The 56,893-nt window shown below is 65.3% G+C and carries 54 protein-coding genes and 2 pseudogenes (1 of these 56 cut by a window edge); 30 read left to right on the top strand and 26 right to left on the bottom strand.

Annotated features, from left to right (window positions below):
- The 3 genes from E3O18_RS06565 to E3O18_RS06575 all read left to right on the top strand — a co-directional run.
- The coding region (locus E3O18_RS06565; RefSeq protein ID WP_134417749.1) for an Ig-like domain-containing protein at positions 1-842 on the top strand (842 nt) is incomplete at its 5' end.
- 95 nt (positions 843-937) lie between these two features.
- Positions 938-1,864 carry an aldo/keto reductase gene (locus E3O18_RS06570; RefSeq protein ID WP_134417750.1) on the top strand — a complete coding sequence of 309 codons (927 nt, stop codon included), beginning with the start codon at positions 938-940 and terminating at the stop codon, positions 1,862-1,864.
- Positions 1,865-1,892: 28 nt separating this feature from the next.
- A complete protein-coding gene (locus E3O18_RS06575; RefSeq protein ID WP_241978131.1) occupies positions 1,893-2,903 on the top strand; it encodes an NAD(P)-dependent alcohol dehydrogenase in 1,011 nt (336 codons plus the stop codon).
- Between the two features lie 36 nt (positions 2,904-2,939).
- Here the strand turns inward: E3O18_RS06575 and E3O18_RS06580 are convergent, their stop codons facing one another.
- From E3O18_RS06580 to E3O18_RS06615, 8 genes are all read right to left on the bottom strand, one after another.
- A complete protein-coding gene (locus tag E3O18_RS06580) occupies positions 2,940-3,788 on the bottom strand; it encodes a radical SAM protein (protein WP_198410896.1) in 849 nt (282 codons plus the stop codon).
- Between the two features lie 167 nt (positions 3,789-3,955).
- Complete coding sequence (locus E3O18_RS06585) at positions 3,956-4,768, bottom strand: PhnD/SsuA/transferrin family substrate-binding protein (protein WP_134417752.1); 813 nt, start codon at positions 4,766-4,768, stop codon at positions 3,956-3,958.
- The gene (locus tag E3O18_RS16485; RefSeq protein ID WP_241973321.1) at positions 4,765-5,361 is read right to left on the bottom strand and encodes an acyl-CoA dehydrogenase family protein; all 597 of its coding nucleotides are present in this window, start codon (positions 5,359-5,361) and stop codon (positions 4,765-4,767) included. The genes E3O18_RS06585 and E3O18_RS16485 overlap by 4 nt, the downstream gene beginning before the upstream one ends.
- A 594-nt stretch (positions 5,362-5,955) precedes the next feature.
- Positions 5,956-6,351 (bottom strand): hypothetical protein, encoded by a 396-nt coding sequence (locus E3O18_RS06595; RefSeq protein WP_134417754.1) that lies wholly within the window; start codon positions 6,349-6,351, stop codon positions 5,956-5,958.
- The gene (locus tag E3O18_RS06600; protein WP_198410594.1) at positions 6,348-6,824 is read right to left on the bottom strand and encodes a TQO small subunit DoxD; all 477 of its coding nucleotides are present in this window, start codon (positions 6,822-6,824) and stop codon (positions 6,348-6,350) included. Before E3O18_RS06600 ends, E3O18_RS06595 begins: the two co-directional genes overlap by 4 nt.
- A gap of 285 nt (positions 6,825-7,109) precedes the next feature.
- A complete protein-coding gene (locus E3O18_RS06605; RefSeq protein WP_134393597.1) occupies positions 7,110-7,694 on the bottom strand; it encodes a DUF3618 domain-containing protein in 585 nt (194 codons plus the stop codon).
- Positions 7,695-7,703: 9 nt separating this feature from the next.
- Complete coding sequence (locus tag E3O18_RS06610) at positions 7,704-7,949, bottom strand: phage holin family protein (protein ID WP_134393596.1); 246 nt, start codon at positions 7,947-7,949, stop codon at positions 7,704-7,706.
- Positions 7,946-8,509, bottom strand: a complete 564-nt coding sequence (locus E3O18_RS06615; protein WP_134417755.1) for a hypothetical protein — start codon at positions 8,507-8,509, stop codon at positions 7,946-7,948. Before E3O18_RS06615 ends, E3O18_RS06610 begins: the two co-directional genes overlap by 4 nt.
- 236 nt (positions 8,510-8,745) lie before the next feature.
- Here E3O18_RS06615 and E3O18_RS06620 point away from each other — a divergent pair, with 236 nt between their 5' ends.
- On the top strand, positions 8,746-9,450 hold the full coding sequence (locus tag E3O18_RS06620) for a hypothetical protein (RefSeq protein WP_134417756.1): 705 nt from the start codon (positions 8,746-8,748) through the stop codon (positions 9,448-9,450).
- Here the strand turns inward: E3O18_RS06620 and E3O18_RS06625 are convergent.
- Positions 9,447-10,070: a LysE family transporter gene (locus E3O18_RS06625; RefSeq protein WP_134393592.1), complete on the bottom strand. Its 624-nt coding sequence runs from the start codon at positions 10,068-10,070 to the stop codon at positions 9,447-9,449. The two genes, E3O18_RS06620 and E3O18_RS06625, sit on opposite strands and share 4 nt — an antisense overlap.
- 50 nt (positions 10,071-10,120) lie before the next feature.
- Entirely contained in the window at positions 10,121-11,014 is an 894-nt protein-coding gene (locus E3O18_RS06630) for a DUF808 domain-containing protein (RefSeq protein WP_134417809.1), read from the bottom strand.
- Positions 11,015-11,211: 197 nt separating this feature from the next.
- Here E3O18_RS06630 and E3O18_RS06635 point away from each other — a divergent pair, with 197 nt between their 5' ends.
- From E3O18_RS06635 to E3O18_RS06650, 4 genes are all read left to right on the top strand, one after another.
- Positions 11,212-11,778 (top strand): PadR family transcriptional regulator, encoded by a 567-nt coding sequence (locus E3O18_RS06635; protein WP_134417757.1) that lies wholly within the window; start codon positions 11,212-11,214, stop codon positions 11,776-11,778.
- Positions 11,779-11,815: 37 nt separating this feature from the next.
- On the top strand, positions 11,816-13,522 hold the full coding sequence (locus E3O18_RS06640) for an AarF/UbiB family protein (RefSeq protein ID WP_134417758.1): 1,707 nt from the start codon (positions 11,816-11,818) through the stop codon (positions 13,520-13,522).
- A 209-nt stretch (positions 13,523-13,731) separates the two neighbouring features.
- On the top strand, positions 13,732-13,938 hold the full coding sequence (locus E3O18_RS16070) for a low affinity iron permease family protein (protein ID WP_166784889.1): 207 nt from the start codon (positions 13,732-13,734) through the stop codon (positions 13,936-13,938).
- A gap of 212 nt (positions 13,939-14,150) precedes the next feature.
- A complete protein-coding gene (locus E3O18_RS06650; RefSeq protein WP_166784890.1) occupies positions 14,151-15,803 on the top strand; it encodes a bifunctional diguanylate cyclase/phosphodiesterase in 1,653 nt (550 codons plus the stop codon).
- Positions 15,804-16,428: 625 nt separating this feature from the next.
- Here E3O18_RS06650 and E3O18_RS06660 read toward each other — a convergent pair.
- Complete coding sequence (locus E3O18_RS06660) at positions 16,429-17,217, bottom strand: SDR family oxidoreductase (protein WP_134393587.1); 789 nt, start codon at positions 17,215-17,217, stop codon at positions 16,429-16,431.
- Between the two features lie 243 nt (positions 17,218-17,460).
- On the opposite strand from E3O18_RS06660, the gene E3O18_RS06665 reads away from it, so the two are divergent.
- The 7 genes from E3O18_RS06665 (at position 17,461) to E3O18_RS06695 (ending at position 23,473) form a co-directional block, all read left to right on the top strand.
- On the top strand, positions 17,461-18,102 hold the full coding sequence (locus tag E3O18_RS06665; RefSeq protein ID WP_104101578.1) for an ABC transporter permease: 642 nt from the start codon (positions 17,461-17,463) through the stop codon (positions 18,100-18,102).
- Between the two features lie 61 nt (positions 18,103-18,163).
- The gene (locus E3O18_RS06670; protein ID WP_134393626.1) at positions 18,164-19,411 is read left to right on the top strand and encodes an ATP-binding cassette domain-containing protein; all 1,248 of its coding nucleotides are present in this window, start codon (positions 18,164-18,166) and stop codon (positions 19,409-19,411) included.
- A 164-nt stretch (positions 19,412-19,575) separates the two neighbouring features.
- A complete protein-coding gene (locus tag E3O18_RS06675; RefSeq protein ID WP_241976605.1) occupies positions 19,576-20,244 on the top strand; it encodes an ABC transporter permease in 669 nt (222 codons plus the stop codon).
- Positions 20,245-21,270 carry a glycine betaine ABC transporter substrate-binding protein gene (locus tag E3O18_RS06680; protein ID WP_134393586.1) on the top strand — a complete coding sequence of 342 codons (1,026 nt, stop codon included), beginning with the start codon at positions 20,245-20,247 and terminating at the stop codon, positions 21,268-21,270. It abuts the gene before it with no gap.
- 140 nt (positions 21,271-21,410) lie between these two features.
- On the top strand, positions 21,411-22,115 hold the full coding sequence (locus E3O18_RS06685; protein ID WP_134393585.1) for a histidine phosphatase family protein: 705 nt from the start codon (positions 21,411-21,413) through the stop codon (positions 22,113-22,115).
- Positions 22,116-22,124: 9 nt separating this feature from the next.
- A complete protein-coding gene (locus E3O18_RS06690; protein WP_134393584.1) occupies positions 22,125-22,697 on the top strand; it encodes a DUF3090 domain-containing protein in 573 nt (190 codons plus the stop codon).
- Positions 22,697-23,473 (top strand): SCO1664 family protein, encoded by a 777-nt coding sequence (locus E3O18_RS06695; protein ID WP_134393583.1) that lies wholly within the window; start codon positions 22,697-22,699, stop codon positions 23,471-23,473. The genes E3O18_RS06690 and E3O18_RS06695 overlap by 1 nt, the downstream gene beginning before the upstream one ends.
- 1 nt (position 23,474) lies before the next feature.
- Here the strand turns inward: E3O18_RS06695 and nrdG are convergent, their stop codons facing one another.
- Both nrdG and nrdD read right to left on the bottom strand, forming a co-directional pair.
- Positions 23,475-24,077: an anaerobic ribonucleoside-triphosphate reductase activating protein gene (gene nrdG, locus E3O18_RS06700; protein ID WP_134393582.1), complete on the bottom strand. Its 603-nt coding sequence runs from the start codon at positions 24,075-24,077 to the stop codon at positions 23,475-23,477.
- Positions 24,070-26,307, bottom strand: coding sequence for an anaerobic ribonucleoside-triphosphate reductase (gene nrdD, locus E3O18_RS06705; protein WP_134393624.1), 2,238 nt, complete (start codon positions 26,305-26,307; stop codon positions 24,070-24,072). The genes nrdG and nrdD overlap by 8 nt, the downstream gene beginning before the upstream one ends.
- Positions 26,308-26,616: 309 nt before the next feature.
- Between nrdD and E3O18_RS06710 the strand changes: the two genes are divergently transcribed.
- The 3 genes from E3O18_RS06710 to arfB all read left to right on the top strand — a co-directional run bounded on the left by E3O18_RS06710 (position 26,617) and on the right by arfB (position 29,676).
- The gene (locus tag E3O18_RS06710) at positions 26,617-27,456 is read left to right on the top strand and encodes a pseudouridine synthase (protein ID WP_241978132.1); all 840 of its coding nucleotides are present in this window, start codon (positions 26,617-26,619) and stop codon (positions 27,454-27,456) included.
- Between the two features lie 84 nt (positions 27,457-27,540).
- The gene (locus E3O18_RS06715) at positions 27,541-29,127 is read left to right on the top strand and encodes an HNH endonuclease signature motif containing protein (RefSeq protein WP_134417763.1); all 1,587 of its coding nucleotides are present in this window, start codon (positions 27,541-27,543) and stop codon (positions 29,125-29,127) included.
- A 126-nt stretch (positions 29,128-29,253) separates the two neighbouring features.
- A complete protein-coding gene (arfB, locus tag E3O18_RS06720; protein WP_134417764.1) occupies positions 29,254-29,676 on the top strand; it encodes an alternative ribosome rescue aminoacyl-tRNA hydrolase ArfB in 423 nt (140 codons plus the stop codon).
- Between the two features lie 103 nt (positions 29,677-29,779).
- On the opposite strand, the gene E3O18_RS06725 is transcribed toward arfB, so the two are convergent.
- Together E3O18_RS06725 and E3O18_RS06730 are read right to left on the bottom strand one after the other, a co-directional pair.
- Entirely contained in the window at positions 29,780-31,663 is a 1,884-nt protein-coding gene (locus E3O18_RS06725; RefSeq protein WP_134417765.1) for an FAD-binding monooxygenase, read from the bottom strand.
- A gap of 275 nt (positions 31,664-31,938) precedes the next feature.
- A complete protein-coding gene (locus E3O18_RS06730) occupies positions 31,939-32,787 on the bottom strand; it encodes a Cof-type HAD-IIB family hydrolase (protein WP_255570058.1) in 849 nt (282 codons plus the stop codon).
- Positions 32,788-32,998: 211 nt separating this feature from the next.
- On the opposite strand from E3O18_RS06730, the gene E3O18_RS06735 reads away from it, so the two are divergent.
- A complete protein-coding gene (locus E3O18_RS06735) occupies positions 32,999-35,998 on the top strand; it encodes an aminotransferase (RefSeq protein WP_241978133.1) in 3,000 nt (999 codons plus the stop codon).
- 230 nt (positions 35,999-36,228) lie between these two features.
- Positions 36,229-37,602, top strand: a complete 1,374-nt coding sequence (locus tag E3O18_RS06740; RefSeq protein WP_134394557.1) for an NAD-dependent succinate-semialdehyde dehydrogenase — start codon at positions 36,229-36,231, stop codon at positions 37,600-37,602.
- A 188-nt stretch (positions 37,603-37,790) separates the two neighbouring features.
- Here E3O18_RS06740 and E3O18_RS06745 read toward each other — a convergent pair whose 3' ends face one another.
- The 3 genes and pseudogenes from E3O18_RS06745 to E3O18_RS16490 form a co-directional block, all read right to left on the bottom strand.
- Positions 37,791-38,573: a sulfite exporter TauE/SafE family protein gene (locus E3O18_RS06745; RefSeq protein WP_134417767.1), complete on the bottom strand. Its 783-nt coding sequence runs from the start codon at positions 38,571-38,573 to the stop codon at positions 37,791-37,793.
- A 392-nt stretch (positions 38,574-38,965) separates the two neighbouring features.
- Complete coding sequence (locus E3O18_RS16330; protein ID WP_198410897.1) at positions 38,966-39,334, bottom strand: hypothetical protein; 369 nt, start codon at positions 39,332-39,334, stop codon at positions 38,966-38,968.
- A gap of 87 nt (positions 39,335-39,421) precedes the next feature.
- Positions 39,422-40,344: pseudogene (locus E3O18_RS16490) on the bottom strand (IS1380 family transposase); the annotation flags it as partial.
- Positions 40,345-40,604: 260 nt separating this feature from the next.
- Between E3O18_RS16490 and E3O18_RS06760 the strand changes: the two are divergent.
- Positions 40,605-41,972: an NAD-dependent succinate-semialdehyde dehydrogenase gene (locus E3O18_RS06760; protein WP_134417769.1), complete on the top strand. Its 1,368-nt coding sequence runs from the start codon at positions 40,605-40,607 to the stop codon at positions 41,970-41,972.
- 665 nt (positions 41,973-42,637) lie between these two features.
- On the opposite strand, the gene E3O18_RS06765 is transcribed toward E3O18_RS06760, so the two are convergent.
- The 3 genes and pseudogenes from E3O18_RS06765 to E3O18_RS16495 form a co-directional block, all read right to left on the bottom strand.
- Positions 42,638-43,177: a carbohydrate ABC transporter permease gene (locus E3O18_RS06765; RefSeq protein ID WP_198410901.1), complete on the bottom strand. Its 540-nt coding sequence runs from the start codon at positions 43,175-43,177 to the stop codon at positions 42,638-42,640.
- Positions 43,178-43,499: 322 nt separating this feature from the next.
- Entirely contained in the window at positions 43,500-44,378 is an 879-nt protein-coding gene (locus E3O18_RS06770; RefSeq protein WP_241978140.1) for an IS982 family transposase, read from the bottom strand.
- A gap of 131 nt (positions 44,379-44,509) precedes the next feature.
- Positions 44,510-44,743 (bottom strand): annotated as a pseudogene (locus E3O18_RS16495) (IS1380 family transposase); the annotation flags it as partial.
- A 300-nt stretch (positions 44,744-45,043) separates the two neighbouring features.
- Here E3O18_RS16495 and E3O18_RS06775 point away from each other — a divergent pair.
- Positions 45,044-46,069, top strand: a complete 1,026-nt coding sequence (locus E3O18_RS06775; protein WP_134394550.1) for an aldo/keto reductase — start codon at positions 45,044-45,046, stop codon at positions 46,067-46,069.
- Positions 46,070-46,178: 109 nt separating this feature from the next.
- Complete coding sequence (locus E3O18_RS06780) at positions 46,179-46,676, top strand: SRPBCC domain-containing protein (protein ID WP_134417771.1); 498 nt, start codon at positions 46,179-46,181, stop codon at positions 46,674-46,676.
- A gap of 32 nt (positions 46,677-46,708) precedes the next feature.
- On the opposite strand, the gene E3O18_RS06785 is transcribed toward E3O18_RS06780, so the two are convergent.
- Both E3O18_RS06785 and E3O18_RS06790 read right to left on the bottom strand, forming a co-directional pair.
- Positions 46,709-47,215 carry a hypothetical protein gene (locus tag E3O18_RS06785; RefSeq protein WP_134394548.1) on the bottom strand — a complete coding sequence of 169 codons (507 nt, stop codon included), beginning with the start codon at positions 47,213-47,215 and terminating at the stop codon, positions 46,709-46,711.
- Between the two features lie 343 nt (positions 47,216-47,558).
- On the bottom strand, positions 47,559-49,172 hold the full coding sequence (locus E3O18_RS06790; RefSeq protein ID WP_134398201.1) for an isocitrate lyase: 1,614 nt from the start codon (positions 49,170-49,172) through the stop codon (positions 47,559-47,561).
- 367 nt (positions 49,173-49,539) lie between these two features.
- Here E3O18_RS06790 and E3O18_RS06795 point away from each other — a divergent pair, with 367 nt between their 5' ends.
- Positions 49,540-50,238, top strand: coding sequence for a haloacid dehalogenase type II (locus E3O18_RS06795; protein WP_134417772.1), 699 nt, complete (start codon positions 49,540-49,542; stop codon positions 50,236-50,238).
- Between the two features lie 313 nt (positions 50,239-50,551).
- A complete protein-coding gene (locus E3O18_RS06800; RefSeq protein ID WP_134417773.1) occupies positions 50,552-50,929 on the top strand; it encodes a rhodanese-like domain-containing protein in 378 nt (125 codons plus the stop codon).
- Positions 50,930-51,022: 93 nt separating this feature from the next.
- On the opposite strand, the gene trxA is transcribed toward E3O18_RS06800, so the two are convergent.
- The gene (trxA, locus tag E3O18_RS06805; RefSeq protein WP_134394544.1) at positions 51,023-51,403 is read right to left on the bottom strand and encodes a thioredoxin; all 381 of its coding nucleotides are present in this window, start codon (positions 51,401-51,403) and stop codon (positions 51,023-51,025) included.
- Between the two features lie 179 nt (positions 51,404-51,582).
- Between trxA and E3O18_RS06810 the strand changes: the two genes are divergently transcribed.
- The 4 genes from E3O18_RS06810 to E3O18_RS06825 are packed head-to-tail and all read left to right on the top strand — an operon-like array spanning position 51,583 to position 55,091.
- A complete protein-coding gene (locus tag E3O18_RS06810; RefSeq protein WP_134417774.1) occupies positions 51,583-52,944 on the top strand; it encodes an MBL fold metallo-hydrolase in 1,362 nt (453 codons plus the stop codon).
- Between the two features lie 4 nt (positions 52,945-52,948).
- Complete coding sequence (locus tag E3O18_RS06815; RefSeq protein ID WP_198410898.1) at positions 52,949-54,013, top strand: HoxN/HupN/NixA family nickel/cobalt transporter; 1,065 nt, start codon at positions 52,949-52,951, stop codon at positions 54,011-54,013.
- Positions 54,010-54,321 (top strand): rhodanese-like domain-containing protein, encoded by a 312-nt coding sequence (locus E3O18_RS06820; RefSeq protein WP_347232336.1) that lies wholly within the window; start codon positions 54,010-54,012, stop codon positions 54,319-54,321. The genes E3O18_RS06815 and E3O18_RS06820 overlap by 4 nt, the downstream gene beginning before the upstream one ends.
- On the top strand, positions 54,318-55,091 hold the full coding sequence (locus E3O18_RS06825) for a sulfite exporter TauE/SafE family protein (protein WP_134394542.1): 774 nt from the start codon (positions 54,318-54,320) through the stop codon (positions 55,089-55,091). Before E3O18_RS06820 ends, E3O18_RS06825 begins: the two co-directional genes overlap by 4 nt.
- Here E3O18_RS06825 and E3O18_RS06830 read toward each other — a convergent pair.
- Entirely contained in the window at positions 55,088-55,369 is a 282-nt protein-coding gene (locus E3O18_RS06830; protein ID WP_134394541.1) for a metal-sensitive transcriptional regulator, read from the bottom strand. The two genes, E3O18_RS06825 and E3O18_RS06830, sit on opposite strands and share 4 nt — an antisense overlap.
- A gap of 60 nt (positions 55,370-55,429) precedes the next feature.
- Between E3O18_RS06830 and E3O18_RS06835 the strand changes: the two genes are divergently transcribed.
- Positions 55,430-55,930 carry a hypothetical protein gene (locus tag E3O18_RS06835; protein WP_134417775.1) on the top strand — a complete coding sequence of 167 codons (501 nt, stop codon included), beginning with the start codon at positions 55,430-55,432 and terminating at the stop codon, positions 55,928-55,930.
- A 108-nt stretch (positions 55,931-56,038) separates the two neighbouring features.
- Here E3O18_RS06835 and E3O18_RS06840 read toward each other — a convergent pair whose 3' ends face one another.
- Positions 56,039-56,893 carry the final stretch of a DEAD/DEAH box helicase gene (locus E3O18_RS06840; RefSeq protein ID WP_134394539.1) on the bottom strand. 957 nt of this gene lie beyond the right edge of the window, so 855 of the gene's 1,812 nt are visible here — the last part of the coding sequence; its start codon lies off the right edge, out of view; its stop codon occupies positions 56,039-56,041.

A 56,893-nucleotide genomic window follows, 5' to 3' on the forward strand; every position in this document is an offset into this window, starting at 1 on the left:
GCTCGGACTCGTTCGAGTACCGCATTTGTGATGGGCGATCGGTGTGTGACACGGCCACGGTGACTTTCAACGTCACGGCAGTTCCGGTGGTACCGGTGGTTCCGTCTTCGCCGGTGGCTGTTGATGACAGCTCGCCGGCCGTCTCCGGTGTCACCCTGGTGTTTGATGTCGCGGACAACGATTCGGACGACGACGGAAATCTCGATGTCACGACCGTGTCGGTGACTGTGGCGCCATCACACGGTGCCGTCTCGGTCGACCCTGTTTCTGGTGAGATCAGATACACCGCGGACTCGTTGTACACAGGGACCGATACGTTTACGTATGAGATCTGCGACACCACAGACCGTTGCGACACCGCAATCGTCACAGTCAGGGTTACGGCTCCTCCGGCAACCAGTACGCCACCAGTTGCTGCAGACAACGACGTGACCACGACTACCGGCAAACCAGTAGTCGTCGATGTCCTCGGCAATGACACTGACCGTGATGGTGATCTTGACCCGACTTCGGTCTCGATCGTTGCCGGACCCAGCCACGGCACCGTCGATGTTGACCCTGATGCCGGAGAGGTAACCTATTCGCCCGACTCCAGCTACACCGGCACCGACTCCTTCACCTACAAAGTTTGTGACGTTGACGGCAATTGCGACACCGCCACTGTCACAGTGAAGGTCGGCGTGGTAGCAGGCGTGGTAGCAGGCGTGGTAGTCGGCCCGCCAGTCGATGCTGGTCGATCTCTCGCAGTCACGGGCGCCGACTCTGGCCAACCGATAATTCTTGCGACTCTGCTCTTCCTGACGGGACTTCTCCTCGCCCGCAAACGCCGTCGATCTATCTGAGGAAGCCTGCTTTGAGAAGATCGGTTCACAACGCACTATGCGATAACCCAAGATGAGTGCCGTTTGAGAAATTTGAAGTGGGGCAGGATGGTTTGATGAAGATATTCAACCCTCCCCGGACAAATCTGCAGGCATCCAATGTCATCCTCGGCATGATGAGGATCTCGGACATGGACGATCGAGAGATTCGCGCTCTTGTCGGCACTGCTCGGGATGCCGGCATCAATTTCTTTGATCACGCCGATATCTACGGTGGCGCGCACGGCTGCGAAAAGCGGTTCGGTGACGCGGTCACGTTCACGGACGCAGAGCGTGAGGCGGTCATCATTCAGTCAAAGGTCGGCATCCGTCAAGGCTTTTTCGATTTCTCCAAGGAGCACATCCTCCGCTCGGTCGACGAGTCTCTCGCGGCGCTGAATATCGACTACCTGGACATTTTGCTGCTGCACCGTCCGGACACTCTGGTTGAGCCCGAGGATGTTGCCGCGGCGTTTGACGCGCTGCACGCCGCGGGGAAGGTGCGCAACTTCGGTGTCTCCAACCAGACGCCCGGGGTGATCGAACTGCTCAAGCGTTCGGTCAACCAGCCGCTGGCCTTCAACCAGGTGCAGCTGAGCATCACCCACGCGCCGCTGATCGCTCAGGGAGTCGCGGCCAACATGGCCGGGCTGGAGCAGTCGGTTGTGCGGGACAACGGGCTCCTCGAGTACAGCAGACTGAACGACATCACCCTGCAGGCCTGGTCGCCGTTCCAGAGCGGCAGCTTCGACGGCGTGTTCGTGGGCGACCGGGAGAATTACGGCCCGCTCAATGACGCCCTCGATGACATCGCCGCCGCCCACGGGGTCACGCCGACGGGGATCGCGGTCGCCTGGATCACCAGGCACCCGGCCAACATTCAGGTTGTCCTGGGGACGACCAAGCCCGCGCGAGTGGTGGAATCTGCCGCAGGGTCCGAAATTCCGCTCAGCCGTGAGGAGTGGTACCGCCTCTTCACGACTGCTCGGCACGTCCTCCCGTAAACAGGAGGGCACCCGGGCCTACACTGGCGTGCATGACGAACTCCCCGCGCGTGAGGTTCAGAGGCCGATCGGCGTGAGGGCCGTCGTCTACGACCGGTACGGCCCGCCCGGCGTGCTGCGGATCGAGGACCTGACGGTTCCATCGCCTGGCACGAACCAGGTGCTCGTGGAGGTGGTCGCGACATCCGTCAATCTCTCGGACTGGGAGGGATTGCTGGGGTCACCGTTGTACGCCCGGATCGGGGGACTTCGCGCCCCCAAGCGACGGGTCCTCGGTTCCGATATTGCCGGTCGGGTTGCCGCGGTCGGCGGCGGCGTGACCCGGTTCCGCGTCGGCGATGAGGTGTACGGCGACAACCTTGCCCTGATGGGCGGTTTCGCCGAGTATGCGGTGGTTGCCGACGGGATGCTGGCGCACAAGCCGGAGGGGTTGACGTTCGCCGAGGCCTCGACCCTTCCGCAGGCAGGCGCGATTGCGCTTCAGGGCACGGCTCGGGTGCGACCGGGGCAACGGGTCCTGGTCAATGGCGCCGGTGGCGGATCGGGTACGTTCGCGATCCAGCTCGCCGCCCTCGCCGGGGCGCACGTGACCGGCGTCGACAATGCGGGCAAGCTCGACTACCTTCGCGGGCTCGGCGCTGACGACATGGTCGATTATCGCCGCTCAGACTTCACGAGACTCGAACCGTTCGACCTCGTTCTCGATCTCGTGGCCCACCGATCTGTCTTCGCCTACCGGCGGGCGCTGGCTCCGGGCGGTCGCTATTTCTGCGTGGGCGGTGCCGTGCCGACGTTGCTCGGGGTCGGAACGATCGGCGCGGTGCTCGGCCGGCTGACCGGGCGCCGGATGGGTGTCCTCGCCGTCAGGCAGGGACCGGCCCACTTCATGCCGGCCGCCGAACTGTGTGTCGCCGGCGACCTGCGCATCCGAATCGACCGCACCTTCACGCTCGACGAGGTGCCGCAGGCCCTCGCCTACGTGGGGGAGGGGCGTGCGCTCGGCAAGGTGGTCGTCACCCCCAAGGGGTCGCCCGTTTGAACCGAGACCACACGGATGCTCGCCGAGCCGATACGGTCACGCGCAGGGGAACCATTCCGAGATTGCGTTGGCGGAACGGCGATGCTCCATGAATCGGCGGGTCACTTCAGCGATCGCATCGGCAAGCGGGAAGATGTCTCTCGTTACGAATTGATCGTCGTGGTCGGCGGCCACGGGATGCCAGTAAACGCCGTCGGCGGTGATCGTCACCTCGGGTATGAGCGAGTCAACGGTCAGTTCTATGCCGGTCTCAGCGACTCCGCGGTGGGCGAGTGCGCGGATTACCTGGTCGTCCCGCAGGATACCGAGAGTATCGAGAAAGGCGTGAAACGGCTCGAGTTCGTGCATCTGGTCGGAAGGCAAAGTGGCTGCGACCTTCACTCGGAATCCCTCGTCGTGTGCGATTCGGATGCCCGCGACGGCCCTGGCCCAGGACCCGGAGCCGCGGTGGCTGTCATGTATCTCGGGTGTGGCAGAGTCGAGACTGATCTGCAGCACGAGCTGGGAGCTGTCCATCCGACGCAGGCGCTCGCGCCGCCTGCCGTGAAAAAGCATGCCGTTGGTGAGCAACGTCGTGGGCAGTTTGTTCGTGCAGGCATTGACCAAATCATCGAGGTCATTCAGCAAGAACGGCTCTCCGCCGGTCAGGATGAGCTCCTTGACCTCGGCAGCTGTAGCCTCGTGCGCGATCTGCCGGACTCGATCGATTCCGATTCCTCGCCGCGCTGCCTTCGGAGACGACCGAACGCAGCAGTAGTCGCAAGCCAGATTGCAATCGAAGTTGGTGTACACCCAGATCCGGGATCCTGGGAGCTGACCGGGATCGAGGCCGGCGAGCAGGTCAGGCGAGCGGCCGCGGAGCACGGTGATGGCCGACCCCTCCATGCTGACGATCTCATTCCCAGTCGAAAGGCACCACGCTGCGATGAGTCCCCGGGCGGCGTCCCGATCGCATGTCCCGAAGTCGACAGAAGCCGTACGACCTGTTGCCACCCGGCTCAAGTTCTCGACCAGGTCGAGGAGCAGGCCCGCGCCTACCGGCGGGCTTGCGGTCACCATCGGTCTGATACTTTCTGTTCCCGCACGGCCGCGATGAGCGAGGCATACCCGTCAAGTTTCGGCGACACCCACGCCCGCAGGCCTTCCATCTCAAGGATTCGCTGATGTTCGGGGTTCTCCCAGTCCATCGCGAAAAGGTTTGCCACCCACTCGTCCGACCGGTCGATCGTCAGCGACGGCATGGCGGTAAAGGTGCAGTGGCTGTACTCGGGGGAGATCCAGAAGGACTCGAACGCGCCGGGGAGGAGCTCACCGCGACCGATCGCCTGCCACGTGTTGATGCCGATCGCCGCAGTATCCGCCCGATCTTCGAGCACCGCGCGAAGGGCGTCGAGCTCGCTCCTGCCCGTATCACCGTGTTTCCCGACATCGCTATTGATGCGAGTGAGATCGACATCCGTCTCGCCGATCCCTGCCTCACGCAAGAAATGCACGGGAAGGATGGCGGCTTGCGCTGAATCGCGCGACCCCAGGGCAAGTCGACGTCCACGAAGACTCTCCAGCCCGGTGAAACCACTGCCGGCTCGGGCGACGAACATCGTCTGGAACACGAGGTCCGTATCCCGGGATGCGAGTGCACGGCATGCTCCATCCGTCTGGGCGACGGTGCGCACCCAGGCCAGATTGGTGTTCCAAGCGAGATCGATCGTTCCCGCGATGAGGGAATCCACCAGACTCGCATAGTTGGAGAACAACATGAAGTCGATCGGCGTCGAGGTCTCGGCGAAGTAGTCCCGCATCCCTTCCCAGATGGGTACGACATTGGGAGAGTACGCAACGGAGCCGATGATCAGGGGCGCACTCATGCTGCAGCTCCCGTAGAGGCCGTCTCACGAGTTTGCGCGGGGGGTGCCGCGGCGGTTTTTGGGGCGTCGAAAAGTGGGCGGCCAGTGATCGCCCTGCCGTAGAACTCATAGAGCACATCGGATGTCGGAGCCATCACGTGGCCCGCGCGGGCATCGCGAAAGTACCGATCTATTTGCAGGTGCTCCGAGAACGCCGCACCGCCGCAGACGCGCATCGCGGCATCCGTAATTCGCAGTGCGGCATCGTTCGAGGATGCCTTGCTGCCGAGCACGAATAGGGGAGTATCCTCCTGCGGGTCAGCCACGCGACCGGCGGCCCGATCAAGGTACGCGCTCGCATTCGCGAGATCGATTGACATCTTCGCCAACTGCGCCCGAATTGTCGGTAGCGCTGACAGGCTGTGGTCGAGATGCTCCAGCCGGGTTCCCACCGTATGCCTCACCGCTGCGTCGACGGCCGCACGGCTGAGCCCGATGGACACAGCCGAGTTGCCGAGATTGAACCACGGCAGAACAGAACTCATCATGAGATCGAATCCGCTACCGGCCGTCCCGAGACGGCACCCCTCGGAAGAATCCACGTCGATGGTCATCGGGCTCGAGGAGTTCCCCCGCAATCCCATACCGCTCCACGGCCGGTCGACGCTGACGCCCGGGCTATCTGCCGGGACTGCGAATAGGTCGACGGTGTCGGCATCCGCAGTCCCGGTGGAGATGATGTAGACATCCGCGTGGCCTGCGGAGGTCACCCAACTCTTTTTCGCAGAAATATGTATTCCGTCTGACGTCGAGGTCGCGCGCGACACCGGAGTCCAGAAGTGTGAGCGGGAACCCGCTTCAGAGAAAGCGAGGGAGGCAAGAGAGCGACCGCTGGCGAGATCCTCGAGGAGTGCGGGCATCCCCGTTGGTGGTGCGGCTGCGACGGGCATGGAAGCGCTCACGTGCATCAGATAGATCATGGAGGTCGACCCGCACGCTCCCGCAAGCTGGCTGATGATCTCAACGAGCTCGCGTGGCCCCGCACCAAGACCACCAACCTCAGTGGGCAGAGTGAGTCCGAGCAAACCGGACTCGCGCAGGGCCGCCACGGCCTCATGTGGAAAACGCCCGTCGGCATCCACTGCGTGGGCGTGAGTTCGTGCAACGTCGAGCACGGGCTGAACGCGTGAATTCAGGTTCATTGAGGCTTACCTTTCGTCGTAATCGTGGGTGCGAATGGGCGAACGGACAGCGCCGGCGAGCATGAGAAGCCCGATGCCGAGACCACCGGTGACCGCCATGGTGGAGGCGTCGCCGCCCAGCGGCCTGAAAGACGCTGCGAGCCCTGCGAGTTGGACGAGCGCGGCGACGGTCAGCAGAACACCGGCGGCAGTGTAGAGCGCGGGGCGCCGCGTGGTACCGCCGGCGATGGCGAGTGCGCCACTCACAAGTAGAACGACAGCACCGGTTGCCCCGATGTGCACGAAGTCGAATTCGGTCGGAAGCTGGGCGCCGAACACAAAGCCCGCAAACACAAGTGAGGCCAGGCCGAGAAGAACGCTACCGCGGTCGAAGGCGCTCGAGCCGGCTGGTGATCGCCTCATGACAGCCTCATCATCAGTCGGGCTGCGCGCCCTGAGGATTGCACCCACTGCTGGCGAAGGACACCGTCGATTCCATAGCTTCGCCCAGCTGCGGTCGCGAAGATCGCGAGGTGAGCAAGCGCCATGAGATAGTACGACCAGTGCCATTCGTTCGGGGCGAAAAGTACTGAAAGCGTGATTGCAAGGGTCTGGCCGATGCCGACGACAGCCCAGAAACGCGTGGCAAGGCCGATGAGCAGAAAAGCCCCGAGTCCGCCTTCGACGAGGAGGGTGAACCACCCGAAGACCTCGATATTGGGCAGGATGACGGCTTCGACTAGTGAGGAGTAGGGCGGCAGAACAGGATGGGCGACCGCCTGGCTCGCCCAGAAGTACAGCCCGTTCTCCTGTGATCGGCCGAAGTCCGGAGGAATCTTCCAGGCGACATTCTGGATCCACATCAGTGCAACACCAACGCGGAGCACCGCGATCATGACCCCTGTGGCGCGGGGAACGGGGACCGCGACAACCGGCGCATCACTGAGACGGGACATAAGAACCATTCATCTCCAGCATCCAAGCGGCACGGAGAGCAAACCGCAATACCGGGACGATGACTAATCCCAAAAACTTCCCATCGGAAACCCATCATTTGCCCAACCGTGCGTTGCGCTCGGTCTGCTGACCGGAGAGTGAAGAGGGCAGGCAACGGCCGGCGAGGAGCTGCACCGCGTGAGCGGGTCGCGTAGCTCGTCGCCGGCCGCCGGGATCTACCGGCGCTATAAGGCCGAGGTCTGCCCCGCGTGCTTCGCTTCGTCGCGCACCTGGCCGGCAGCGTCGGTGGTCTCGGTCTGCACGGTGCCTGCCGCATCGGTGGCCGTTTCCTTCACGGCCTCTGCTGCGTCGCTGAGCGGCTGCTTGAGGTTCTCGCCGACCTGCTTTGCGGCGTCGGTCACCTCCTGAACGAGAGGCTCAGCTGCTTCAGCAACATTTCCGGCGATTCGCTTCTCTGTGGGGCTCGCCGGAACCAGCGACGACGCCAGCCAGTCGACACCGAAGGCGATCAGGCCGATGGCCAAAGGGGTTCCCTTCGCCTTCTGGGCGGCCTGGTGTGCGAGGCCGGAGGCGTCTTCGCTCACTCCATTAAGGGAATCGCCCGCGTCGGATGCCGAACCCATCAGTTTGTCTTTCACAGAGCCCACGGCTCCCTTCACTTTCTCGGTCTGACGTTGCATGATTTTGTCGGGCGTGACCTTGTCAGCCAAGGCGTCGACGTCGCTGCCGAGTTCGCGGCGGGTCTTTTCGATCTCGGCGCGAAGAATGTCCGGATCGGTGTTCGTGCCGGAAGTGAAATCGGTGCTCATCGGTTTTCCTCATTTCGTTTGAGTGCGTCTGGAATGTGCTTCAGAGAATCGACGGTGCGCGGCGCCGGCATACCCCGCACCCCCGAGCAGTCCCGATCCCTTGCCGGCGCGGGTGGCAGACTGGCGCACTTCCGCCTTGGCCAGAGCAACCTCCTGGCGCATGAGTGTGGACACGTCACGGGTGACCTCACCGAGCAGGTCGCCCAGGGAGGTCTCGGCGGCCTTGCGTTCGGAGGGAGTGTGCAGGTCAGTCATCGGGGCAGCCCACCGAGGCCGGGGGTGGTCGAGGGGAACCCGGCGTTGGAACCGTAGTCGGAGCCAGCGGTGAAATCGGGGTTGGTGGCGGTGTAACCAGGGGTGACCGTGGACTCAGGAGTGGAATCTTCGGCAGAGTCCTTATGCTCCTCGATCACTCCGCGCGTCAGCCGTCCGGCGAGGACGCCCGCCACCGCCGCGATGGCGATAAAGGTTCCGGGCTTGCGCCGGGCATAATTCTTAACCTCGCTGAGGAGGGATCCTGGATCGCGCTGGTCCAGCCAGTCCGCGATACCGGTAGCCCGCGTCGCGGCCTGTTGGGCAAGGTCGCTGGCCACTCCCTGCGTTTCGGATGTTCCGGCCATCGCGCCAAACTCGTCGGCGAGCGATCGGATGACCGACGCGACCCGCTTCTGCTGGGATGCGGTCTGGTCAGCGAGCTCCGTCTGGGTCTCCCGGTACAGGGCCTTCGCCTGACTCTTGGTCTCAGAGCAGACCTTGTGCAACTCCTGCTTGGTGACACCGGCGACGTGCTGACCGGCGGCATTCCCGGATGGCACTTAACATGATTCGGCGCCCGGAGGCAGCGCAAGCAACCTGAGAAAACAGACGAATTCTGCCAGAGTGTGTGACGAACCGGGATAAATTGCGTCACTAAGAACTGACTTCCCGGCCTTCTATGAACGCCTGCACGAGGCACAGCGGGCGACAATCGTGGTCACCCATCGCATGATAAATTCGAGTGTTCCGGTACCGGAGCGTCACATCACGCAGAACATCGTCGAGAGGCTCAAGCATGAGCGAGAAACTGAGCTTCCGAGTCCGACGCCTCACTAAGAGGCATCGTTCTGCTTTCGTCGCGTTGTTCACTGAACACCCGCAGGCCGAAGTCGATGACGCGCCTGAGATCTATTTTGACGACACCATCGAACTCCAAATCGCGTCCATGGCTCTCGCCCTCGTCGCCGAAACTGATGACGGTCGGCTTCTCGGCGCTCTTGTCACCGAACCGGACAGTTACGTCGACGAGAATCAGCTCGACGAAGACTCCACCGACGATGACATCGACGATGCAATCGTCAGCGACCACGGCACCGCCGTCTTCGAGTTGCTGATCACCGGTGGATCCGCGAAGGTGTGCCGAGAACTCCTCAACACTCTCGCACCGGCCCTCACCACCCGCGGTTTCGCTCAGGTGCATGCCAGCGTCCCACCAGACCTCGCCGAGGTGTTCCGCGGTCAAGGGTGGGTTGTCCTGCCAGAAAACACGGGCATCGCATGGATGGGCATGGACCAGTCAGACGAGCAGGTGCGCGATTATGAAGCGATCCCGAGCAGCTCGCTGGCCGCGTTCCTCGTGATCGACCCTAACGTGTACATGTCTTGGCCGTATGACGCCCCTGACAACCCCGAAGATGACGACTCGCGACAGGAGAACATCGCCACAGGCATGGAGGAGTTCGCAACTCGGGTGGAGGCAGAAGCATCCTCAGATTCTTAGTGGATGACGGCGAGCAGCACGCCGACGCCCACGAAGAGTACGCCGAAAATGCGGTTCAACACGCGTTGGCCGCGATCATCGCGGGTGAATCGCTGGAATGAACGCGCTGTTCCGGCGAAGAAGAACCACATCACCAGAATGTCGATCGCAACGACGGTGGCCGCGACGATCAGATACTGAGTCGGCATCGGTCTGTCCACTCGGATGAACTGGGGTAGGAACGCGAGGAAGAACACGACCGCTTTGGGGTTGAGTATGTTCACCCACAGCCCGCGTCGGAACATCGACCAACGGGGCTCAGCGCTCAGGGCTCGGGTGCGCTCGCCATCAAGTTCCGGCTTGGCCAGAAACTGACGGATGCCCAGGTAGACGAGGTAAGCGGCACCCGCGTAGCGAATGACGTTAAAGGCGATCGGAGAACCGGCCACGAGCAGACCGACACCGAGTGCCACGATCACGATGTGGATGAGAAGCGCGGCCTGCTGGCCCAGGATTCCCCAGATGGAGCGGCGGAAGCCCGCGTTGAGCGCGTTGCTCATGGTGTTGATCGCCCCCGCACCGGGCGTGAAGCTGATCAGGGTGCCCGCGCCGACAAGGGCCACCCACAGGGAGAACTGCACCGGGACATCCTCGTTTCATGCTGTTTGCGGCTTGCCAGCCGGCGACGGAATCAGGCCGGTACGCGGTGGGACCGACTCTTCTTGCGAAGGCGCGAGATCCCGAACAGGGCCGCGGCAATGATCAGACCGAGAATGAGCCCGAAAACGAGCGACATCGCAGTGTCGGTGACCCAGGCAATGATGGGTCCCGCAGGTTCGACCGCCTGCGTCACGGCGTGCAGAAAGTCGTAGGGAACGCTCCAGATCGTGTCGTTCAGGTTCACGATCACCAGATGGCCTCCCACCCACAACATGGCGACCGTGCCGATGACGCTGATCACTCGGAATACGGCCGGCATCGATCGCACAATGCGCGCGCCGGTGCGTCGGACCCGTCGTACCGGGTGCTTCATCAGCGTCAGCCCGATGTCGTCGATCTTGACCAGCAGGGCGACCGCGCCGTAGACGAGCACCGTCATCCCCAGACCGATCACGACCAAGGCGCCGAGCGTCATCCAGATCCCAAAGTCGGGATCGAGACCCGCCAGTGCGATGAGCATGATCTCCGTGCTGAGGATGAGGTCGGTGCGAATAGCGCCGAAGACGAGCTTTCGCTCATCCCTCATCTCAGGGTCATCAGTGCCGTGATGAACTCCGAACCACTCGGTGACTTTCTCCGCACCCTCGAAACACAGATAGGTGCCGCCGATGATCAGCAGCCACGGCAACACCCACGGCGCGAAGGCCGAGAGGAGGAGTGCGAGCGGGATGATGATGACGAACTTGTTGAACAGGCTACCGAGAGCGATCCGCCACACGATGGGAAGCTCGCGCGCCGGTGACAGCCCCTGAACGTACTGAGGCGTGACGGCCGCATCGTCGATCACGACGCCTGCGGTCTTCGCGCTCGCTTTGAGAGCGGCGGTAAGTATGTCATCGACAACGGCGAGCAGGCCGACGGACATCTGGTTCTCCTCGGATTCAGGGGCATCGTCCCGGTGCAGGGCGACGGCACTGGGGTCAACATTACCGCGCGGCAGGGTGGGCACAGGCGCCTCCCAGACGGTGGAAAGAAGATTGAATCTGGTTTTGCTGTCAGGTCTCGAACGATATATCGTTAACTATCGTCGAGCCTGATGGCTTCGGCGCTGAGGAGGACATCATGAGTGGTTCATTTATGGGTGACGGGTTCGGGGCAGGCCGGGGCGGTGCTGGTGAGGGCTGGCCCAGCGGGATGTGGGACGCCATGGAGCAGCTGCGCGGACAGTTCGACCGCAAGGCCGGTCCGAGAATGGCACGCGGGGACGTGCGTGCGGCGGTACTTGCGCTGCTCGCTGAGAAGCCGATGCACGGCTACCAGATCATTCACGAGATCGAGGAGCGCAGCAGTGGCGCCTGGAAGCCGAGCCCCGGCTCGGTGTACCCCACGCTTCAGCTGCTTGCGGACGAGGGCCTCATCAACGCGGAGGAGTCCAACGGTCGCAAGACCTACTCGCTCACGGATGAAGGCCGCGGGGTAGCGGATGCCACGGCCGACCAGCCGGCCCCGTGGGAGGCCCAAAACGCCCGGGGCACCGGGCGGGCGACCGCGCTGCCCAAGGCCGGCATCGACCTGGCTCAGGCCGCCGCGCAGGTCGGGCGCTCTGGCAACCCGGAGCAGGTGAAGCAGGCTGTCGCCATCCTGGATGAGGCGCGTCGCAAGCTGTACGCCATCCTCGCCCAGGACTGACCGAGTGCCCACAGCACGTCGGCATCACGGAGATCAGATGACCGACGTCGGGAACTTGCGTGCCCGCTCCCGCCGTATTTTGCGGTTCGCCGCCCTGTATCTGGCGCAGACGTGGTGGTACGAAGTTCTTCTCCCGCGGGTCGGGCTGGCGCGGGTCGCAGCACGAAGCAGATCGGCGCGCCTGCAGCACATCGCGCAACGCTTTCACGTGCTCGCGGTCGACCTGGGTGGCCTCATGATCAAGGTGGGCCAGTTCATGTCGTCGCGCCTCGACGTGCTGCCTCCGGAGATCACGAAAGAGCTCGAGGGTCTGCAGGACGAGGTTCCGCCGGTGCCTTTTCCGGCGATCCAAGCCGTCGCCGAAGCCGAGCTAGGTGTGACGCTCGAGCATGCGTTCTCTTACATCGATCCCACGCCGCTGGCCGCAGCATCCCTCGGTCAGGTGCATCGCGCTCGGCTGTCGGAACTGGATGCCGCCGAGACAGGCCTGCTCGACGTCGTCGTCAAGATTCAGCGGCCGGGCATCAGCGAGATCGTCGCTGTCGACCTCGGCGCTCTCCGACGTGTCGCCCGCTGGCTCAGCCACGTGCGTCTCGTCTCGGATCGCGTCGACATGCCCGCCCTGGTCGAGGAATTCGCGTTCACGAGTCTTGAGGAGATCGACTACCTGCACGAGGCGGCAAGCGCCGAACGATTCGATCAGAACTTCACAGACGACCCCCGGGTCAGCGTTCCCGAAATGGTGTGGGAGCGCACCACCCGGCGCGTGTTGACCCTCCAAGACGTGACCGCGATCAAGATCAACGACGTCGACGGGCTGAGGGCAGCCGGAATCGACCCGTCGGAAGTTGCCTATGACTTCGCGGCGGTCATGTTCGACCAGCTCTTCGTCAATGGCTATTTCCACGCCGACCCGCACCCCGGGAACATCTTCGTCACGCCGCTCGCCACCGGTGTACCCGAAACGAACCACGGCCGGGCCTGGAAGTTCACCTTCATCGACTTCGGGATGATGGGCGACGTGCCCGATGTCTTACGTCGGGGCCTGGTGAATCTGCTCATCGCCGCCGCGTCACGGGACGGAAAGGGGATGGTGGACGGCATCCGCGAAGTGGGTGTGCTCCTGCCGTCCGCTGACACCGCCGAACTCGAGCGCGCGATGACGAAGCTGTTCGCCCGTTTCGGTGGGATGGGTTTCGCCGAGTTGCAGGATGTCGACCCACGCGAGTTCCGCGCCTTCGCCATCGAGTTCGGTGATGTGGTTCGCTCGCTGCCGTTTCAGCTTCCGGAAAACTTTCTGCTCATCGTGCGCGCGATGTCGCTGACCTCGGGAATGTGCAGTTCGCTCGACCCTGCGTTCAATATCTGGAATTCCGTCGAGCCATATTCCGCCCAGCTGATCCGCGCCGAGGGTGGGAACGTGGTGCAGGCGGCCGCAAAGCAAGTGGCGTCGGTTGCGGCCATCATTGCGCGGCTTCCCCAGCGGCTCGACGACCTCACGACGCGATTCGACGAGGGTACCGTCTCGGTGCAGACTCCCCGGATCGAGCGTCGCTTGGTCGCCATCGAGCGAACCGCACGTCAGATCGTCTCGGCAATCCTCTTCGCCGCTCTGCTGATCGGCGGCATTCTGCTGCGGGCCGAAGATGTCGTGCTCGGAACGGTGCTCGTAGCCGTGTCCGCGGTCCCGCTGTTGCACGCCCTCTTCGCCGGGTTATCGTCGCGGCGCGGACCGCTGCCTTAGTCCCGACTGCGCGGAACGCCATTTCGGTTACTGTGATGCCTATGTCTGGTCAGAACGAAAAGCAGGATGCGGGGTCGCCGTCGGCCTCGAGGTCGCGACGCGCGCCTGGTCGCCGACCTCACCGCGGCGGCGTCAGAAGTGACCCGCGAGGCGAAAGCCGCGGTCCAACGCGGCGGCAGCACCTGAGGGGCAGCCGCCTTCTTCATCGGGTGGGTGATGCGACCGCGCTCGCCACGGTGGGGTTGGCTGTCGCATTCCTCACGGTGCTGTGGCTGATGGTGGGCTTCTTGGTTGGCTTTCCTTCCTGGTGGAACAACGTTCTCTACAGCGTGACGTCCTCGATCACCCTCGTCATGGTGTTCGTCATCCAGCACACTCAGGCTCGTCAGCAGGCAAAAACCGAAGCCCAGCCATAACTGTGAGTGTGATTCCGCTGAAGTAACGACCCGCTGTTCATCTCGCAATGATGAGCGGCGGGCGGCTGAACAACTGGCAAACTCCGGCGGGTTACGTCGGGTCCCGGATAGCAGTCGGGTGATCATTTGGGATGAGCACCATTCCTGACGCCCCACCCAATTGCGTGGGGCGGGTCGTGTGCCTGGCAGACCTGGCTACCAGCGTCCAACAGGTGACGGCCACGACGCCGGTCAGCGAAATCGACCGCGTTTTCCGTGCGAACCGACAACTTCGTTCCCTCGTCGTGCGGGAAGACGGCAGTTTCTTCCTGTTGACACGGGAACAGGTGGAATTCACTCTGACCGGACGGTTGGGCTACGGTCGCGGCCTGCATGCCCGGTCGACGGCCATCCAGATGGTGCCGGAAAATTCCTTCGCCCTGCCCGGTGCGATGAGCCTGGCGAATGCGGCGCAGCGCATCCTGGAGCTGCTGGAGGGCAACCGTTACCGTGACGTGCTCGTGCTGACCGACGAGGGGCCACGGGTCGTGTCGGTGTCTCAGATCTTCGAACGGTTGTCGACAGAATTTCGATACGCCGCACTCCACGATTCCCTGACCGGACTGCCCAACCGCCGGCAATTGGAGGAGAGCGGAGCCGCGTCGATTGAGGGAACCGTGGACATGACCCGCATCGCGGTTCTCTACATCGACCTTGACGGTTTCAAAGCGATCAACGACACCTTCGGTCACCAGGCCGGGGATGAGATCCTGGTCGGCTTCGCAGACCGGCTGCGCGACATCGTTCGCCCCGCCGATGTGCTCGTCCGCATCGGCGGCGACGAGTTTGCGGTGTTGTTGGTCGACGTGGATGACGTGCAGCTTCTCGCCATCGCGGATCAGGTCGTACTCGGCGCGTCGGTGCCTTTCGTCTGTGGCGGCCATCTGCTGCATGTTTCGGCATCCGTCGGCATCGCAATGGCCGGTGATGTCGGAGCAGAACGGGAACTGAGCTGGCTTGACGCGTTGCTCCGCCACGCCGATGGGGCCATGCTCAAGGCCAAGCAGGCCGGAAAACGCCAGGTCGCCCGTCTCGATGGGCACGGCGAGGCCGCGCCCATCGTTCGGAATGCGCTCATCCGGCGGCGCCTGCCGCAGGCCTTCGCGACCCGCGCTTTCAACTTGCACTACCAGCCGCAGATGGACCTGGCCAGCGGCGACCGTTCGGCGGTGGAGGCGCTGCTGCGCTGGACCGACCCGATTCTGGGCCCCGTCTCGCCCGCCGAATTCATTCCGATCATGGAGTTGTCCGGCGACATCCACCGCATCGGGCAACGGGTCCTCAACGAGGTCTGCGCCCAGGCCAGACTCTGGTTGGATGCGGGAACCCCGCGCCGAGTCGCAGTGAATGTGTCTCCACTCCAACTGGCGGCCCGCACCATCGTTCCCGAGCTCGTTGAGGCACTCCACCGGCATCGCATACCGGCGCACCTCATCGAGGTTGAAATCACCGAGGGCGCCGCGATCACCGATCTGCCCCGGGCGATCGGACAGCTCCAACAGCTCCGGGAGGCGGGGATCAGCATCGCCCTGGACGACTACGGCACCGGCTTCTCTTCGCTTGCCCTGCTGCGTAGCCTGCCTCTGACCACGGTCAAGATCGACAAATCCTTCGTCGACAACATCGATTTCTCACCCTCGGACGCCCTGCTCGTGGGCGGGATCATCGACACCGCTCATGCCATCGGGCTCTCGGTCACAGCCGAAGGCGTCGAACGTCAGGACCAACTCCAGCTTCTGCGTGACTTGCGCTGTGACGCCGTGCAGGGCTACCTCATTTCGCGGCCCGTCGCCCCAGAGGACCTTCCGCAACGGTGCTCCATTTGACGCGCTAAACCGAACACGGCTGGGCAAGCGAGCAGAAAAGACGCACTCAGGGCCGTCGCAGAGGTGGTCGATCGTCTCGCCGAGAGATTCCCGCATGTTTCGCGCACGAGTATCGAGAGGGCGGTCCTCGACGAACGCCGAGCCTCGGACGGACCGCCGATCCAAGACTATGTGCCGTACTGGTTGAACACGGTGCCACGGGCCGCCTGCTCGGGCGCGGCAGGACAACAACCTCCTGGTGTGGGGCGCGGCAGCACCTCGTACTGAACGAATCCGACGGAGATTTTGCTCTAAACAGCGCGTTGAGGCTCAAAAACGGGTGTCTGACCCAAAATCTCCGTCGAATTGGTGCGAGGCCGGGCATGGCGCTGCAACAACCTCCTCGGCGCCGAGTTCACCGCGCGCTGGATGCTGATGTTGCCGAATTGGGTGCGCGCACGCACCGTGACGGTCGGCTCGGACGCGTCGGGAGCACGTCGCCATCGAGCTTGTTGCGCACGTGCCCTTCCTTCGAGGTCAGGTCGAGCCAGGCGGCGACACCGGGCCGCACGCCGATGGTGCTCTGGCCGAATCCGCTCTCGACCTGGCACTAGATCTGACCTTCCGGGAGCCACAGACCGATCGGCTAGCCCCGGGGAAGGAAGATCGAACCGGCAAGTGTGATCACCGTTCTGCGTGGGATGAACGTGACGAGCGACGCGGTGACTCTGTTGCGCGCACCGACAACCACGGACGGCACCGATTTTCTGGCGCTGATGGCAGCCAGGGTAACGTCGACGACATTCGAGGCCGGCACTCGCTTGCCGGGTGACTGCGAACCGGCGACGTCGAAAAACTCAGTGTCGGTGGAACCCGGACTCACCGCGAAAACCCGCACTCCGGTGTTGTGAGTCTCGCCCCAGACGGCCTCGGTGAACGACAGGACGAACGCCTTCGTGGCTGCGTAGACCGCCATCCCGGGCACGGGCTGGTACGCCGAGGTGCTGGCGATGTTCACGATGATGCCCGAGTCTCGGGCCACCATGCCCGGCAGGAAGGCAGCCGTCAGGTCGACCAGCGTGCTGACGTTCAGAGCGATCTCCGAGTGAAGGCGGGCTCGGTCTTCGTCGACCAGGCGCGCATTGGTTCCGAAGCCGGCGTTGTTCACGAGAACATCGACGGTGATCTGCTGGTCGAGGAGTTGGTGCTCGACCGCGGCGGCCGCACCGGGCGCGCTCAGGTCCTGCGAAATGACGTGGACGTCGACCCCGTTCTGCTTGCGCAATTCGGATGCGAGAGCCTCCAATTCGTCGGTTCGGCGGGCCACCAGAATGAGGCTCGTCCCCTTCGCGGCGAAGGCTCGGGCGAAGTGACTGCCGATGCCCGAGCTGGCGCCGGTGACGAGGGCTGTCTTGCCTGCGAGATCGAAATTCATTCAGCTGCATCCTGACGTAAACGGTGTTCACACCCTAGAGGAGCATCCAGTCGGCCAGTCAGGCGCTCACCAGTCCGTAATATCTCGCTGCGGCCAATGGGGGAGTGGCCGTGCGAGAATAATCAGCAACCCTCACCGCAGGCTTACGGCCTGCGTCCCCATCCAGTTCGGCATCCGCGCCTCCCGTTGCGCCCGTGCCGGTGGCGGTGCATCGGTGTGTTCTCGACTCGAAGAGGTTTTGATGTGTTGGACTTTCTAGGGGATCAGTATGAGCAGATCCTATTCAGCAGTTGGCAGCATTTCAGCCTTGTCGTTCAGTGCCTGATCCTGGCGACAGTCATCGCCGTCGTGCTGGCTTCGCTCGTCTACCGCAGTTCCGCGCTCACCGGGATCGCCAACTCGGTGTCGGCCATCGGCCTGACCATCCCGTCGTTTGCCTTCATCGGGCTGCTCATCGCGCCGCTCGGCTTCGGTGTCCTTCCGGCCGTCGTCGTGGTGGCGTTCTTCGCCACGCTGCCCATTTTGCGGAACGCGGTCGTGGGCCTGTCGGGTATTGCTCCATCGATCGTGGAATCCGCCCGCGGCATCGGCATGAGCCGGTTTCGCACGCTCCTTCAGGTGGAACTGCCGATCGCCTGGCCGATCATCCTCACGGGCGTTCGGGTCTCCGCTCAGATGGTCATGGGTGTCGCCGCGATCGCCGCATATTCCCTCGGCCCGGGCCTGGGTGGATTCATCTTCTCCGGCCTCTCCCGCCTCGGCGGCGCCAACTCCCTCGAGTCGGTACTGACGGGCGTCATCGGCGTTGTCGTGCTCGCTCTTATTCTTGATCTCCTTCTCGTCGGCCTCGGCCGCCTGACCACACCTCGAGGTATCCGTGTCTGAGTTCATTGCATCCAACCCTGCTGAATCCAGCAGCACCGAGGAATCCGTCACCCCCACCGGCATCACCGGTGCAAGCATCCTGTTGGACCACGTCACCAAGCGGTTCCCCGGCCAGGCGCGCCCCGCCGTCGACGGTCTCACCATGGAGATCCCGGCCGGCAAGATCGTGATGCTCGTCGGTCCCTCGGGCTGCGGCAAGACCACGACCCTCAAGATGATCAACCGGCTCATCGAACCGACCGAGGGTCGCATCGTCGTCGACGGTGACGACGTCACCGACATGAACGGCGACACCCTGCGCCGAGGCATCGGCTATGTCATTCAGGCCGGGGGACTCTTTCCGCACATGACGGTCGCCACCAACATCGGCATCGTGCCGAAGATGCTCGGCTGGGACAAAGCCCGCATCGCGGCCCGCGTCGACGAGCTCCTCGAGCTTGTTTCCCTCGACCCGGCGCTCTACCGCGACCGATACCCCAAGGAGCTCTCCGGCGGCCAGCAGCAACGCGTCGGCGTGGCGCGCGCGCTCGCGGCCGACCCGCCCGTGCTCCTGATGGACGAGCCCTTCGGCGCCGTCGACCCGATCACCCGCCTGCGCCTGCAGGACGAACTGCTCAACATCCAGGAAGAATTGCAGAAGACCATCGTCTGCGTCACCCACGACTTCGACGAGGCCGTCAAGCTCGGCGACTGGATCGCCATCTTCAACGAGGGTGCCCAGCTCGTGCAGTACGACACCCCGGAACGCATCCTCGGCGACCCGGCCAACGAGTTCGTCGAAAACTTCATCGGGTCCGGCGCCGGCCTCAAACAGCTCACCCTGACCCGGGTGGCGGAGGTCAGCCTCAGCGACGCAGTCGTGGGCCAACCCGGTGAACGGGCAGCGGATGTGCTGGCCCGCGTCGTCGAGACCGGCCACGGTCACGCGGTCATCGTCGATGAGCGTCGCCGACCCATTCAGTGGCTCTCCGCGCGCCAGCTCGGCCGCCTGGAGGTCATCAGCGACGTTCCCGACCCGAAACTTCCGGTCGTCGGCAAGCGGGCCACGCTCAATGATGCGCTCGACACGATGCTCGTCTCGAGCGCCGGGGCCGTGCTCGTCACGGGCCGCCGCGACATGTTCAAGGGCGTCATCGACGTTCAAACCGTGATGGACGCCATCACCCGGTCACAGTCCGCGGCCGTGCTTGAGTCAGACCAGGCCCCCGTCGGGCTGAACACCGGCCTGTTCCAGGCGCAGGTGTCGGCCGCCGAGGCAGACCTGATCGAGACCGATCCCAGCGGCGCTGACGCACGGTCCGTTCAGTGAGTACCCGCACCCCGCATACAGAGGCGGGCCTTGCCGGCGGCGATTCCGCCGTTGAAACGCCGGGCGACCCGACTGCGGCCGGCGTACCGGTCAGCCGTGCTCGCACGGTGTGGCGATCCTGGCGGGGTCTGGTCTACCAGCTGGTCGGCATCCTGCTCGCGTTCCTGGCGCTCGTGATCTGGCTGCTGACGGCCGACCTGTCGCCGATCGTGCTCACCACCCTCGCTCCCGGCGCGCTCTGGGTCTACACGGTGGAGCACATCCAGCTCACCCTGCTCGCCGCGGTGATCGTGTTGGTCATCGCGATTCCCTTGGGAATCGCCCTGACCCGCAAGCCCTTGCGGTTTCTGACCGCACCGGTGCTCGCCATCGCCAACTTCGGTCAGGCGGCCCCCGCGATCGGCGTCGTCGTGCTGCTCGCGTTCTGGGTCGGCTTCGGCTTCTGGGCCGCGACGCTGAGTCTCGTGCTCTACGCCGCGCTCCCGGTGCTGCGCAACACCATGGTGGGCCTGCAGCAGGTCGACGCCCGCCTCATCGAGGCCGGACGAGGCATGGGCATGAGCTCCGCCGCCGTATTGTTTCGGGTGGAGCTCCCGCTCGCCGTTCCGGTCATGCTGTCGGGCGTGCGCACCGCTCTCGTTCTGCTGGTGGGCACCGCCGCCCTGGCCACGTTCGTCAACGGCGGCGGACTCGGCATCCTGATCACTACGGGCGTCAATCTCAGCCTCGCCCCCGTGCTCGTCATGGGAGCGCTGCTCGTGGCTCTGCTCGCCCTGCTCATCGACTGGGTCGGCCGCGTTGTGGAACACATCGCTCGCCCGAAGGGACTCTAGATGTACCGCTCGTCTTCTCGCACCCGCCTCACGTCCCTCGGCCGCTGGGGGGTGGCGGCCGGTCTCCTCGCCCTGTCCGCAGTCGTTCTGAGCGGTTGCGGACTGAAGCCGGCAACCTCGTACGTTCCCGCGGTCGGACCTGGGTCGATCACCCCGCTCGAGGGTGCTGAGGGCGTCGACCTCACGGTCACGTCCAAGAACTTCACGGAGCAGCTTCTGCTCGGCAAGATCGCGGTGCTCGCCGGGACCGCCGCGGGATTCGACGTCACAGACCTCAGTAATCTGCCCGGCAGTCAGCCGACCCGAGAGCTGATTCTTTCTGGTCAGGCCGACGTGCTCTGGGAATACACCGGAACCGCGTGGCTGACCTACCTCGGTCAGGATGAGTCGATCGCCGACCAAGACAAAATGTGGCAAGCCGTGTATGACATCGACATCCAGAACGGCGTCACCTGGGGCGCACCGGCCCCGATGAATAACACCTACGCCCTGGCTGTGCGCAGTGAGGCGGTCGCCGAGCTCGGCGGCATCACGACCATGTCCGAACTCGCCGCGTTGCCGGTCGAGGATCGCACTTTCTGCGTCGAATCCGAATTCAACTCCCGCCCGGACGGCATGAACCCCATGCTCGCCCACTACGGACTCGAACGTGGCGCCGCTGATGGGGTGCCCGATGGCAACATCGGAATCTACGACACCGGTGCGATCTACAGCGCGACCGACGACGGAGCCTGCAACTTCGGCGAGGTTTTCACGACCGACGGCCGACTCGACGCGCTCGACCTCACAGTTCTGACCGACGATCTCGCGTTTTTCCCTGCGTACAACGTCGCGCCGGTCTTCTTCACCGAGTCGATCGAGGCCACCCCCGGCCTGGAAGAAATCTTCGCCCGGATTTCACCCAAGCTCACCGACGAGGTTCTGCGCGGCATGAACCGTCAGGTCGACGTCGACGGAAAGGAACCCGCTGATGTGGCCTATGCCTGGATGATCGACGAGGGGTTCATCACCGACCCGACCGACTGAGTCACGGAGAGTCCAGCTGACTGCACCGCGTGGACGGTGTCGGCGGTCAGCTTGACGGACGCGACGTGACATCCGGCCGCCTGAGGCATCAGATCGTCTGGCCGGGCGCCGTTCCCACCCCGCCTGTCTAGGCTGTACCCATGGCCACAGTCATCCTCGTGCGGCACGGTCGCACCACCGCAAATGCCACCGGAATGCTGGCCGGCCGCGCTGCCGGCGTTCGGCTCGACCAGATCGGGCAGGATCAGGCCGCCCAGACGGCCAAGCGCCTGGCCGTGGTGCCGCTGGTCGGCGTGGTGTCGAGTCCTCTGGAGCGCTGCCGGCAGACATCTCAGTTCATCCTGGACCACCAGGCCGGCTCGCTCGTGACGCCGGTGGAGGAGGGCATCACCGAGTGCGATTACGGTGAGTGGCAGGGCCAGGCCCTCGGCGATCTCGCCAAGGAGAAGCTCTGGTCGACAGTGCAGTCTCAACCTTCGGCCGTCACCTTTCCCGGCGGAGAGTCGATGGCGACCATGCAGGCCCGGTCGGTCGCCGCCATCCGTCGTCACGATGCGGCGTTCGAGGCCGAGCACGGTCCGGGCGCGGTGTGGGTGGCGGTCAGCCACGGCGACATCATCAAGTCCGTTCTGGCCGATGCGCTCGGCATGCACCTCGACCTCTTCCAGCGCATCAACGTGGGTCCGGCATCCGTTTCGATCGTGCGCTACGGCACCAGCCGGCCGAGCGTGCACGCCATCAACACGGATGCCGGCGACCTCGCCTGGCTCGGCGCCAGCGCCCCTCTGGCCGACGCGCCGGTCGGTGGCGGGGCCGGTCAGGCGCCGCATCCAACGGTCGCCTAAAATACCGACATGTCCACAATCGTCCATGAGTTTTCCTGGCCGGATCGTGTCGTCATCGGCACCGTCGGTCTGCCTGGTTCTCGCACGTTCTACCTGCAGGTGCGCACTGGAGCTCAGATCGTGAGCATCGCCCTGGAGAAACAACAATCGGCGCTGCTCGCCGAGAAAATCGACGAGATGCTCGACCAGCTGATGAGCCATGAGGGCAACCCGTTCAGCATCCCGAGCACCACCCCCGTCGAACTCGTCGACAACGAGCCGCTGGATCAGCCCGTCGCGGAGGAATTCCGCACCGGCGGGATGAGCCTGGGCTGGGACCCGTCGACCGTGCAGGTCGTGCTTGAGGCCTACCCGCTCGTGGAAGTCGATCCGGGCAGTGACGACGTGCCCGACGAGGATCTGCTCGACGCGATCATGCAGGAGCCGGCGGAGATGCTTCTGGTACGGATGCCCGTCGGTACCGCCCGGGCCTTCGCCACGCGCACCCGCGAGGTGGTGGGGGCCGGCCGCCCCCTCTGCCCGCTCTGCGGCGATCCCATCGAGGCCGACGGACACACCTGCACCCTCCCCGGCAGCCCCTGATGCACGATGCCGCCCTCGACGGTGAGCTCGACGGTGAGCTCGAGCTCACGGGACGCATCACGACGGCCTCGAACGCGACCTTCCTCGGAACCATCGGTGGATTCACGGTGGTCTACAAGCCCATCGCCGGCGAGAATCCGTTGTGGGACTTTCCCGACGGCAATCTTGCCAACCGCGAGGCCTCGGCCTACCTGGTCTCACAGGCCTTCGGCTGGAACGTCGTGCCTCGGACCTGGCTGCGGGGTGGCCCGATGGGCCGGGGGATGGTGCAGCTGTGGCAGCATGCCGATCCCGATCAGGATGCCGTCGACCTCGTCCCGTGGGAAGCCGCGCCGACCCCGGGCTGGCGTCGCGTCTTCGACGGCCGGGACGAGCACAATCGTGCGGTGACCCTCATCCATGAGGACTCGGCCGCGATGCGACGCATGGCCGTGTTCGACATCGTCGTGAACAACGCCGATCGCAAGGGCGACCACATCCTCGCGATGCCGAACGGGCACCGTCATGGCATCGACCACGGCCTCACCTTTCACGTTGACCACAAGTTGCGCACCGTGCTCTGGGGCTGGCTGGGCGACGAACTCACCGCCGACGAGCTGGACGGGATCGACCGGGTCAGTGCGCAGCTGACCGGCGAGCTCGGCGACATCCTCGCCGGGTTGCTCAGCGACGCCGAGATCGTCGCACTCGCTGCACGCTGCGACCGGTTGCGCACTGAGGGACGGTTCCCCGCGCCGCGCGGCGACATGCCCGCGGTGCCCTGGCCGCTGTTCTGACCTAGATCAGTTTCCGTTTCTCGATCTGTTCGAAGGTGCCGGTCGCGTCCGTGAGCCCGCCCCACAGCGTCACCTGTCCACTGGCCAGGGACTCCTGAACGTCGATGATCCGCTGGTTGCTGCTACCCCGGAACTGCAGCTTGAGGTCGCGCTGGGCGAGTTCGAACCGACCGTCGACCAGAACGTCGATCGTGCCGAGAAGGGCCAACTTGTCCGCACTCTCCCGCAACAGTTCTTCGAACGTGTAGCCGGTCCAGCACCACACATCCTTCGACGTGCCGAACTCCCGGCGCACGCGGTCGAGGAGGGCCAGGCACACCCCGGCGTTGAGGAACGGCTCCCCGCCGAGGAGGGTGAGGCCCTGGACGTACTCCTGGCCAAGGTCGGCCAGGATCCGGTCCTCGAGTTCCGGGGTGTACGGCTGCCCGTAGCGGAAACTCCAGGTGGCCTCGTTGAAACAGCCCTCACAGGCGAACAGGCAACCGGACAGGTACAGGCTGCACCGCACCCCCTCGCCGTCGACGAAGACGAAGGGCTTGTAGTCGCCGACGTACCGCTGGCTCAGTTTCTCCGACAGCCACTCGCCGGGCCGGGGGTTACGCATCCTCGGCGACGGATGCCGCGGCATCCGCCCCACGGATGCCGGTGGCGCCCGGCATGTGCTTGACCCGGGAGGTGATCTCGGTGTGCCGGCCGTGCACCATCGGGCGGGCCTGCGGGTTGCCGAGGTAGCCACAGGTGCGCTTGACGACATCGCAGGTCATCGGGTCGGCGTTGTGGCACTCGGGGCACTCGAATCCACGCTCGGTGGCGTCGAAGTCGCCCGAGAAGCCACAGGCGTAGCACCGGTCGATCGGAGTGTTGGTGCCCAGATAGCCGACGCGATCGTAGGAGTAGTCCCACACCGCCTCGAGCGCCTTGGGGTTCTGCTGCAGGATCGGGTATTCGCAGTAGTGGATGAACCCGCCGGAGGAGTACGCCGGGTAGACCTTCTCAAAGTCCAGCTTTTCGAACGGCGTCGGGCTCTTGCGAACGTCGTAGTGGAAGCTGTTGGTGTAGTAGTCCTTGTCGGTGAGGTTTGCCACGGCGCCGAACTTCGCGGTGTCGAGTCGGCAGAACCGGTCGGTCAGGCTCTCGCTCGGCGTCGAGTACACGCTGAACTGGTAGCCGTACTCGGCGCTCCATTCCTGGGTGCGCCCATGCAGCGTGCGCAGGATCTCGACGGTGAAGTCCTTCGCTTCGGGATTGGACTCCCAGTCACCGCCGTAAAAGGCCGCGGCCACCTCGTAGAGGCCGATGTAGCCGAGGGAAACGGTGGCGCGCTTGTTCTTGAAGAGGGTGTCGACGGGCTGACCGGCATTCAGGTGTTGGCCGAAGGCGCCGTAGATGTAGAGGATCGGGGCGTTCTCCGGGGTCGCTTCCTTGCACCGGTCGATTCTGAAGAGCAGGGCGTCGCGCGCCGTGCTTACCCGTTCGGCGAGAATGCTCCAGAACTTGTCCTTGTCACCGGCGGCCTCGAGGGCGATCCGGGGCAGGTTGAGCGTCACGACTCCGAGATTCATCCGACCCTCGGAGACGTCGTTGCCCTGACCGTCGGTCCAGCCCTGCAGGAACGAGCGGCAGCCCATCGGCACCTTGAAGCTGCCGGTGAGTTCGACGATCTTGTCGTAGTTGAGGATGTCGGGGTACATGCGTTTGGTGGAACATTCCAGCGCAAGCTGCTTGATGTCGTAATTCGGGTCGGTCGGTGCCAGGTTGAGGCCGCGCTTGATGGTGAAAATCAGTTTCGGGAAAATCGCCGTGCGCTTCTCACTGCCGAGCCCCTCGATCCGGATCTGTAGGATCGCCTTCTGGATTTCCCGCTCGAACCAGCTGGTGCCGAGGCCGAAGCCCAGGGAGGTGAAGGGGGTCTGCCCGTTCGAGGTGAACAGGGTGTTGATCTCGTACTCGAGGCTCTGCATCGCGTCGTAGATGTCTTTGAGGGTCTTCTCCTCGGCGTAGGACCGGTGCTGCGACTCATCCGCGATCCACTTGCCTGCGTCGACCAGGTGCTTTTCGAGGTTCTTCTCGGCGTAGGGGGCGAGAACTTCGTCGATGCGGTTCCCCGAGCATCCGCCGTACTGGCTCGACGAGACGTTCGCGATGATCTGGGAGATCTGGGCCGTCGCCGTCTGGATCGACCGGGGCGGGTTGACGTCGGCGTTGCCGATTCGGAAGCCCTGGCTCAGCATGGTCGTGAAGTCGATCAGGCAGCAGTTCGTCATCGGCGCATAGGGGTGGTAGTCGAGGTCGTGGAAGTGCAGGTCGCCCTTCTGGTGGGCGTTGGCGACGTGCGGGGGCAACATCTTCAGGCCGATGGCCTTGCCCACCGCGCCGGCGGTCAGGTCTCGCTGCGTGTTGAAGACGTCGCTGTCCTTGTTCGCGTTTTCGTTGACGACCGATTCGTCTTTGCTGATCAGTTTGATGATCGAGTGGTTGATGTCGGTGGCCTTGCTGCGGGCGAAGTCCCGTTGGATGCGGTAGTTGATGTAGGCCTCGGCGGCGTCATATTCCTTGCTGTCCAGCAGGGCGTGTTCCACGATGTTCTGCACTTCGTAGATCTTGACGTCGACCGAGAAGCGCGAGGCGATCTCGCGGTCGACGCGGGCGACCAGATCACGGATGGTTCGGTGCGTGAGCGGGGTCAGCTCGCCGTTGACTTCGGTGAAGCTCTTGGCCAGTGCCGCGTAGATGCGGGCGTTGTCGAAGGCGAGCAGGCGCCCGTCCCGTTTGGCCACCATGAGCGCGCCCAGAGCATGCTCGGTCGTGAGGTTTCCTGCGCCGGGGTTTTCCATTTTCAGCACGCGCTGCCATCTCCTTGGGGTCGGTACCCACGGCAATCGGGCGGGACGCTGAGTCGGGCGAAAGAACCACATCTAGTGGTTGGGGTGCGGTTCACATACTACCTGTAGGGTTTCGCCGTCATGCTCTTCGGCTCGCCGCGGGTGGCTCCGAGTTGGTGGAGCGATTGCCCCGCGGCGTACGATCGGTGAATGCCACCGCCCTCCCCGTTGCCACAGCGCCACGGGCTTGACGCTGCCTGGGTGTGCACGCCGGATGCGGACCGGGCCGGGCCGCATCCGTGGCCGACCATGGGTACGTGGTTGCTCGAGCGACTCGCCGAGTTCGTCGATGTCGCCGGGTTTCTGGCCGGGGAACGCTTCGCCTATCAGTCGGGTGCGCCGGTCGTCGGCAGCGACCCCTATGGCCCGCGTACCTTTGTCTGGTTTCATCGCGATCTCGCCGATGAGACAGTTGTGCCCGGGACTATCCACGTGGTGCATCGGGATGCCCGACTCGTCGTGATCGACAAGCCGGCCTTTCTCTCGACCATTCCGCGCGGCCGACACGTTGTACAGAGTGTGGTGGTGCGCTTGCGCGCCGAGTTGGGACTTCCCGAGCTCTCGCCGTTGCATCGCCTGGATCGGGTGACGTCTGGCCTCGTGGTTCTGGCGACGGAACGGCGCTGGCGAGGGGAGTATCAATCCATGTTCCAACGTGGCGAGGTCGAAAAGATCTACCGGGCGCTGGCCCCGCTGCGGCAGGATCTGGATTTGCCCGTCACCGTGCGCAACCACCTCACGAGCAGGCGCGGCCACTGGCAGGCCGAGGTGACCGACGACCCGGCCAATGCCGAGTCGCTGATCGAGCTGGAAACCGTTCTGCAGCACACGGGCGTCTATCGGCTGACGCCGCGCACCGGAAAGACCCATCAGCTGCGGATGCACATGTTGGGCCTGGGGATCCCCATCATCGATGACCCGGTGTATCCGGTCGTTCAGGATGTCGCGCTCGACGATTTCACCCGCCCGCTGCAGCTCCTGGCGAGCGAGGTGACCTTCACCGATCCGATCGACGGGGAGTTGCGCCGCTTCGAGAGCGTCCGGACGCTTCCGCTGCAGGCTGAGGTCGGGGCGCACCGACGGATGCACGTGGTGGGCTAACCACGGCACCGCGCCGACCGAATTACTTTCTACATTCGTGCGGAATCTCTTGACTGCAGATTAGTACACAGATACGATTAGGGCATGGCTGGGGCCCCCACTCCGTACCACCCCACCGCCTCACCGCAGGCGGTGCTCTCGCTCGTGCAGCAGCTGCAGCAGGTGCGTGACCTGGCCGCGGCCGTGCTGGATTCGGTGTCTTTTTCGCTCTTGGGTGAGGCGGACGCGATGATGGTGCTGGGCATGGTCGAAGACCTCGGCCGTCGGGTCGATGCGGCCAGGGTTGCCTCTGCCGCTGATATTTCGGTGCGGTCCCGCCGTATCCTGGGTCAGGAGTCCCTGGCGTATAAGAACGGGGCGAGTAGCGGCATCGACCTGATCATCCGTCTGAGCCGCGTCTCGTCGCGTGAGGCGAACCGGCGGGTGCGTCTGGGTGAGAACGTGACCGCGCGCCGGGCGGGCACCAGCATGTTGGCGCCCTACTACCCGGCCGTGGCCGACGCCCTCACCGCCGGGGACCTCGGCGTGNGCGCCCTCACTGCCGGGGACCTCGGCGTGGATGCGGCCGAGTACATCGTCACGGCCCTCGACCGGGTCGCGGCCCGCGTCGCGCCCGACGACCTCGGCACCGCCGAACGTGCCCTGGTGGCCAGTGCGACCGGCGCCCTCACTGAGGAAACCCGCGGGCTGCCCGGGGAGGGGTTCGCGTTTCCCGCGGACCTGGTGCGGGGTATGGCGGGGCAGTGGCAGGCCCGCCTCGATCCCGACGGCACCGCCCCGAGCGAGCCCGTCGCCGAGGCCCGCAGCACTGTGGGGTTCGGGCTCTTCCGTGACGGTCTCTACCCGCTCCGCGGCGGCGTCACCGCGGAACTCCGCGGCATCATGAACGCCCTCTTCGACACCTACCTCTCCGCGCACGCGGCGCCCGCATTCCCCACGGCCGAAGAACAGGCGCGCATGGCTTCAGGCCAGCTGATCCCGGGGGCGGAGGCGGTGGCCCTCAGCGACGACCGTGACGGTGGTCAGAAACGCGCCGACATCCTCCGCGGTGTGTTCGAAGCCGCCACCCGTGACGCGGGGACCCCGACCATGGGTGGCGCCGCCCCCACCGTGATGATCCACGTCACCCAGGCCGACCTGGCCGCCGACCAGGGGGTGGGCTGGATCGACGGCGTCGAAGCGCCCATCTCGCTGGTCAGTGTGAAGCAGGCGCTCTGCGCCGGCGGATTCCAGGAGATCCTGTTCGGCGAGAACAACGAGGTCCTTGCCCTCAGCACCGAGAACCGTTTCTTCAACCGGGCCCAACGCCGCGCCCTCGCCGCCCGCGACGGCGGCTGCACCATCCCCGGCTGCACCATCCCGGCGGCGTGGTGCGAAGTACACCACGTGATTCCCTGGCACCGCGGCGGAAAAACCACGATCGACAACGGGGTCCTCCTCTGCTGGTACCACCACCACCACACTATTGACACCTCCGGCTGGCAAATCCGCATGGTGCGCGGCAAACCTGAAGTCAGGGCACCGTACTGCTACGACCCCACCCGCACCTGGCGGCCCGCCGGGGAACACCGGGCCGGGGCGCCACGGTCTCGACAGGCTCGACCACCGGGTGCGTATGTCCCCGGAAACATCGCACCAGGGTCTCGACGGGGTCGACCACCGGCGACGTGAGTGTCCGGCGGCGTGAGTCACCGGGCTCGACCACCGGGGCTCGATCATGGGGCTCAACCACGGGAGAGTTCGGCCGCCGGGGCGCTCCGGCCGACACTGTCGTCCGGATCGTGGCACGCTGATCACATGGATCTGGAGGTGGTGCCCGCGCTCACCATTCCCGAGCGCGAGCTCGGCTGGCGGTTCTCGCGGTCGTCCGGGCCGGGCGGCCAGCACGTCAATACCTCCGATAGCCGCGTCGAACTCTTCTGGAACGTGGCCGAGTCGACGACGCTCTCCGACGATCAACGGATGCGCCTGCTCGCCCGCCTTGCCAAACGTCTCGTCGACGGGGTGATCACCGTGACCGCCTCCGAACGGCGTTCCCAGCTGCGCAACCGCGAGCTCGCCCTGGCGAAGCTCGCCGATCTCGTGGCCGCGGGCCTGGCTCCCGATGCGGCACCGCGCCGCCCGACCAAGCCCACCCGAGGTTCGGGTCGACGGCACCTCGCAGCGAAGCAACAGCGGTCGGCCACCAAGAGGCAGCGGCAGCGGCCGTCCGCCGAGTAGCCGCGAGTGCGGGTGAATCGCCGTTTGGCCCAGCCGAAGCCGACGTTTCACCCGCACTCGCGGCCGACGGGGTGCCCCGCAGCTGGGAGCCCGCAACGAAGACCTACCGCACCAGCAGCATCTGTCGGAAGAACGCCGCGAGCTCAGCGGTCGCGGTCAGCGGCAGCACGTTCGCCACATACATGTCCGGGCGCACCACCACGATGGCGCCCCCGCGGTCGATCCCGCGCAGCTCGAAGATGTCGCGCGCCGGGTCGGTCGCATAGAGCTTCTCGTAGTCGATCAGCTCAAAGGGGCCTGTTGTCGGCAGGAAAACGCCCGGGACCCGGCCGATGTCCACCCCGGTGTGCTCTTGCTGGTAGACCACCTTGATGTCGAAGACACTGTCGATGTCGCTCCCGGTGGGGGTGTGCGCGAGCAGCGGCGACTCGAGTGAGGTGCGGATCCACTCGGCCCACTCGGTCAGCGCCGAGGCGTCGCCGGACACAGCGGCATCCGCGAACGCGTACAGGCGCCACCGGCCGTCGGCGCGGTGGTGGTGGCCGAGTTGCACGGGGTTGGCATCTCCGACGCGCACCACCGGCGCGGACTTGAAGCGCTTACCGAGCGGGAATCCCGTGGCGAGGTTCTGGTGTGTTGCCTCGCCGGTCAGCATCGACGGCGGGTATTCCGTCATGAAGCCCGATGGGAACTCGGCCGTCTTCGTGTAGAACTCCTCCAGTGGAACCTCCAGGTCCTCCGACTTCGTCGCCATCAGGGTCGACCAGGTCTTGTCGAAATCGATCAGGTTCTTCGCGATGACCTGGCGCTCGGCAGAGTAGGTGCCGAGCAGAGATTCGGGGCTGCGGCCTTCGATCACGTAGCCGAGTTTCCAGGCCAGGTTGAAGCCGTCCTGCATCGACACGTTCATGCCCTGGCCGGCCTTGGCGCTGTGCGTGTGGCAGGCGTCCCCGGTGATGAACACCCGCGGAGTACGTGTGCCGATCTCGTGGGGGAGGAGGTCGTCGAACCGGTCGGTGAGACGATGGGCGACCTCGTACACGCTGTGCCAGGCGACATTCTTCACGTCGAGGGTATACGGGTGGAGGATGCCGTTGGCCTTCGCGATGATCTCCTCGATCGTCGTCGTGCGCACTGCGCCGTTGTCGTCAGCGGCCACCTCGCCGAGATCCACATACATGCGGAACAGGTATCCGCCCTCGCGCGGGATGAGCAGGATGTTTCCGCCGGATTCGGACTGGATCGCGCACTTCATGCGGATGTCCGGGAAGTCGGTGACCGCGAGTACGTCCATCACGCCCCAGGCGTGGAATGCCTGGTCGCCGGCGAGCGTACAGCCGATCGAGTCGCGCACAGTGCTGCGGGCACCGTCGGCGCCCACCACGTACTTGGCGTGCACGACCCGTTCCTGGCCCTGCTTCTCCCCGATGGTGTGCACGAGCGTCACCGTGACGGGATACTCGCCCTTGTCGGTGTTCTCCAGGCTGCGGAAGTCGAAGCCGAAATCCGGCTCCATCCGCGTGGGGGAGTGCGCCATCACCTCGGCGAAGTAGTCGAGCACACGCGCCTGGTTGACGATCAGGTGCGGGAATTCGCTGATGCCGGTGGGGTCGTCTACGGCACGGGCCGAACGGATGATGCGGGTCACGTCGGCGGGGTCCGGTGTCCAGAATGCCATTTCGGTGATGCGGTAGGCCTCGGCGATGATGCGCTCCGCGAAACCGAACGCGTGGAAGGTCTCGACGCTGCGGGCCTGGATGCCGTCAGCTTGCCCGATCGCGAGGCGCTCACCGCGGCGCTCCACGATGCGGGTCGTGATACCGGGGAACTGGGAGAGCTGCGCGGCGGTGATCATGCCGGCCGGGCCCGTTCCGACGATGAGCACGTCGACGTTCTCGGGGAGCTCGCGTGGGCGATTGAGGCCGACCCCGGCGGCATCCTGGATGCGGGGATCGGTGGACACGTATCCGTGGTGGTGAAACTGCACGGCTTCCTCACTTCTTTGTGGGCTCTGCGTGGGTGAATCGGACATCACTGTCGCAACGTGCATGTCCTAACGTGTTCGATAATCGAACACAAAGTTCTATTATCGCTTCTTGGATCATATATCATCCGGTCGGCCAGGACCAGATGGGAGGCGGCGAACCAATTCGACGGAGAATCTCGTTGACAACAGCCATTCCGTCGTGTTCGGGCCCGATAGGGGCTAAAACTCCGTCGACTTCGTTCGGGACGGAGGTGCGGCAGGGAGCTACCGGGCGATCAGGCGGTCACGTGCGCACTGTGCAGGTGCGGTAGGGCGGCGAGGATGCTGCTGACCACGCCGGCTTCCGAGCTCGACGGCGCGATGTTCGCGGCGCGCGCCAGGATGCTCGGGTGGCCGTTGGCCATGGCGTAGGAGTGCCCGGCGGCATCGAGCATCTCGGCGTCGTTGAGGTAGTCGCCGAACGCCATCGTCTGGGCCCGGCTGATTCCGAGCTGCTGCTGGAGCCGCTCCAACGCTCGACCCTTGTTCGCTCCCTGGCGCATCACATCGACCCAGTTCTCGCCCGAGACCACGACCTCCGCGGGCAGCCCAAGGCCGCGCAAGGCCGGTCCGCTCCGCTGTTCGGCGCGGGCAGGGTCGTAGATCGCCAGTTTCAAGATGACATCGTCGAGAGCGGCTGCATGCACATCCGCTACGACCTCGACCGCTGCGTAGTACCGGCGAACCTGGTCGACGAAGTGCTCATCGCTGCGCTCGACGTAGGCGCTCCGGGCGCCGCAGACGACGAGCCCCAAGTCGGCGCCCGTGGCGGCGGTGCCGCGCACCCAGTCCACGATGGGGCCGATGATCTCGGACACGACGGGTTCGACGTCGATGCTGATGCCGTCCTGCACCACGTTGGTTCCGTTTTCCGCGATGTAGATGAGTCCGTCGTGCTCGCCGAAGATGCCGTGCAGTGTCTGATACTGGCGTCCGCTGGCCGGCACGAACAGGATTCCGGCCCGATGGAGGTCGTCGAGGAGCGGCCAGAACGCGTCGGGCACGTTGCCGTCGTCGTCGAGAAGAGTGCCATCCATGTCTGAAACGATGAGACGGATGTCGGAGGGCTCTGCTGGGTGGGTCACTGCGGCGGCTTTCGGTCGTTGTTCGATCCCGGAAACGACGAGTGTTCGCGTGCGTCCCTCGGTCTGTGACGACGACGCTGTCTCTCTTGATGATGTCATCCCTGCTCGCCGAGAGCCGAGTTGCGCGCGGACTGAGCGTTGGGCGCATAGAACGAGCGGCCCTGGTGCCAAACTGACAGGATTCATTGCACTATCTGCGAGGAGCGTCGACGTGCCTGGTTTTGATTTCTTCAGCGGCCAGGGGCTCGTGCGCCCGGATATCACCGCGGCCGACGCCGAATCGATGGCGTCCTCGCTCTTCGGGATCACCGGCACGGCCCGCGAACTCGGCAGCCAGCAGGACCGCAACTTTTTGATCACCACCACTGCTGCCGCCACTGCTGCCGCCACTGCCGCCACCACTGCCCCCACCGGTGACTCCGCGGGTGGAGCGACGCAGCGCTACGTGCTCAAGGTCGACAACCCGGCCTTCTCCGCCGCCGAGCTGGCCGCGCAGGACGCGGTGATGGTGTTCCTGACTGAGCGCGGCATGCGCGTGCCACAGCCCGTGCGGGGGCTGAACGGCCTCAGCCGCCAGCACTGGCACGCAACGGATGCCACCCTCCTCCCGGTGCGGCTGCTCACCTTCGTCGAGGGCCCGTCACTCGAGGCGCGGGGCTATCTGGCCCCGCCGGTGGTCCGGGCGCTCGGCCGGCTCTCGGGCACCACGTCGCTCCACCTGCGTGACTTCGCGGCGGACGGCCTCGACCGCACGCTGCAGTGGGACCTGCGCAACGCGAAAGCCGTGATCGACCTGCTGGTGCGCTGGGTGCCGGCGGAAGAGACCCGGGATCAGCTCCGCGCCATCGCCGACAGCGCCGCCGCACGCCTGGCGACTGTGGCGTCCGCACTGCGGCTACAGACCATCCACGGGGACATCACCGACGACAACGTGATCTGCCGGGTGCTGCCGAACGGCCACCACGTGCCCGAGGGGGTCATCGACTTCGGCGATCTGGCCACCGGCTGGCTGGTCGCGGAGCTGGCGGTCACGGCGGCATCCGTTCTGCACCACATGCCGGACGATCCGCTGGCGGCCCTCGAGGCGATCGTCGCCTTCGACGAGGTCGTTCCCCTGACCGAGGCCGAGATCACCGCGCTCTGGCCGCTGATCGTGCTGCGCGGGGCGGTGCTGGTGGCCAGCGGCGAGCAGCAGGTGCAGATCGACGCGGACAACGACTACGCGAGGCACCGGATGGACGCCGAGTGGCAGGTCTTCGCCGCCGCCAGCGCGGTCGGCTGGGAGGAAGCGGACGCGGCCATACGGCAGGCGCTCGGCCGGCGGCGGCATACTGGTGCCGAACACACGACCGTGCCCGAGACGACCGTGCCGATGATCTCCGCGCTCGCCGACGGCGACTACGAAATGCTCGACTTCGCCGTGACCAGCCCGGCCCTGGCCGACGGCCTCTGGCAGACAACGGATGCCGAGTGGCGGCTCGCGCAGGCCGCCCTCGCCCGACGCGGCGCCGCCGTCGCCCCCTACGGCCAGTTCCGGCTCACCCGAACCCCGCCACACTCGCGCCGGGAACCCGACACGTTCGCGCTGTTCACCGAGGTCTTCCTGCCTGCCGGTTCGGTGATCGTCGCTCCGGCGGCTGCCTCGGTCACCGAGATCGGAGGCGACACCCTGCTTCTGACGCTGGCCGGTTTCGGGCTGCGCATCGGCGGCATCGTGTCGAACCTCGTGCCGGGGGCCGCGGTCGCCGCGGGGGAGCCCGTGGGTGTTGCGGGCCCGGTTGCTCGGGTGACCGTGCAGAAGCTCGCTCGCCCGGGTCTGACGGCCCCGCACTTCGCCCAGGCCTCCCGGGCCGCCGCGTGGGCAACTCTCGCACCGGACCCGGCGCGGCTGCTTGGGTTGGCGCCGCAGGCATCCGTCGTCGATCCGGCGATCGAACTTGCCCGGCGCGGTGCCGTGATGGCCGCGGCGCAGGAGAAGTACTATGAACGGCCGCCGCAGATCGAACGCGGCTGGCAGGAACTGCTGATCGACACTCACGGGCGCTCCTACGTCGACATGGTCAACAACGTCGCCGTGATCGGGCACAGCCACCCCCGGTTCACCCGTGCCGTGAGCGATCAGCTGGCGTTGCTCAACACGAACTCCCGGTTCCTCTACTCGGCGCTGGCCGACCTCTGCGAACACATTGTGGCGACATCACCGGATCCCATCCTCGACACCGTGCTTCTGGTCAACAGCGGCAGCGAGGCCGTGGACCTGGCCCTGCGCCTGGCCCGGATCCACACCGGCCGCAGCAATGTCGTCGCCTTACGAGAGGGCTACCACGGCTGGACGTCGGCCTCCGACGCGGTGTCGACCTCTGCCTTCGACAACCCCTTCTCCTTGGCCTCCCGGCCCGACTGGGTGCACATCGCGGATGTTCCGAACTCCTATCGCGGGACGCATCGCGGTGCCGGGGCGGCAGGGGAGTACGCGGCCGACCTGGCCCGGATGCTGGCCGATCCGGACGGCCCGGGGGAGGACCTGGCCGCGTTCATCTGCGAGCCCGTGCTGGGCAATGCCGGCGGCGTCGTGCCCCCGGCAGGGTACCTCGCCCGTGTCTACGAGCAGGTCCGTGCACGCGGCGCGCTGTGCATCGCCGACGAGGTGCAGGTCGGCTACGGCCGGCTGGGCAGCCACTTCTGGGGCGTGCAGCAGCAGGGTGTCGTGCCCGACATCCTCACGGTGGCCAAGGCGATGGGCAACGGATACCCGCTCGGCGCGGTGCTCACCCGCCGGGACATCGCCGAATCTCTGGCCGGAGAGGGCAACTTCTTCTCCTCGGCCGGCGGCAGCCCGGTCAGCTGCGTCGCGGGGCTGGCCGTGCTCGACGTCATCCGGGACGAATCCCTCCAGCAGAATGCGGATGCCGTCGGCCGGCACCTGGCAGGCCGGCTGGCAGAGCTCGCGGAACGGCATCCGTTGATCGGGATGGTGCACGGCCTGGGCCTGTACATGGGGGTGGAACTCGTGCGCGACCGGGACACCCTGGAGCCGGCGGCCAGCGAGACCGCCGCCATCTGCGAACGGATGTTGAAACTCGGCGTGATCGTGCAGCCCACCTCGGAGAGACAGAACGTGCTGAAGATCAAGCCGCCCCTGTGCTTGAGTCGGGAGAGCGCGGACTTCTTCGTCGACCGGCTCGACGAGGTGCTGCAGGGCGGTTGGTAGCGTGCGCGACGTGCGTGATCACCCCCGCGCCGAGCTCGCGGCGCTCTGCGCTGTGCAGCCTGACAGCTGAACGGAATCCAGTGGCAGACCCGGAAGGCCGAAAAAGGTTCACCACAATGGCTGCCCAAAACCCCTGACAGCGGCAGACTGTAACGACACGGGCGGGACCGGCTCCGGCAGCAGCGGTCCCGTCTCAATCGGCGTCAACGAAGCAAGCCTGGGGAGAAAATATGAACAAGTACACAGTCACGAACCCCGCCACCGGGGACAGCGGACCGAGTTTTACTCTGGCAACGGATGCTGAGGTGACCGAGGCCATCGGAGCCGCAGACCGTGCCCACAGCGAGTTCTCTCGCCGCACGTCGGTCGCCGAGCGCGCGGCCCTGATGCAGCGTGTCGCGGACCTGCACACCGAGCGGCGTGAGCATCTGGCCGAGCTCATCGTGCGCGAGATGGGCAAGCCCGTCGCGCAGGCCCTCGGCGAGGTCGACTTCGCGGCCGACATCTACGCGTACTACGCGACCCACGGCGAGGCCTTCCTCGCCGACGAACCGATCGAGCTGCTCGGTGGTGAAGGCTCGGCGTTCATTCGGAGTGCCTCCCTCGGAGTGCTCGTCGGGATCATGCCGTGGAACTTCCCCTACTACCAGGTCGCCCGCTTCGCCGGTCCGAACCTGGTTCTCGGCAACACGATCCTGCTCAAGCACGCCTCGCAGTGCCCCGAGTCCGCTGCCGCGATCGAGGCGATCTTCACGGATGCCGGTTTTCCCGACGGCGCATACCGCAACGTCTACGCCTCCAGCGCTCAGATCTCCGACATCATCATTCCAGACCCCCGGGTCTGCGGTGTGTCGCTGACCGGTTCTGAAGGCGCGGGTGCGGCGGTCGCGGAGGCCGCCGGCCGCAACCTCAAGAAGGTCGTGCTCGAACTGGGCGGATCCGACCCCTTCATCCTGCTCAGCACGGACAATATGGACGAAGCGGTCGACGCCGCCGTCGACGCTCGCCTCGACAACTCCGGCCAGTCCTGCAACGCGGCTAAGCGCTTCATCGTGATCGACGGCCTGTACGACGCCTTCCTGGCGAGCTTCACGGCGAAGATCACCGGCAACGTTCCCGGAGACCCCACGTCGCCGGACACCACGCTCGGCCCGCTGTCCTCCCTCGGTGCCGCCGAGGACCTCGAGGAACAGCTCCAGCGCGCCGAAGCCCAGGGCGCAACCGTCACCGCGCGGGGAAATCGCAGGGGCGCCTTCTTCTCGCCGACGGTCCTGACCGACGTGTCCCCTCAGAGTGACGCTTACCGGGAGGAGTTCTTCGGCCCGGTCGCCGCCGTCTATCGCGTGGCGGACGAGGCCGAGGCCGTGCAGGTGGCCAACGACGTCCCGTACGGCCTGGGTTCGTATCTCTTCACCACCGACCCGGAACAGGCCCTGCGCGTGGCGGACCAGATCGACGCCGGAATGGTCTTCATCAACGGCTCGCTCCTCGACGGAGCAGAGCTGCCCTTCGGTGGAGTGAAGAGGTCTGGCTTCGGCCGTGAACTGGGACGCTTCGGCATCGCGGAGTTTGCCAACAAGAAGCTCATTCGCATCCTCAGGTGACCCGCGGTGGCGCGCCGCCCGTCTCAGACGGTGGCGCGCCACCCGCCTGCGCCAGACTGCGGCATCCGGTCTCCCTGACGAAGTCGACGGAGATTTGGACAACACGGCTCCAAACCTGCCCACAATTGCGCGCTGCCTCAAAATCTCCGTCGAATTGGTTCGGCGCCGGGCCCGGGCGGCTCCGCTCCCTAGCTCAGGAAGAGCACCACCGCGGCGGTCACCGCGACCACGACCAGGATGGTGCGCAGTACCGGCGCGGAGAGCGTGCGGCCGATACGGGCACCCAGCCAGCCGCCCGCCGCGGAGCCAATGCCGATGAGGAGCGCGATTTTCCAGTCCACGGTTCCGCTGGAGATGAAGATGATCGCCGACACGATGTTCGCGACCCCGGCGAGCACGTTCTTGGCGCCGTTGGCCCGGTGCATGTCCGTGGACCAGAGTATGCCCAGCAGCGCGAGCAACACGACCCCCTGGGCGGCACCGAAATACCCGCCGTACACGCCCGTCGCGAGCACCCCGAGGATGAGCCCGAGGGTGAGGGGACGCGTATCCGTTTTGGTCAGCAGTGTGCCGGCGGGCGCCGCCGCCTTGCGTCGCACGAAGCCGGCCACTCGGGGCTGGATCGCCGAGAGCACCGCGGCCAGCAGCAGCAGGAAGGGCACGACGCCGGCGAACGCCTGTGCGGGCAGGGTGAGCAGGAGCAGACCGCCGACGATGCCGCCCACGGCGGAGAAGATCGCCATCACAGCTACGGGGCGCCACTGCGACCGCAACTCGCGTCGGTAGCCGTGGGCGCCGGCAATGGACGCAGGGATCAGGCCCACGGTATTGGACACGTTCGCCGTGATCGGCGGCACGCCCAACGCCAGAAGAACGGGGAAGGTGATGAGTGTTCCGGCGCCGGCGACCACGTTGATGACTCCTGCGGCCAGCCCGGCGATCAGGATGATCGCACCTTCAAGCAATGTCACATCTACCCCCACCCGCCGTTGGACCGTGCAGGTCAAGGCTAGTTCAGGAATGCTGGTTCAGGCGGCGGTGGCGGCCGGCGCCGGGGCAGTGGATGCTGCGGCTATGGCTCGCAACACCGGCTCCCCATCGCGACGGGCATCGCGACGTGACTCAGAACGGGGTCGGAATCTGTCGAACCGTCAGCTTCGGCCCCCGGTCGTCACCGCGGTTCCGGCGCCGGGGGAGCCTGACGTCGAGCCCGGGGAACGGCACGTACGGCAGATTGCTGAGGAGGTGGCTGATGACGTTGAGGCGGGCCCTCTTCTTGTCGTCGGTGTGCGCGACATGCCAAGGGTGCCCAGGCGGTGTCGGTCGCCGCAAACATGGCGTTCCTCGCGCGGGCGTAGTCGGATCAGCGGCTGTAAGAATCGTGATCCATCGGCGAGGGCTTCCACGTCTTGCGCGGATTGTTGATTCGACTCTCGAGCCGCCGAGTCTGATCATTTTTACTGACCTCAAGCCAATACATGAGCAGGATGATTCCGGAGTCGACCATCGACTGCTCGCCCAGCGGCGTCATCCGCAGGAAGTGCTCGGTCTGATCCGGAGTGCAGAAACCCATCACCCGCTCCACGCCCGCATGTTTGTTCACGCTGCGGTCAAAGAGGACCACCTCGCCGGCCGCGGGGAAATGCTCCAGGTAACGCTGGATGTACAGCTGCGACTTCTCGCGATCAGTGGGAATGGGTAGTGCCGCGACTCGGAAGACCCGGGGGCTCACCTGCGCGGTGGTGCGTTTGACGGTGCCGCCCTGCCGCCCGTGTCACGCCCCGCGAACACAGGCAGCCAGGCGCCCGGTGCTGTCCTCTGCCTTCTTGCGGGACGTGAACGCGGTGAACGGGACCTCGGCGACTACAGCGTTACTGATCCGCATTTTGGTGCCTTCGTTATAGATCGCCCTGGTGTATCAAATCGCTGTCCAGGCGCTGTCGGGGATCGTTCCGATCGCACGTTTGATGGCGGGATCCATGCGCGCGGTGACGGAGACGTCGGCACCGGCTGTGAGGGCTGCATTGATCGAGGCGTAACCGTAGCAGGCGGTGTCGGCGCGGAGGAGCACGCGGACGTTTTTTGCTCCGCGGAGACGTTTGATCGTGGCGCGGGCGTCGCGGATCAAGTGGGCGGCGCCGCGCGGCGACCCGCAGGCACCGCAGCGCAGTCGTTGACTGTTGATGCCCGGTGCTGACAAGTCTGTTTTCACGGTCGCGATGAACACGTTGAGGCGGCGCACTCCGGAGTAGCCGTAGCCGTAGCTGTAGCCGGATCCTTCCTTCTGGTACCCGTGGACTTCGATGATGGTGTCGTCAATGTCGAGGAAGATGTAGCCGTCGGTGTCGTGCACGAGCAGTGGGATTTCGGCCGCGAGGCCACCCACGAAGCGTGAGGCGAAGGCGTCGATCTGCCGGACGTGACCGAACGTGAACTCGCGCTAGAACGACCCCAACGTCGACGGCGCGTAACACTTGGTGAAGACCTTCCCCATGCCGCCGTGACGAAGAATCGCAAAGTCGTCGATCGAGGCTACGCCGGTGACCATCCCTCCGACCAGCGAGGTGACTTAGAAGCCGGCCTTGGCACTCTTGTCGGTGGGGACGGTCAGCCACTCATCGGCCAGGGTCGCCAGCCCCCTCGGGCGGCCAATTTCATGTTCGGGACCAACCCGGCGCACGACACAAGATTAGGGTCGGTGAATGATGCAGAAACGGCGGGGTTGGTGTGAGTAGCTGGCAACTACAAGATGCTCATCTGTTTGGTAAATTAACACTTTAGACAAGTCATTTTTAAGCAGATCAGCTAGGTATTCTCGGTATAGCGCCCCCGTAAAATCTCACGTTGATCCGTGGATTCAGGCTGAAAAGACCACGCCGAGACGAAACGAGCCGCCGCAACTTCCGCTGGCCTCATTCGCCTTGACAAATGCCGCGAACATGGTTGGCTCATGGCAGTGCCAATTTCCGGAACAGTAGTCCAACCGTGAAAGGAGGTGGCTCATGAGCCACCATGCCGTTGTCAACCCCGCCACAGGCGAAACCATCAGAACTTACCCCCAGCTTTCTGCTGATGAAATCGAGCAGGTTATCGCATCGGCGGATGAGGCCCACCACGGCTGGTCACGCAGCTCTTCAACCAACGAGCGGGCCACACTCCTGCGCAGGGTTGGTGATCTGCATGAGGAGCGCCGCGACAAGCTGGCGGCCACCATCGTGCGCGAGATGGGAAAACCCATCGACCAAGCGCTCGGCGAGATCGATTACTCCGCCGACATCTACCGTTACTACGCCGACAATGCGCAGGAATTTCTGAGGGACGAACCGATCACCCTTCTCAGCGGCAAGGGTTCCGCGTTCATGCGCTCCAACTCTCTTGGCGTGCTGATTGGCGTCATGCCATGGAATTTCCCCTACTACCAGGTTGCGCGCTTCGCTGGACCTAACCTCATGATCGGCAACACGATCATCCTCAAGAATGCCGCCCAATGCCCGGAGTCGGCCGCAGCGATTGAGCAAATCTTCCATGATGCAGGCTTCCCGGCTGGCGCTTACACAAATGTGTATGCGGACAGCGAGCAGGTCGCCACGATCATCGCCGACCCGCGGGTACAGGGCGTCTCTCTCACCGGTTCGGAGGGCGCCGGCGCTGCCGTCGCCGAGGTGGCCGGTCGCCACCTCAAGAAGGTCGTGCTGGAACTGGGTGGGTCAGACCCGTTCATCCTGCTGAGCACCGACGACATGGCCGCGACAGTGGCTGCCGCCGTCGCCGGTCGCCTCCGCAATAGCGGGCAGGCCTGCGACGCAGCTAAGCGATTTATCGTGATTGATGAACTTTACGATGAGTTCACGGAGAAGTTCACCGCCGCCATCCTTGCGAACTCACCCGGAGACCCGACCGTTCACGGTGCCGTCTTCGGACCCCTCTCGTCCCTCGGCGCGGCCGAGCATCTCGAGGAGCAGGTCGAGCGCGCGGTCGCGCAGGGAGCGACCCTGGCGGCCACTGGCAAACGCTCGGGTGCCTTCTACCCGCCTGCCGTGCTCACCGGTGTCACGAAGGACAACGACACGTACCATGAGGAGTTTTTCGGCCCCGTAGCATCCGTCTACCGGGCAGGCTCAGAAGATGAAGCCATCGCCCTCGCGAACGACACTCCGTTCGGGCTCGGCTCCTACCTGTTCACGACCGATCCCGAACAGGCACTGCGGGTCGCCGACCGTATCGAGGCTGGCATGGTTTATGTCAACCTCGTCGACGCCGGCAGCGCAGAGCTGCCGTTCGGCGGGGTGAAAAGAAGCGGCATGGGGCGCGAACTCGGACGATACGGTGCCAGCGAGTTCGTGAACAAGAAACTCATCCGTATCGGCTAGACCCGCCGCAGACTCGGCGAACGCCGTTCAGTCGCCGAGTCTGCGGTGCGCGAGACCTGCTCGTGCCGCCTCGTGGTCGTCCTGGCGTTCACGCAGCGCCTAGCGACTCCCGTACCCGCGTTTTCCGTGGGCAACCGCGAGTTCGACTTTCGCTTGACCATCGCTCACCAACAGCGAGAGTACCGCGATTATGCGTCCACCTCCGTCGCCTTGGTGTGGATCTTCACAGTCTGCGCCCGGGCGGGTAGTTGTTCCAGGTGCCCTAGCCGGGGTGCCGGGTAAAAGTCGTCGGATATTCGACGAGTTCTCAAGCCACCCTTGGCCGAGGGTGCCTCCGCCAGGGATGCCGACTCACACGCGTTCTGCCACCGGTTCTCCGGGTTGCGCAGACCAGCGCCCACCACCTCTGACGCGGAACGGTGATCAGCCAGGTCGGTGCTGGCCCGCGGACGCCGCGGCCACACTTGCTTACCCGGCGTGATCGCCTCAAACAATGGCCGGCTCGACACGTGCGGGTGCCGCAGCCGGACCCGAAGCGCTGACGTCACCGTGGTTAGCCTCGAACAGCATTCATAGATTCGCGCAACGTCGGGCGGATCGCCGCCTCGACTTCGTCCCAGCCCGGCCACATCGGATCGGAGACTCGAGAAATTCACAAGCCACACCTATTTGATGCCGCTGCGCGCGAATCCCTGCACGAAGAAGCGCTGGAACACCAGAGACAGCACCACCATGGGCACCACGTTGATAAGGGCGAACGCCATTGATGCACCGAAATCTGACCCGAATTTGCCCTGCAAGTAGAGCAGGCCGATCGGCAGGGTGAAGAGTTCGTTCTGCTTGAGGGCGATAAGTGGCCAGGCGAAATCATTCCAGGACTGCAGCAGTGTCATGAAGAACAGCACAGCGATCAGCGGCTTTAAGAGCAGCAAAACTATAGTCGCGAGCACTCTAAAGTGACTAGCCCCCTCGATGCGCGCCGCCTCGATCAGGTCGCGCGGGATGGCGAGAATGTATTGGCGGGCAAAGAAAAACCCGCAAGCACTCGCGGCCGTGGGCAGGATGACCGCCCAGTAGCTGCCGTAAAACCCGTGGTTCGTCACGAGCCGAAACAGCGGCACCATAATCACCTGCACGGGGATCATCAACGTTGTCAGGGCGATAAGAAAAGCGAGGTACGAACCGCGAAACTTGAGATGCGCCAGGGCATACCCGCCTCACAGGTTGACGAGCATCGTGAGAACTGCCACCGTGATCGAGATCGCCAAGGAATTGCTAAACCATGTGGCAATCGGGAATCCTGCGAGGACGCGCTCAAAGTTTCCGATCGTAAGGGTACGCGGCCAGACACGCAGTGTGCGACCCAGCAGCTCGGACCGCGACGAGAACGCGACTACAAGCATCCAGTACAGCGGGAACAGCACAACGAAGCTGAAGAGGATCGCCGCAACGATGCGGGCTACGAGCCCCCGTCGCGAGCCTCTGCGTGACCGCGGCGCCCAAGGCGGTGCTCTAGATGAGTGAGTCCTAATGGTCGTAGGCGATGAGGGATCGTTTGTTGGGGGTTCCGAGGAGCCAGTTGTGCCAGATTCCGGCTGCGAGGGCGAGTAGTCGGCCGGCGACGCGGGAGTAAAGGCCCGGGATGGTGCGTCCGCCGTGGTCTTCGAGGGTGAGTTGGCCTTTGAGGGTGTCGAAGACCTCCTCGACCCACTGGCGGATTCCGCCGAGTTTCCCGAAGCGTTTCTTCTCGTCCTTGCGGCCGGGTCGGATCAGGTGTGCGCCGAGTTCGTCGGTGATGAACCCTTCGAACTCGCGGCCGGCGAACCCTTTGTCTCCGACGATGACTTGGCCCTGCTGGATCAGGTGTCGGTCGTGGCGGAGCATGGCTTGGGCAGCTTCGCGTTCGCCGATTTTGGGGTTGGCCAGGCCCCAGACGACGGGCATTCCGTCGCGGGTGCAGATCAGATAGAGGCGGAATCCCCAGAAGTAGCGGGAGTGGGAAGCGCAGTATCCGTAGCCGACGTGTCCGGCGAGGTCGGAGCAGTTCACGCTCTCTCGGGACTTGCCGCAGGGCACCGGGGTGGAGTCGATTAGCCGCGTGATCTCGCCCCAGGACGGGGTATCCCGGGCCAGTTCGGTGATCACTGCGGAGAGGAGCCCGGTGGCTTGGCAGACGCGTTTGCCCCACCCGGATTGTTGGGGCAATCGCGGGAATATGCTCTTCAGATGCGTGTTCGCGTAGCGGATCCATTTTCGGTCCGAGGCGATGCCGAGCAAGTGTTGGGCGACGATAAGGCAGAGCAGCTCAATATGGGTCAGGGCCGGTGGGCGCCCGGGCCGGCCGTGTCTGGAGAACCCCAGCGCGGGGATGATCCGGTCGTCTAGATGGACGTACAGTGTGGTCAGGAGGGTGTTTAGATCTGTCTAGACAAACAGGGTTTAACACCTTCCGCCTTCGATTAACAGCGTCCACGCGGGGCAAATCAGGTCCAACTAACCGGGCGCCATCCAAGCCAAAAGATTAGGACTCACGCATGTAGGCCGGCATTCACGAGCGCTATCGCGGCGTGAGCGCGGTGGGTTGTGTCGGCGGCGACGGTGTCGACGGTGTCGACGGTGCTGGTGGTGAAGTAGGCATGGAATCGATGGGTGTCGAACAGGGTCGGTTGGCCGAAGTTTTTCTTGTTCAGTTCCGGGATCCGTCACACGACCAGGCGCACGGTGTTCTGCTCGGCCTTCTTGCGGGACGTAAACGGGGTGAACGGAACCTCGGTGAACGATGCAGAAACGGCGCGGTTGGTGCGGGCAGCTTGCTTCTACAAGATGCTCATCTGTTTGGTAAATTTGAACTTCAGACGAGTCCAATATTGCTTGATCAGATGGGCAGTCTTGGTTTAATGCGCCGTCAAAACCTCAGGTCGATTGGTGGATTCAGGCTCAGGGCAGGTGTCGAACAGGGGTGCCCGGGGTGGCCCTCAGGTCAACGGACGGGCGGTCTCGACGTAGTCGAGCGTGTGAGACTGATGGCAGGGTCTCGGGCACCCCGCCTCGAATAAGAACAGGAATCGCACATGGAATATCGCACACTCGGCAACAGCGGCGCGGTCGTTTCGACCTACGCCCTCGGCACCATGACTTTCGGCGCGGAGGCCGATCAGGAGATGGCACACACACTCCTGGACACATATGTAGAGGCAGGCGGCAACTTCGTCGACACCGCGGATGTCTACAGCGCCGGGGTCTCGGAGGAAATGATCGGGTGCTGGCTTGCATCGCACCCGACCGAGCGTGAGCAGATCGTTCTCGCGACCAAGGGCCGGTTTCCGATGGGCACCGGACCCAACGATCGGGGAACCAGCCGCCGGCATCTGAACCGGGCACTCGACGATTCGCTACGCCGGCTGGGCACGGATCACGTCGACCTGTATCAACTGCACGCCTGGGACGCGTTGACGCCGCTGGAGGAGACCCTGCGCTTTCTCGACGACGCCATCCGGAGCGGGAAAATCGGCTACTACGGCTTCTCCAACTTTCTGGGTTGGCAGCTGACGAAGGCCGTGTACGTGGCGCGAGCGCTCGGTTTCACGCCGCCGGTCACCCTGCAGCCGCAGTACAGCCTCCTTGTGCGCGAAATCGAATCGGAGATTGTGCCGGCTGCGCTCGACGCGGGCCTGGGGCTTCTGCCCTGGTCGCCCCTCGGCGGAGGCTGGTTGTCGGGTAAGTACCGGCGCGACACGCACCCCACCGGAGCCACGCGCCTCGGCGAGGATCCCGCGCGCGGAATGGAAGCCTGGGGTCCGCGCAACAAGCAGGAACGCACCTGGCGCATCATTGACGCCGTCGCTGAGGTTGCAGCCGAGATCGGTGCCACGAGCGCGCAGGTGTCCCTCGCCTGGCTTGAGGTGCAACCGGCGGTGACCTCGGTCATCCTCGGGGCGCGGAGCGTGAAGCAGCTGGCGGAAAACCTGTCCGCGGCCGACGTGCAACTGAGCCCAAAGCACCTGGAACTGTTAGGCGCACTCAGTTCACCGGTCGTTTCCGACTATCCCTACGGTGAGGCGGCGGTCGCGCAGCGCTTGCGGGTGGTCGGCTTCTAGGCCCGGTGCTCGAGCCGGGCTATTTTCATACCCACGGGGTATTCACCACGGAAGCCATAAGCGACATCCTGTTCTGAGACCAGGAAGCGAAAACCCCGAAGGAGACATCATGACCGTCATCAGTTCGAACACCGACACCGAGGCGCTGACCCTCACCTTCGTGGCCGATTTCGACGCGAGCCCGGAGCGGGTGTGGCAGCTCTGGGAGGACCCGCGTCAGCTCGAGCGCTGGTGGGGCCCGCCGACCTGGCCGGCCACCTTCGAGCGGCACGACTTCGTGCCCGGCGGCCGGTCGAACTACTACATGACCGGCCCGGACGGCGAGAAGGGGCCCGGCTGGTGGGTGACCACGCTGATCCAGCCGCCGCGCCGGTTGGAATTCGAGGACGGCTTCGCCGACGAGAACGGTGACCCGATTCTCGAGATGGGCTCGGTGCGGGCCGTGGTGACTCTGGAGGAGGCAGACGATCGTACCCGCATGACCACGGTGTCGACGTTTGCGAGCCTCGAGCAAATGCAACAGGTTTCCGAGATGGGTATGGAGGAGGGTATGCGCCAGGCCCTGGGGCAGATCGACAGGCTTCTCGCCGAAGACGGCAGCGCCTGACCGGAGCACCGTCGCCGGCGGTCGCGCCTCGCTCAGTGCACCAGCGCCTTGAGTGCGATCAGTGCCAAGCCCATACCCGCTGTTCCCGCCGCGGTGGCGAGCTTCGCGCGTGAACCGGCCTGCCGTTGCCGGGCAGCCCACCAACCCAGCACCGCGAGGGTGACCACAGCAGCCCACAGTGAGAGGTCTACGGCCGCATCCATCGACCACCCGAGGAGTGCCGCGACGATCAGGCAGGCTACCGGAACGATGAGCGCCCATAACAGCCCGGCTGAGCGTTGTAGCGCCTCACGGATCGCCTCCCGCCAGCTCATGTCCCGATTGCCGACGACCTCGGCGTACACATGCGCGCCCCAGAACACCAGGACGGTTCCCACGGTACGGGCGATGAGGGCCGGCAGGCCGGGGTTGTACAGGGAGAACGCGGAAATGAGACCCGCGGTCAGCACAGTGCCGTAGACGGCCTCCGCGTTCATGGCCCGCGACACCCACGGGTAGCGCCGCAACCGGGCATCCAGGTCGAACCCCGAAGGCTTCATCGCCACCGCCATTTCCGCATTGGCAACGCGCTGCCGCCGCGGTCAGCATAGTCGGGCGAGCTGCGGATGACCCTGCATCAGCAACCACGCCGCGCCGGGCGCCGCGCACGCGGACATGCTGACGGGATTCGGACGCGACGCGGCGAAGAACGGGGCACCGGTGACCGCTGCTCAATCGGCATCGGCAGGCGGTCGGCCAGGCTCGAGCGGGCGACTACCAGGTGGAAGCCATTGCGGGCAAGGATAGGCACAACGTCGGCCCGACGGCCACGGTGGAGGGTCAGCGAAGAAGCCCCAGTCCTGCGACTGGGGCTTCTTCATTACGACTTCTGCAGAACTCGGACTAGTGGCTCAGTGCCGGTTCCTCGAACTGGTTCATCGTGTTGTTGGTGCCGCCGGCCTTCAGCGCGGCCTCGCCGGCGAAGTACTCCTTGTGGTTGTCACCGATGTCGGAGCCGGACATGTTCTGGTGCTTGACCGTGGCGATCCCCTCACGGATCTCGCGACGCTGCACACCCTTGACGTAGGCGAGCATGCCCTGGTCGGCGAAGTAGCCCTTGGCCAGGTCATCGGTGGACAGCGCGGCCGTGTGGTAGGTCGGCAAAGTGATGAGGTGATGGAAGATGCCGGCCTCGGCCGAGCCGTCGCGCTGGAAGGTGCGGATGCTCTCGTCGGCGATCTGAGCGAGCTCGGTCTCGTCGTAGGCGACGCTCATCAGCTTCGCGCGGTCGTAGGCCGACACGTCCTTGCCCTCGGCGAGCAGGTTGTCGTACGCCTGCTGACGGAAGTTGAGCGTCCAGTTGAACGACGGGCTGTTGTTGTAGACCAACTTGGCGTTCGGGATGACCTTGCGCACCTCGTTCATCATCCCGGCGATCTGGGCGACGTGCGGCTTCTCCGTCTCAATCCAAAGCAGGTCCGCGCCGTTCTGCAGCGAGGTGATGCTGTCGAGCACGCAGCGGGCTTCACCGGTTCCCTGACGAAACTGGAATAGGTTGCTGGCCAGGCGCTTGGGGCGCAGCAGCTTGCCGTCGCGCTTGATGACGACATCCCCGTTACCCAACTCGGCCTCGGTGATCTCGTCGACGTCGAGGAAGGAATTGTACTGGTCGCCGAGGTCCCCGGGCTGGTAGGTCACGGCGAGCTTCTGCGTCAGGCCGGCACCGAGCGAGTCGGTACGCGAGACGATGATGCCGTTGTCGATGCCGAGCTCGAGGAACGCGTACCGCACGGCGTTGATCTTCGCGATGAAGTCCTCGTGGGGAACGGTGACCTTGCCGTCCTGGTGGCCGCACTGCTTCTCGTCCGAGACCTGATTCTCGATCTGGATGGCGCAGGCGCCTGCCTCGATCATCTTCTTGGCCAGAAGGTACGTCGCCTCGGGGTTACCGAAACCGGCGTCGATGTCCGCGATGATCGGCACGACGTGGGTCTCGTAGTTGTCGATCTGTTCCTGGATGTCCGCGGCCCTGGCGTCGTTGCCGGCGGTACGGGCCCCGTCCAGGGCGGTGAAAAGCAGATCCAGCTCGCGGGCGTCGGCCTGGCGGAGGAAGGTGTAGAGCTCCTCGACCAGCGCGGGAACGGCTGTCTTCTCGTGCATGGACTGGTCGGGCAGCGGGCCGAAGTCGCTTCGCAGAGCAGCGACCATCCAGCCGGACAGGTACAGGTAGCGCTTATTCGTGGTCTTCAGGTGCTTCTTGATCGAAATCATCTTCTGCTGGCCGATGAAGCCGTGCCAGACTCCCAGGGACTGTGTGTAGACGGAGGAGTCAGCGTCGTACTCCGCCATGTCCTTGCGCATGATGTCGGCGGTGTACTGGGCGATTTCGAGGCCGGTCTTGAAACGGTTCTGTGCACGCATGCGGGCGACCGACTCAGGGTTGATCGCGTCCCAGCTGCTTCCGGCCGCGTTCTTGAGAGCTTCGACAGCCTGGGTGTCGTCTTGATAGATGGTCATGTGCATTCCTTCGACGTTGAATTGTGCAGAGCGTTGGACGGCTTCCGGCGGCCCGTTATCGGCTGCTACTTGAAGACTGCTGCAATAACAAGCGGTCTTCTTCACGATCCCCAGCAGAACTTTTGTGGTTCTTCTGCGTTTGAGAAGAAATCCCGGAGTGAGCCGGTCCGGGTCCGGGAATATGCCGAAATCGACGACCCAGGTGGGATCGGCGGGAAGGCCACCCCGGTGGATCCCTCCCCGCGCGACTAGGGTATTGCGCGGAAGAAAACTTTGACAGGAGGACCAGCCGAGCCCTGACCGTGGCTGGAATATTCCTCGCGGGAAAGGCACGGCGGCAGAACCGCACCAAGCAAAGGAAATCGCTATGAACAGCACACCCTCAGTGATCGTTTTCGACGTCAACGAAACCCTCTCCGATATGTCCCCGCTGAGCGCCCGGTTCGTGGAGATCGGAGCCCCGGCCTACCTGGCCCGGGTCTGGTTCGCCTCGCTGCTGCGGGACGGCTTCGCCCTCGCCGCCGCGGGCGGAACCGCACAATTCTCCACGATCGGATCCGAGATCCTGCGCGGGGTCCTCCGCAACGTCGACCTGACCCGTAGCCTCGACGACTCGGTGCACCACGTGATGGCCGGCTTCGAGACGTTGAGCCTGCATCCGGACATTGCCGACGGCATCCGTGATCTGAAAACTGCGGGGTTGCGCCTGGTGACCTTCTCCAACGGATCCGCGCAGGTGGCCGAGTCCCTCCTGACCCGGGCGGGTCTCCGAGGCGAGTTCGAGGCTCTGCTCACGGTGGAAGACGCCCCGGCCTGGAAGCCGGTTCGGGCCGCCTACGACTACGCCGCGGATGTCTGCGGAGTGAAGCCGGGCGACCTTCTCCTGGTGGCCGTGCACCCCTGGGACATCCACGGGGCCGCGCAGGCAGGCCTCCGCACCGCGTGGCTGAACCGCGCCGATGAGACCTACCCCAGCTTCTTCGCGGCACCCGACCACACCATCACCGCCCTCGGCGAACTGGCCACCCAGCTCGCCCACGACTCGCACCCCACCCATCGCCCCTAGCGAATTCACGGAGATTTTGGCTCTGGAGCCCAGGCCAACACCGGCCCACAATCGGAAAATCTCCGTCGAATTCGTTGGGCCGGGCCGTGGTCTGGGGGCACGGGCTGCCGGGAAGGATACCGAGGCCGATGGTGGCGCTCATGATACCCTAGGGGGTATATTGATACTTTCATTGAATCGAGAAGGAGTTACCTATGTGCAGCCCCATTCGTTGTAACCGTTGCGGCAAGATAACCTGGACCGGCTGCGGCGAGCACGTCGACAGCGTCATGGCCGACATCCCGCCCGCTCAGCGCTGCGCCTGCAACGAGGCATGAAGAACCTCGTCGCAGCACTCGTCCTGGCCGGTGCGGCCCTGTTCGGCCTCACCGCGTGCTCCGCTCCGGCCGCCCCGGCGGCTGAGTCCGCCATGGCGGCCGACACCGTCGTGATCGACGTGCGCACCCCCGGGGAGTACGCCGCCGGTCACCTCGAAGGCGCGCTGAACATCGATGTGCAGTCATCCGACTTCGACAGCCAGGCCTCGGCGTTGCCGACCGACGAAGACTACATCGTGTACTGCCGCTCGGGCAGCCGCTCGGCCGCCGCGGCGGCCCGTTTGGCCGATCTCGGGTTCACCTCGGTGACGGATGCCGGCGCCATGTCTGCCGCCACCGTCTCCACCGGTCTCCCGATCGTCACGACCCCGTAGTACCCGCACCACCGGCAGCACTCACAACACCGCGAAGGGCACCCACGAGCGTGGGTGCCCTTCGTTGTGTCATCGGTAGGGCGGAGGGGCCGGTCAGGCAGACGCCCGGTCGGCGGCCTGGCGGGCGGCGATGCTGGCGTGCACCTCGTCCATGTCGAGGCTCCGCACGGCGGTGATGACCTCTTCCAGGGAGGCGGCGTTCAGGGCGCCGGGCTGGGAGAACACCAGCACCTTGTCGCGGAAGGCCATCAGCGTCGGGATCGAACGGATGCCTGCGGCCGCGGCCAGGCTCTGCTCGGCCTCGGTGTCGACCTTGGCGAACACGATGTCGGGGTGCTTCTCGGACGCGGCGGTGAAGGTGGGCGCGAACATGCGGCACGGGCCGCACCAGGCCGCCCAGAAGTCCACCAGCACGATGGAGTTGTCGGTGATGGTCTGGTCGAAGGTTTTCTCGGTGGTGTCAATGGTTGCCATGACTCCAGAATATACCCCATGGGGTATTCTGGTCAAGCGGCGGACGACGCCCGGGGCGGAGCGCCAGGTTGCTTTTCGGATACCCCTGGGGGTATCGTGTTCAACGTGCGATCCGATCGCACGCACGACGCAGGCAAAACGTCAGCACGACGCACGCACGACTTGGAGGACTTCGAACCATGGACGTTATCGTTATCGAAACCCCGCAGCTGGGAGACCGCAGCTACCTGGTGCACGACGGCGCGGTCGCGCTGGTCATCGACCCGCAGCGCGACACCGACCGGGTGGAGGGCGCGGCACGCGAGGCCGGGGTCACCATCACCCACGTCGCCGAGACCCACCTGCACAACGACTACGTGACCGGCGGCTTAGAGCTCGCCCGGGTGCACGGCGCGAAGTACCTGGTCAACGCCGCCGACACCGTCACTTTCGAGCGGGAGCCGGTCACCGACGGCCAGGTCATCCCTATCGGCGGCCTGACCGTCACCGTGGTGGCCACGCCGGGGCACACCCACACGCACGTGTCCTACATCGTCAGCGACGGCAGCGAAGAGGCGGTCTTCTCCGGCGGCAGCCTGCTGTTCGGCTCGGTCGGACGCACCGACCTGGTAGCCACGACCGACACGGTCGGGCTCACCCACGACCAGTACGCCTCGGTACGCCGGCTCGTGCACAAGGCCGAGCACGACGCCGCGCTCTTCCCGACCCACGGGTTCGGCTCCTTCTGCTCCAGCGGACCCGCCACCGGCGCCGGCGCATCCACCATCGGCGAACAGCTCACGGCGAACCACTCCCTGACCGACTCCGATGAGGAGCACTTCGTGCGCGACCTGATCGCCAACCTCACCGCCTACCCCTCCTACTACGCGCACATGGCCCCCGCGAACACGCAGGGTCCCGGCCCCGCGAACCTGCAGGTGCCCGAGTCCCTCGACGCCGCCGAGCTCACCCGGCGCCTGGCCGAGGGGGAGTGGGTCGTCGACCTGCGCAACCGGGTCGCGTTCTCGAGCAACCACCTGCAAGGTGCCGTGAGCTTCGAATACGGCAACGGCTCGAACTTCACGACCTACCTGGGCTGGGTTCTGCCCTGGAACGAGCAGCTCACCCTGGTCGGCGACCGCGCAGACGTCGAGGACGCCATCCGTGACCTGTCGCGCATCGGCATCGACTCGCCGGATGCCGCCATCGGCACCGAGCCGCACGCCCTGGCCCCGGATGCCCCGGTCGCCTCCTACCCGCGTGTGGGCTGGGTCGGTCTGCTGCAGGGCCGCGCCGAACAGGATGTCCTCCTGGACACCCGTCGCGCCGACGAGTTCGCCGGTTCCCACCTACTCGGTGCGGTGAATGTTCCGCTGCACGAGTTGCTCTCCCGGATGGACGAGGTCCCGGCCGGCACAATCTGGGTGCACTGCGGTTCCGGCTACCGTGCCGGGGTCGCCGCCAGCCTTCTGCAGCGCGCCGGCCGTGAGGTCGTGCACGTCGACGGGAACTTCGACGAGGCCGCGGCTGCCGGACTCACCCTGGCCGAGCTGACCGTCTAACCCCATGACGGGGAAGCGAACGGCGATCCACCCGGCCGAGAAGCGCAGTCTGCTCGGCATGGGCGCCGCCGTGGTGGCCCTCCACCTGGGCGGCTGGGGAACCCTGTTCCTGCTGGTGTTGCCGCAGCTGTCGCGCACGGGCGGCGACACCGCGGTGATGCTCGGACTGGCGGTCAGCGCCTACCTGTTGGGGGTGCGGCACGCCGTCGACGCCGACCACATCGTCGCGATCGACAACACCACCCGTCGCCTGGTCGGCGCCGGCCGCCGATCGGTGTCGGTCGGGTTCTGGTTCGCCCTGGGGCATTCCTCCGTCGTCGTGGTCTCCGTGGTCCTGCTGGTGCTCGGCGTCAACGCCTTCGCCGGAGGCCTCGCGGACGACACTTCCGCTCTCCGGCAGGTCACCGGCGTGTGGGGTGCCGCCGTCTCCGGCGTCTTCCTGATCCTGATGGGCGCGCTCAACCTGTCCTCCCTGAAAGGGCTGCGCCAGGTGCTGCGCGACGTGCGGACCGGGAGCTTCGTGCAGAGCGAGCTCGATGGGCACCTCGACAATCGCGGCGTGATCAACCGGCTGCTCCGGCCGATGTCCCGGCTCGTGGACCGGCCCTGGAAGATGCTGCCGATCGGCCTGCTCTTCGGCCTCGGCCTTGACACCGCCGCCTCGATCAGCCTCTTCGTCTTCGCCGGGGTGCTCACGCCGGGCCTGCCCTGGTACGCGGCCCTGGTGCTCCCCGTCGTCTTCACGGCCGGCATGACCCTCTTCGACAGCGCGGATGGAATCCTGATGAACCACGTCTACCAGTGGGCCTCCGCCGACCCGCTGCGGAAGGTCCATTACAATCTGATCGTCACCGGCGTATCCGTCTTCGTCGCCTTCTTCGTCGGCGGGATGGGCCTGATGGCCATGCTCACCGACCTCGGCATCGGCGGCGGAACCCTCCAAATGCTCACGGCCGTCGACCTCACCTTCCGGGGACCGGTCCTGTTCGGCGTTTTCGCGCTGACCGGACTCCTCCTGGTTCTGTGGGCTCGATTCCGCCCTAGTCTGTCCCTGGAAAGGCACTCATGATGGAACTCACCCCGCAGCAGGTCTTCAGCCGCCTGGCCGCGGTGCAGATAGTCGATGTTCGGGAAACCCCCGAGCTTCTCGACGGCATGATCGCCGGAGCCCGGCACATTCCGCTCAGCACGATCACGGAGAACACCGCCGCTCTGGACCCGCAGCGACCCGTAATCCTGGTCTGTCGCAGCGGGAGTCGCAGCGCCAGCGCCGCCGACTACCTCGCTGCCGCCGGGTTCGACACGATCAATATGACGGGCGGGATGCTCGAGTGGACCGCTGAGCGGCTGCCGACTGTTCTGCCTCAGCAACCGTGATCATTGCCGCACTCGTCCTGGGGCTCATCGTCGGGTCCCTGCTGGGCCTGGTCGGCGGCGGCGGGGCAATCATCGCCGTGCCGGCCCTCGTCTACGGGGTCGGCCTGCCGTTGGAGGAGGCGATCCCCACCTCCCTGATCGTGGTCGGAGCGGCCTCCGCCGTCGCCGTTCTCCCGCGGCTCCGTCGCGGCGTCAACTGGCGGCTGGCCTTGATCGTCGGCTCCGCCGGGGTGGCGACTGCCTACCTCGGCACCATGGTCAACCGGCTGCTCGACCCGGGGAGTCTGCTCCTGGCCTTCGCCGTGATCATGGTGATCGCCGGCATCCGCATGCTCATGCCGATCCGGGGTGGCGGCGGCCCCTGTGCGCTCCCGGGCGGGGGAATCAGGTGGCGCAGCTGCCTGCCCCGCGCGCTCGCCACCGGTGCGGTGGTCGGTTTTCTGACCGGGCTGCTCGGCGTCGGCGGAGGCTTCCTCATCGTGCCCGCGCTCACCCTCATTCTCGGCCTGCCCATGAGCGTGACCGTGGGAACCTCGCTGGTCATCATCGTCATCAACTCGATGGCCGGGTTCACCGCGCACCTGGGTGACGTGCAGATCGACTGGGCCGTGACCGGCGCGTTCGCCGTGACGGCCATGGCGGCGTCACTGATCGCCGGCCGGCTCGCCCGCGGACTGTCCGACACGGTGCTGAAACGCGGATTCGCCGTTCTCGTCCTGATCGTCGCGGTCTACGTGGCCGTGCAGGCCGTGATCGTGCTGGTCGACTAGGACAGGGCCAGGAACAGTTTCTCGAGTTCCTCCACGCGGAGGGGCTTCTTGTCACCGGTGTCGCCCTGGTCGGTGAGACACTCCTTCATCGCGGAGCTGATGACCGTGAAGCCGGCGCGGTCGATGGCGCTGGAGACGGCGGCCAGCTGGGTGACGACCGCCCGGCAGTCGGCGCCTGATTCGACGGCGGCGATCACCGCGGCGAGTTGCCCCTGGGCTCGCTTGAGCCGGTTCATGGTCTTGCGCAGATCATCTGGCTTTGTCGGGTCTGACTTCATGTGTATAAAATACCCCATGGGGTATCAACTCTCAATGACAATCGAGGAATCAGCCACACCATGAGAATTTCGGCAGCGTTCACCGAACTCCGCACTTGGCCTCGTCGAAGACGGATGGTCGCAGCCGGCATCGGCGCGGCGGCGTTCACCGCGCTGACCCTCGCCTCGGGCTCCGTTGCCGTGGCCGGCGGATCACTGATGTTCCCCGGTGCCGTCTGGGCCTATGCGGTCACGGTCGTCGGGGCCGGGCTGATCGGCCTGGTCGTCGCCAGCTACTTCGACGCCCCGATCGGCGGGGAAGCCACCCGGTGTGACGTGCGCTGGCCCGTGCTCGGCCTGATCGCGGTCTACCTCACCACCGATCTGTGGGAGGCCGTGCCGCTTATCGCCGGCGCGGTTCGCCCGGTCGTCGCCGTCGCCGCGATCGCGCTACTGGTGTGGGCGCTGCTCGAACGCCTGGGCAGTGAGCACCGTGCCGTCAACGACCGGAGTGAAAACGACGAGGACGGCGAGGTCTGCACGACCTGCAGGCCGCTGTTCCCGGCGACGCGGAGCCGCTGACGCCGTCCGGGCACCTGAGCGTCCACCCAACCGGCAACCCACGGGAACCGGATAGCCCTCGGCAGGGCAGCGGGGCGCGGATACCCCGTGCCCTGCCGAGGCAGGTGCCTAGTAGCTGCGCGGCTGGCGCGGCGGGCGCTCGGTGCGACCCTCGCGACGGACCGGTCCGCCGCCGTCGGCACGGATTTCGATGAGCTTGCCGCTGATGCGGGTGTTCTCCAGTCGGCCGAGCACGTCGCCCGGCATGTCGGCCGGCAGCTCGACGAGCGAGTATTCCGGGTTGATCTGGATGTGACCGAAGTCTTCGCGGCTCAGGCCACCCTCGTTGGCGAGAGCGCCGACGATCTGGCGCGGTTCCACCTTGTGGCGCTTGCCGACCTCGATGCGGTACGAGGCCATCGCGCGGTTGTTGTCGCGGGGGCGGCGTTCCACCCGTTCCACCCGTTCGCCTCGCTCTGCGCGTTCGTCACGGCGGTCGCCGCGACCGGCGTCGGCGCGGGCGCGCTCTGCCCGGTCGCCGCGGTCGGCACGCTCGGGCCGCTGCGCGCGGGCATCCGCCTGGGTGAGCAACAGGGGAGTCTCCCCCTGGGCGACGACCGCCAGGGCCGCCGCGACATCCGCTTCGGGCACGTCGTGATGGGCGACGTAGTGACCGATGATGTCGCGGAAGGCGCCGATCCGTTCGGACTGGCCGAGGGCCTCGGTGATGGCGTCGTCGAAGCGTGCCAGACGGGTGACATTGACGTCTTCGAAGCTGGGCAGCTGCATCTGCGTCAGCGGCTGGCGGGTCGCCCGCTCGATGGCGTTGAGCAGGTGTCGCTCGCGCGGCGTGACGAAGCTGATCGCTGCGCCGCTGCGGCCGGCGCGGCCGGTGCGGCCGATGCGGTGTACGTACGACTCGGTGTCGATCGGGATGTCGTAGTTGACGACGTGGCTGATGCGGTCGACGTCGAGGCCGCGCGC

Origin of the sequence: Cryobacterium sp. TMT2-42-4 (assembly GCF_004402645.1) — a bacterium.
GTDB classification, from domain to species: Bacteria; Actinomycetota; Actinomycetes; order Actinomycetales; family Microbacteriaceae; genus Cryobacterium; species Cryobacterium sandaracinum.

What these genes read in the sequence shown, in the direction of transcription:
- E3O18_RS06815 (WP_198410898.1), top strand. Translation starts at nt 52,949, where the DNA reads ATGACGGGGAAGCGAACGGCGATCCACCCGGCCGAGAAGCGCAGTCTG.
- E3O18_RS06740 (WP_134394557.1), top strand. Translation starts at nt 36,229, where the DNA reads ATGAACAAGTACACAGTCACGAACCCCGCCACCGGGGACAGCGGACCG.
- E3O18_RS06760 (WP_134417769.1), top strand. Translation starts at nt 40,605, where the DNA reads ATGAGCCACCATGCCGTTGTCAACCCCGCCACAGGCGAAACCATCAGA.
- E3O18_RS06800 (WP_134417773.1), top strand. Translation starts at nt 50,552, where the DNA reads ATGAAGAACCTCGTCGCAGCACTCGTCCTGGCCGGTGCGGCCCTGTTC.
- E3O18_RS06775 (WP_134394550.1), top strand. Translation starts at nt 45,044, where the DNA reads ATGGAATATCGCACACTCGGCAACAGCGGCGCGGTCGTTTCGACCTAC.
- E3O18_RS06605 (WP_134393597.1), bottom strand. Translation starts at nt 7,694, where the DNA reads ATGAGCACCGATTTCACTTCCGGCACGAACACCGATCCGGACATTCTT.
- E3O18_RS06585 (WP_134417752.1), bottom strand. Translation starts at nt 4,768, where the DNA reads ATGAGTGCGCCCCTGATCATCGGCTCCGTTGCGTACTCTCCCAATGTC.
- E3O18_RS06830 (WP_134394541.1), bottom strand. Translation starts at nt 55,369, where the DNA reads ATGAAGTCAGACCCGACAAAGCCAGATGATCTGCGCAAGACCATGAAC.
- E3O18_RS06785 (WP_134394548.1), bottom strand. Translation starts at nt 47,215, where the DNA reads ATGAAGCCTTCGGGGTTCGACCTGGATGCCCGGTTGCGGCGCTACCCG.
- E3O18_RS06695 (WP_134393583.1), top strand. Translation starts at nt 22,697, where the DNA reads ATGCACGATGCCGCCCTCGACGGTGAGCTCGACGGTGAGCTCGAGCTC.
- E3O18_RS06640 (WP_134417758.1), top strand. Translation starts at nt 11,816, where the DNA reads ATGACCGACGTCGGGAACTTGCGTGCCCGCTCCCGCCGTATTTTGCGG.
- E3O18_RS06630 (WP_134417809.1), bottom strand. Translation starts at nt 11,014, where the DNA reads ATGTCCGTCGGCCTGCTCGCCGTTGTCGATGACATACTTACCGCCGCT.
- E3O18_RS16485 (WP_241973321.1), bottom strand. Translation starts at nt 5,361, where the DNA reads ATGACCATCGACGTGGATTCTTCCGAGGGGTGCCGTCTCGGGACGGCC.
- E3O18_RS06610 (WP_134393596.1), bottom strand. Translation starts at nt 7,949, where the DNA reads ATGACTGACCTGCACACTCCCTCCGAACGCAAGGCCGCCGAGACCTCC.
- E3O18_RS06620 (WP_134417756.1), top strand. Translation starts at nt 8,746, where the DNA reads ATGAGCGAGAAACTGAGCTTCCGAGTCCGACGCCTCACTAAGAGGCAT.
- nrdG (WP_134393582.1), bottom strand. Translation starts at nt 24,077, where the DNA reads ATGCGTAACCCCCGGCCCGGCGAGTGGCTGTCGGAGAAACTGAGCCAG.
- E3O18_RS06595 (WP_134417754.1), bottom strand. Translation starts at nt 6,351, where the DNA reads ATGAGGCGATCACCAGCCGGCTCGAGCGCCTTCGACCGCGGTAGCGTT.
- E3O18_RS06635 (WP_134417757.1), top strand. Translation starts at nt 11,212, where the DNA reads ATGAGTGGTTCATTTATGGGTGACGGGTTCGGGGCAGGCCGGGGCGGT.
- arfB (WP_134417764.1), top strand. Translation starts at nt 29,254, where the DNA reads ATGGATCTGGAGGTGGTGCCCGCGCTCACCATTCCCGAGCGCGAGCTC.
- E3O18_RS06780 (WP_134417771.1), top strand. Translation starts at nt 46,179, where the DNA reads ATGACCGTCATCAGTTCGAACACCGACACCGAGGCGCTGACCCTCACC.
- E3O18_RS06660 (WP_134393587.1), bottom strand. Translation starts at nt 17,217, where the DNA reads ATGAATTTCGATCTCGCAGGCAAGACAGCCCTCGTCACCGGCGCCAGC.
- E3O18_RS06790 (WP_134398201.1), bottom strand. Translation starts at nt 49,172, where the DNA reads ATGACCATCTATCAAGACGACACCCAGGCTGTCGAAGCTCTCAAGAAC.
- E3O18_RS06680 (WP_134393586.1), top strand. Translation starts at nt 20,245, where the DNA reads ATGTACCGCTCGTCTTCTCGCACCCGCCTCACGTCCCTCGGCCGCTGG.
- E3O18_RS06810 (WP_134417774.1), top strand. Translation starts at nt 51,583, where the DNA reads ATGGACGTTATCGTTATCGAAACCCCGCAGCTGGGAGACCGCAGCTAC.
- E3O18_RS06795 (WP_134417772.1), top strand. Translation starts at nt 49,540, where the DNA reads ATGAACAGCACACCCTCAGTGATCGTTTTCGACGTCAACGAAACCCTC.
- E3O18_RS06685 (WP_134393585.1), top strand. Translation starts at nt 21,411, where the DNA reads ATGGCCACAGTCATCCTCGTGCGGCACGGTCGCACCACCGCAAATGCC.
- nrdD (WP_134393624.1), bottom strand. Translation starts at nt 26,307, where the DNA reads ATGGAAAACCCCGGCGCAGGAAACCTCACGACCGAGCATGCTCTGGGC.
- E3O18_RS06580 (WP_198410896.1), bottom strand. Translation starts at nt 3,788, where the DNA reads ATGGAGGGGTCGGCCATCACCGTGCTCCGCGGCCGCTCGCCTGACCTG.
- E3O18_RS06835 (WP_134417775.1), top strand. Translation starts at nt 55,430, where the DNA reads ATGAGAATTTCGGCAGCGTTCACCGAACTCCGCACTTGGCCTCGTCGA.
- E3O18_RS06600 (WP_198410594.1), bottom strand. Translation starts at nt 6,824, where the DNA reads ATGATCGCGGTGCTCCGCGTTGGTGTTGCACTGATGTGGATCCAGAAT.
- E3O18_RS06690 (WP_134393584.1), top strand. Translation starts at nt 22,125, where the DNA reads ATGTCCACAATCGTCCATGAGTTTTCCTGGCCGGATCGTGTCGTCATC.
- E3O18_RS06570 (WP_134417750.1), top strand. Translation starts at nt 938, where the DNA reads ATGAAGATATTCAACCCTCCCCGGACAAATCTGCAGGCATCCAATGTC.
- E3O18_RS06820 (WP_347232336.1), top strand. Translation starts at nt 54,010, where the DNA reads ATGATGGAACTCACCCCGCAGCAGGTCTTCAGCCGCCTGGCCGCGGTG.
- trxA (WP_134394544.1), bottom strand. Translation starts at nt 51,403, where the DNA reads ATGGCAACCATTGACACCACCGAGAAAACCTTCGACCAGACCATCACC.